52 protein-coding genes (2 of these 52 only partly in view) are annotated in these 56862 nt (G+C 74.6%); 30 read left to right on the top strand and 22 right to left on the bottom strand.

The features are described from left to right. Positions 1-864: the 5' portion of an MFS transporter gene (locus ABT345_RS20990; protein WP_345085726.1), read on the bottom strand. It extends 699 nt beyond the left edge of the window; the window shows 864 of its 1563 coding nt (coding positions 1-864); its start codon is at positions 862-864; the stop codon falls past the left edge of the window. A 110-nt stretch (positions 865-974) separates the two neighbouring features. Here ABT345_RS20990 and ABT345_RS20985 point away from each other — a divergent pair, with 110 nt between their 5' ends. From ABT345_RS20985 to ABT345_RS20970, 4 genes are all read left to right on the top strand, one after another. Then, positions 975-1445 (top strand): winged helix-turn-helix transcriptional regulator, encoded by a 471-nt coding sequence (locus ABT345_RS20985; RefSeq protein WP_345085724.1) that lies wholly within the window; start codon positions 975-977, stop codon positions 1443-1445. 196 nt (positions 1446-1641) lie between these two features. Further along, positions 1642-3027, top strand: a complete 1386-nt coding sequence (locus ABT345_RS20980) for an MFS transporter (protein ID WP_345085722.1) — start codon at positions 1642-1644, stop codon at positions 3025-3027. Positions 3028-3061: 34 nt separating this feature from the next. Further along, positions 3062-4174 carry an NAD/NADP-dependent octopine/nopaline dehydrogenase family protein gene (locus ABT345_RS20975; RefSeq protein WP_345085720.1) on the top strand — a complete coding sequence of 371 codons (1113 nt, stop codon included), beginning with the start codon at positions 3062-3064 and terminating at the stop codon, positions 4172-4174. Beyond that, positions 4171-5172 carry a 3-hydroxyacyl-CoA dehydrogenase NAD-binding domain-containing protein gene (locus ABT345_RS20970; protein ID WP_345085718.1) on the top strand — a complete coding sequence of 334 codons (1002 nt, stop codon included), beginning with the start codon at positions 4171-4173 and terminating at the stop codon, positions 5170-5172. The genes ABT345_RS20975 and ABT345_RS20970 overlap by 4 nt, the downstream gene beginning before the upstream one ends. Positions 5173-5229: 57 nt before the next feature. On the opposite strand, the gene ABT345_RS20965 is transcribed toward ABT345_RS20970, so the two are convergent. The 6 genes from ABT345_RS20965 to ABT345_RS20940 form a co-directional block, all read right to left on the bottom strand. Beyond that, positions 5230-5991 carry an SDR family NAD(P)-dependent oxidoreductase gene (locus ABT345_RS20965; protein WP_345085716.1) on the bottom strand — a complete coding sequence of 254 codons (762 nt, stop codon included), beginning with the start codon at positions 5989-5991 and terminating at the stop codon, positions 5230-5232. Then, the gene (locus tag ABT345_RS20960) at positions 5988-6350 is read right to left on the bottom strand and encodes a hypothetical protein (protein ID WP_345085714.1); all 363 of its coding nucleotides are present in this window, start codon (positions 6348-6350) and stop codon (positions 5988-5990) included. Before ABT345_RS20960 ends, ABT345_RS20965 begins: the two co-directional genes overlap by 4 nt. 52 nt (positions 6351-6402) lie before the next feature. After that, the gene (locus tag ABT345_RS20955; protein ID WP_345085712.1) at positions 6403-7569 is read right to left on the bottom strand and encodes an acyl-CoA dehydrogenase family protein; all 1167 of its coding nucleotides are present in this window, start codon (positions 7567-7569) and stop codon (positions 6403-6405) included. Positions 7570-7623: 54 nt separating this feature from the next. Beyond that, entirely contained in the window at positions 7624-8649 is a 1026-nt protein-coding gene (locus ABT345_RS20950) for an SDR family NAD(P)-dependent oxidoreductase (protein WP_345085710.1), read from the bottom strand. A 261-nt stretch (positions 8650-8910) separates the two neighbouring features. Continuing rightward, on the bottom strand, positions 8911-10128 hold the full coding sequence (gene rsgA, locus ABT345_RS20945) for a ribosome small subunit-dependent GTPase A (protein WP_345085708.1): 1218 nt from the start codon (positions 10126-10128) through the stop codon (positions 8911-8913). Positions 10129-10429: 301 nt separating this feature from the next. Next, complete coding sequence (locus ABT345_RS20940) at positions 10430-13387, bottom strand: AfsR/SARP family transcriptional regulator (RefSeq protein ID WP_345085706.1); 2958 nt, start codon at positions 13385-13387, stop codon at positions 10430-10432. 340 nt (positions 13388-13727) lie between these two features. Here ABT345_RS20940 and ABT345_RS20935 point away from each other — a divergent pair, with 340 nt between their 5' ends. After that, positions 13728-14723 (top strand): alpha/beta hydrolase, encoded by a 996-nt coding sequence (locus tag ABT345_RS20935; protein WP_345085704.1) that lies wholly within the window; start codon positions 13728-13730, stop codon positions 14721-14723. Positions 14724-14830: 107 nt separating this feature from the next. On the opposite strand, the gene ABT345_RS20930 is transcribed toward ABT345_RS20935, so the two are convergent. Further along, positions 14831-15613 carry an AraC family transcriptional regulator gene (locus ABT345_RS20930; RefSeq protein WP_345085702.1) on the bottom strand — a complete coding sequence of 261 codons (783 nt, stop codon included), beginning with the start codon at positions 15611-15613 and terminating at the stop codon, positions 14831-14833. Positions 15614-15728: 115 nt separating this feature from the next. Between ABT345_RS20930 and ABT345_RS20925 the strand changes: the two genes are divergently transcribed. Beyond that, on the top strand, positions 15729-16964 hold the full coding sequence (locus tag ABT345_RS20925) for an MFS transporter (RefSeq protein ID WP_345085700.1): 1236 nt from the start codon (positions 15729-15731) through the stop codon (positions 16962-16964). 56 nt (positions 16965-17020) lie between these two features. On the opposite strand, the gene ABT345_RS20920 is transcribed toward ABT345_RS20925, so the two are convergent. From ABT345_RS20920 to ABT345_RS20910, 3 genes are all read right to left on the bottom strand, one after another. Beyond that, positions 17021-18238, bottom strand: coding sequence for an acyltransferase family protein (locus tag ABT345_RS20920; RefSeq protein ID WP_345085698.1), 1218 nt, complete (start codon positions 18236-18238; stop codon positions 17021-17023). Next, positions 18235-20640 carry a glycosyltransferase gene (locus tag ABT345_RS20915; protein WP_345085696.1) on the bottom strand — a complete coding sequence of 802 codons (2406 nt, stop codon included), beginning with the start codon at positions 20638-20640 and terminating at the stop codon, positions 18235-18237. Before ABT345_RS20915 ends, ABT345_RS20920 begins: the two co-directional genes overlap by 4 nt. A gap of 782 nt (positions 20641-21422) precedes the next feature. Next, positions 21423-22001 carry a TetR/AcrR family transcriptional regulator gene (locus ABT345_RS20910; RefSeq protein ID WP_345085694.1) on the bottom strand — a complete coding sequence of 193 codons (579 nt, stop codon included), beginning with the start codon at positions 21999-22001 and terminating at the stop codon, positions 21423-21425. A gap of 100 nt (positions 22002-22101) precedes the next feature. Here ABT345_RS20910 and ABT345_RS20905 point away from each other — a divergent pair, with 100 nt between their 5' ends. From ABT345_RS20905 to ABT345_RS20890, 4 genes are all read left to right on the top strand, one after another. Then, a complete protein-coding gene (locus ABT345_RS20905) occupies positions 22102-22488 on the top strand; it encodes a nuclear transport factor 2 family protein (protein WP_345085692.1) in 387 nt (128 codons plus the stop codon). 196 nt (positions 22489-22684) lie between these two features. Further along, positions 22685-23599, top strand: a complete 915-nt coding sequence (locus ABT345_RS20900) for a DUF6777 domain-containing protein (protein WP_345085690.1) — start codon at positions 22685-22687, stop codon at positions 23597-23599. 133 nt (positions 23600-23732) lie between these two features. Beyond that, a complete protein-coding gene (locus ABT345_RS20895) occupies positions 23733-23921 on the top strand; it encodes a hypothetical protein (protein ID WP_345085688.1) in 189 nt (62 codons plus the stop codon). Between the two features lie 222 nt (positions 23922-24143). After that, positions 24144-24551: an SH3 domain-containing protein gene (locus tag ABT345_RS20890; protein ID WP_345085686.1), complete on the top strand. Its 408-nt coding sequence runs from the start codon at positions 24144-24146 to the stop codon at positions 24549-24551. Between the two features lie 424 nt (positions 24552-24975). Here ABT345_RS20890 and ABT345_RS20885 read toward each other — a convergent pair whose 3' ends face one another. Continuing rightward, complete coding sequence (locus tag ABT345_RS20885) at positions 24976-25743, bottom strand: IclR family transcriptional regulator (protein WP_345085684.1); 768 nt, start codon at positions 25741-25743, stop codon at positions 24976-24978. A 123-nt stretch (positions 25744-25866) separates the two neighbouring features. Here ABT345_RS20885 and hutH point away from each other — a divergent pair, with 123 nt between their 5' ends. Beyond that, a complete protein-coding gene (hutH, locus tag ABT345_RS20880; protein WP_345085682.1) occupies positions 25867-27405 on the top strand; it encodes a histidine ammonia-lyase in 1539 nt (512 codons plus the stop codon). A 60-nt stretch (positions 27406-27465) separates the two neighbouring features. Beyond that, entirely contained in the window at positions 27466-29133 is a 1668-nt protein-coding gene (gene hutU / locus ABT345_RS20875) for a urocanate hydratase (protein WP_345085680.1), read from the top strand. Positions 29134-29230: 97 nt separating this feature from the next. Here hutU and ABT345_RS20870 read toward each other — a convergent pair whose 3' ends face one another. After that, positions 29231-30400: an epoxide hydrolase family protein gene (locus ABT345_RS20870; RefSeq protein WP_345085678.1), complete on the bottom strand. Its 1170-nt coding sequence runs from the start codon at positions 30398-30400 to the stop codon at positions 29231-29233. Positions 30401-30481: 81 nt separating this feature from the next. On the opposite strand from ABT345_RS20870, the gene ABT345_RS20865 reads away from it, so the two are divergent. Next, positions 30482-31057, top strand: a complete 576-nt coding sequence (locus ABT345_RS20865; protein ID WP_345085676.1) for a CGNR zinc finger domain-containing protein — start codon at positions 30482-30484, stop codon at positions 31055-31057. Between the two features lie 177 nt (positions 31058-31234). On the opposite strand, the gene ABT345_RS20860 is transcribed toward ABT345_RS20865, so the two are convergent. Next, positions 31235-32710, bottom strand: a complete 1476-nt coding sequence (locus ABT345_RS20860; protein ID WP_345085674.1) for an amino acid permease — start codon at positions 32708-32710, stop codon at positions 31235-31237. Positions 32711-32852: 142 nt separating this feature from the next. Between ABT345_RS20860 and ABT345_RS20855 the strand changes: the two genes are divergently transcribed. After that, positions 32853-33665: an IclR family transcriptional regulator gene (locus ABT345_RS20855; RefSeq protein WP_345085672.1), complete on the top strand. Its 813-nt coding sequence runs from the start codon at positions 32853-32855 to the stop codon at positions 33663-33665. A gap of 43 nt (positions 33666-33708) precedes the next feature. Here ABT345_RS20855 and hutC read toward each other — a convergent pair whose 3' ends face one another. Further along, positions 33709-34464: a histidine utilization transcriptional repressor HutC gene (hutC, locus tag ABT345_RS20850; RefSeq protein WP_345085670.1), complete on the bottom strand. Its 756-nt coding sequence runs from the start codon at positions 34462-34464 to the stop codon at positions 33709-33711. A gap of 216 nt (positions 34465-34680) precedes the next feature. Here hutC and hutG point away from each other — a divergent pair, with 216 nt between their 5' ends. Then, positions 34681-35646: a formimidoylglutamase gene (gene hutG, locus ABT345_RS20845; RefSeq protein ID WP_345085668.1), complete on the top strand. Its 966-nt coding sequence runs from the start codon at positions 34681-34683 to the stop codon at positions 35644-35646. A gap of 49 nt (positions 35647-35695) precedes the next feature. Here hutG and ABT345_RS20840 read toward each other — a convergent pair whose 3' ends face one another. The 4 genes from ABT345_RS20840 to ABT345_RS20825 form a co-directional block, all read right to left on the bottom strand. Then, positions 35696-37819: a xanthine dehydrogenase family protein molybdopterin-binding subunit gene (locus ABT345_RS20840; protein WP_345085665.1), complete on the bottom strand. Its 2124-nt coding sequence runs from the start codon at positions 37817-37819 to the stop codon at positions 35696-35698. A 54-nt stretch (positions 37820-37873) separates the two neighbouring features. Continuing rightward, positions 37874-38863 (bottom strand): FAD binding domain-containing protein, encoded by a 990-nt coding sequence (locus ABT345_RS20835; RefSeq protein ID WP_345085662.1) that lies wholly within the window; start codon positions 38861-38863, stop codon positions 37874-37876. Continuing rightward, positions 38860-39501, bottom strand: coding sequence for a 2Fe-2S iron-sulfur cluster-binding protein (locus ABT345_RS20830; RefSeq protein WP_345085659.1), 642 nt, complete (start codon positions 39499-39501; stop codon positions 38860-38862). Before ABT345_RS20830 ends, ABT345_RS20835 begins: the two co-directional genes overlap by 4 nt. A 242-nt stretch (positions 39502-39743) precedes the next feature. Then, entirely contained in the window at positions 39744-40184 is a 441-nt protein-coding gene (locus tag ABT345_RS20825; protein WP_386461103.1) for a hypothetical protein, read from the bottom strand. Between the two features lie 211 nt (positions 40185-40395). On the opposite strand from ABT345_RS20825, the gene ABT345_RS20820 reads away from it, so the two are divergent. The 5 genes from ABT345_RS20820 to ABT345_RS20800 all read left to right on the top strand — a co-directional run bounded on the left by ABT345_RS20820 (position 40396) and on the right by ABT345_RS20800 (position 45286). After that, a complete protein-coding gene (locus tag ABT345_RS20820) occupies positions 40396-41580 on the top strand; it encodes a serine hydrolase domain-containing protein (RefSeq protein WP_345085656.1) in 1185 nt (394 codons plus the stop codon). Between the two features lie 496 nt (positions 41581-42076). Then, on the top strand, positions 42077-42844 hold the full coding sequence (locus ABT345_RS20815; protein WP_345085653.1) for a hypothetical protein: 768 nt from the start codon (positions 42077-42079) through the stop codon (positions 42842-42844). A gap of 108 nt (positions 42845-42952) precedes the next feature. Then, positions 42953-43543, top strand: coding sequence for a hypothetical protein (locus ABT345_RS20810; protein WP_345085650.1), 591 nt, complete (start codon positions 42953-42955; stop codon positions 43541-43543). 274 nt (positions 43544-43817) lie between these two features. Further along, positions 43818-44069: a hypothetical protein gene (locus tag ABT345_RS20805; protein ID WP_345085647.1), complete on the top strand. Its 252-nt coding sequence runs from the start codon at positions 43818-43820 to the stop codon at positions 44067-44069. A gap of 209 nt (positions 44070-44278) precedes the next feature. Further along, entirely contained in the window at positions 44279-45286 is a 1008-nt protein-coding gene (locus tag ABT345_RS20800) for a PP2C family protein-serine/threonine phosphatase (protein WP_345085880.1), read from the top strand. Positions 45287-45302: 16 nt separating this feature from the next. Here the strand turns inward: ABT345_RS20800 and ABT345_RS20795 are convergent, their stop codons facing one another. From ABT345_RS20795 to ABT345_RS20785, 3 genes are all read right to left on the bottom strand, one after another. Beyond that, a complete protein-coding gene (locus ABT345_RS20795) occupies positions 45303-46943 on the bottom strand; it encodes a purple acid phosphatase family protein (protein WP_345085644.1) in 1641 nt (546 codons plus the stop codon). Positions 46944-47136: 193 nt separating this feature from the next. Next, positions 47137-48297, bottom strand: coding sequence for a YihY/virulence factor BrkB family protein (locus tag ABT345_RS20790; protein ID WP_345085642.1), 1161 nt, complete (start codon positions 48295-48297; stop codon positions 47137-47139). A gap of 63 nt (positions 48298-48360) precedes the next feature. Next, positions 48361-48780 (bottom strand): hypothetical protein, encoded by a 420-nt coding sequence (locus ABT345_RS20785; protein ID WP_345085640.1) that lies wholly within the window; start codon positions 48778-48780, stop codon positions 48361-48363. 458 nt (positions 48781-49238) lie between these two features. Between ABT345_RS20785 and ABT345_RS20780 the strand changes: the two genes are divergently transcribed. The 10 genes from ABT345_RS20780 to ABT345_RS20735 form a co-directional block, all read left to right on the top strand. Then, positions 49239-50522: a helix-turn-helix domain-containing protein gene (locus ABT345_RS20780; RefSeq protein WP_345085638.1), complete on the top strand. Its 1284-nt coding sequence runs from the start codon at positions 49239-49241 to the stop codon at positions 50520-50522. A gap of 305 nt (positions 50523-50827) precedes the next feature. Continuing rightward, complete coding sequence (locus ABT345_RS20775; RefSeq protein WP_502965933.1) at positions 50828-51502, top strand: class F sortase; 675 nt, start codon at positions 50828-50830, stop codon at positions 51500-51502. A 12-nt stretch (positions 51503-51514) separates the two neighbouring features. Continuing rightward, complete coding sequence (locus tag ABT345_RS20770) at positions 51515-52129, top strand: GNAT family N-acetyltransferase (protein WP_345085632.1); 615 nt, start codon at positions 51515-51517, stop codon at positions 52127-52129. 171 nt (positions 52130-52300) lie between these two features. After that, a complete protein-coding gene (locus ABT345_RS20765; RefSeq protein ID WP_345085877.1) occupies positions 52301-52384 on the top strand; it encodes a putative leader peptide in 84 nt (27 codons plus the stop codon). 220 nt (positions 52385-52604) lie between these two features. Continuing rightward, positions 52605-54302 (top strand): nitrite/sulfite reductase, encoded by a 1698-nt coding sequence (locus ABT345_RS20760; protein ID WP_345085629.1) that lies wholly within the window; start codon positions 52605-52607, stop codon positions 54300-54302. Continuing rightward, entirely contained in the window at positions 54299-54505 is a 207-nt protein-coding gene (locus tag ABT345_RS20755) for a hypothetical protein (RefSeq protein ID WP_345085627.1), read from the top strand. The genes ABT345_RS20760 and ABT345_RS20755 overlap by 4 nt, the downstream gene beginning before the upstream one ends. Further along, the gene (locus ABT345_RS20750; RefSeq protein ID WP_345085624.1) at positions 54502-55194 is read left to right on the top strand and encodes a phosphoadenylyl-sulfate reductase; all 693 of its coding nucleotides are present in this window, start codon (positions 54502-54504) and stop codon (positions 55192-55194) included. Before ABT345_RS20755 ends, ABT345_RS20750 begins: the two co-directional genes overlap by 4 nt. Before the next feature lie 47 nt (positions 55195-55241). Further along, a complete protein-coding gene (gene cysC, locus ABT345_RS20745) occupies positions 55242-55775 on the top strand; it encodes an adenylyl-sulfate kinase (RefSeq protein WP_345085621.1) in 534 nt (177 codons plus the stop codon). A gap of 77 nt (positions 55776-55852) precedes the next feature. Continuing rightward, complete coding sequence (cysD, locus tag ABT345_RS20740; protein WP_345085618.1) at positions 55853-56800, top strand: sulfate adenylyltransferase subunit CysD; 948 nt, start codon at positions 55853-55855, stop codon at positions 56798-56800. 2 nt (positions 56801-56802) lie between these two features. Beyond that, on the top strand, positions 56803-56862 hold the 5' portion of the coding sequence (locus ABT345_RS20735) for a sulfate adenylyltransferase subunit 1 (protein ID WP_345085615.1). The gene runs 1284 nt beyond the window's last position; the window shows 60 of its 1344 coding nt (coding positions 1-60); it begins with the start codon at positions 56803-56805; its stop codon lies off the right edge, out of view.

Here is a 56862-nt window from a genome sequence, read left to right as displayed (position 1 = left end):
GAGCAGGGCGGCGTACGCGCCGTAGCACGCCATGATGCACAGCGCGGCGAGGGAGAACCGCCGGTCGGCGAAGTGCGAGAGATCCAGCAGCGGTTCGGCGATGCGCCGCTGCCGCACCACGAACCCGGCCAGCAGCGCGAGCCCGGCGGCCGCCGCGCCCCAGGTGAGGGGCCCGCCGCCGGTCGCCCCCGTCTGCTGGAAGGCATAGACCACGCCGACCAGTCCCACGGCGGACATCGCGGCGCCCGCCGCGTCCCAGCGGTGCGGCCGGGGGTCTCTCGACTCCGGTACCAGCATCCCGCCGGCCACCAGTGCGGCGGCCACGACCGGCACGTTGACCAGGAAGACCGAGCCCCACCAGAAGTGCTCGATCAGCAGCCCGCCCAGCAGCGGCCCCGTCGCGACGCCGACGCTGTTGGCGGCGGTCCACAGGCCCACGGCGAGGGTGCGCTCCCGGTCGTCGGGGAAGAGGGCGCGGATCAGGGCCGGCGTGCTCGCCATGATCATCGCGCCGCCGATGCCCAGCACCGACCGCGCCACGATCAGCTGGAGCGGCGTGGCGGCGAACGCGGCGCCCGCCGAGGCCAGTCCGAACACCGCGAAGCCCGCCATCAGCATGCGCTTTCGGCCCCAGCGGTCGCCGAGCGTGCCGCAGGTGATGAGCCCGGCGGCGACGGCCAGCGCCTCGCTGTCGACGATCCACAGCAGTTCGGCCCCGCTCGGCAGCAGCTGCCCGCTGAGGGTCGGCACCGCCACGTGCAGCACGGTCAGGTCCATCCCGACCATCAGCAGGCTGACGCACAGCACCGCCAGCGAAGCCCAACGGCGGGGCGTCCCGCGACCACAGTCCCTGGAAATGAGCACCGGACCACTGTCCGGGCCGCCCGCGACCTGCACAAGTACGGTCTTTTCTGTGCCGTGGTACCACTCAGGACCCGTGGTTCCCCTCCGTATACCTGCCTAGGGTGCTGATCATGAGACGGGTACGGGAGCGCGTGGACGAGATGGCCGAGTACTGCAACACCGAGGTCGTGCTCTCGGTCGTCGGCGGCAAGTGGAAACTGCTGATCCTGCGCTATCTGACCCAACGCACCCACCGTTTCGGCGAGTTGCGGCAGGCGATGCCCGGCATCACCCAGCGCATGCTCACCCGCCAGCTGCGCGAGCTGGAGGACGACGCGCTGATCAGCCGCACCGTCTATCCCGAGGTCCCCCCGAGGGTCGAGTACCGCCTCACCGAGGCCGGCCGCAGCCTCGAACCGCTCATCGAGCAGTTCGACCGGTGGGGACAGTGGTACCGCGGCCACCTCAAGGACCTCGCCGGCCGGGAATCCACCGACGACGGCCGTCCGTCCCGCCCCGAATCCTGCGGATCGCCTTCCGCGCCGGGCCCGGTCCGTCCGGGCCCGGCGCGGAAGGCGGCCCATTGCGACACAAACAAATGATTACCGGCCATTCGCTTCCACCGGCCGGGCATCCGCCGCGGACACGGAGTCCCTGACGTGGGTACGGGAAATCCCCGGTACGGCATCGGAATTCCGTCAGCGGACGGGCGCGTGGACCACGGATACGGTGTGGCCCTCGCTCTTTCCGGGCTCCACCGAATTCCGGGCACCACCGTCCCCCGATGAGGCGCCGTTCATGACCGAGCAACTGATCCCAGAGACCTCCGGGTCCACGCGGCAGCGGACCTACGTCGTGGCCATCTGTACGACCGCGTACGTACTGTCCTTCATAGACCGCCAGGCGCTGTCGTTGATGATCGAGCCCATAAAGCGCGACCTCAGCCTGACGGACACCCAGTTCAGCCTGTTGAGCGGGCTCGCCTTCTCCCTTCTGTACGCGGTGATGGGGCTGCCCATCGCCGCGCTGGCGGACCGCCGCTCCCGCCCCGTGATCATCTCCGTCGGCATCGCGCTGTGGAGCCTGGCCACCACGCTCTCCGGCCTCAGCAAGAGCTTTGCGCACATGTTCCTCGCCCGGGTGGGCGTCGGCATCGGGGAGGCCGCGCTGACGCCGGCCGCCTACTCGATGTTCAGCGACATGTTCCCCAAGAGCAGGCTGGGCCGCGCCCTCGGCGTCTACGCGCTCGGCTCGTTCATCGGGGGCAGCGCCGCCTTCTTCATCGGCGGCTACGTCATCGGCCTGGTCAAGGACGTCGACGCGCTGTCCCTGCCGCTGGTCGGTGACGTCCACGCCTGGCAGCTGACCTTCTTCATCCTCGGCCTGCCCGGTCTGCTGCTCGCGCTGCTGTTCTTCCTGACCGTCCGCGATCCGGCCCGGCACGGACTGGCCCGGGACGCCTCGGGAGCCATAAGGAAGGGGGCGATGCGCGAGGTGTTCGCCTTCCTCCGCAGCCACACGAGGACGTTCGCCTGCCATGTCGCGGGCTTCTCCCTCTACGGGATGGTGCTCCTCGGCCTCATGTCGTGGGCGCCGGCCTTCTACATGCGCACGTTCGGGATGAGCCCGACCCAGGTCGGGTACGCGCTGGGCGCCGTCGTGCTGGTGGCCAACGGCGCCGGTGTGCTCTTCGGCGGCTGGCTCGTCGACCGGCTCACCCACCGCGGCCACACCGACGGGGCGATGCGCGCCGGGGTGATCGGAGCCGTCGGCATGATGCTGCCGGTCATCCTCTTCCCGCACGTCAGGCCGGTGTGGCTGTCGCTGGCGCTGCTCGCGGTCACCATGTTCTTCGGCTCGTTCGCGATGCCCGCGTCGACCGCCGCCATGCAGGTGCTCAGCCCGAACCAGATGCGCGCCCAGGTGTCGGCGCTGTTCCTGCTGGTGTTGAGTCTGAGTGCGGTGGGCGTCGGCACCACGCTGGTCGCCCTGGTCACGGACGGACTCCTCGGCTCGGAGGCGCGCATCGGTACGTCCCTGTCGCTCGTGTACGGGATCGCCGGCGTCCTCGGCACCGGCCTGCTGTGGCTCGGCTGTGCGCCCTTCCGCGACAGCATGGCCCGCGAGGAGCGGTTGACCGGACGGGACGTGCAGGCCGCGGCGCCGGACGGCGCGGTCGGCTGAGACGGTCCGCCAACGGAAGGGAACGGCACCCCATATGGACCTCACCATCCTCGGCGGCGGGCACGGCGCCTTCGCCGCGGCGGCCGCGCTCGCGGAGAGCGGCCACACGGTGCGCTGGTGGCGGCGGGACACAGCGGCGCTCGCCGCCCTGGGCGCGCGGGGCGCCCTCGGGATCCGGGACCACCGGGGCCTGCGGCAGGTGCCGGTGGGCCGGGCGGCCCGGGCCGGGGCGATCCGGCCCGTGGCGGACCTCGCCGAGGCGGTGCGCGGCGCCCGGCTCGTGGTCGTCCCGCTGCCGGCGACCGCGCACGCGGACCTCGCGCCCCATCTGGCGCCGCTGCTCGGCGACGGGCAGGTGGTCCTGCTGCCGCCCGGCACCTTCGGCACGGTGCTGTTCGCGAGGGCGGTGGCCGATGCGGGGAGCGGCGCGGAGGTCGCCTTCGCCGAGACCGGCACGCTGCCCTACCTCGCCCGCACGCACGGTCCGCACGAGGTGGCGGTCAGCGCGTACGCCACCCGGCTGCCCACCGGCGTCCTCCCCGCCCGGTCGGCCGACGCCGCGTTCCGGGTGCTGCGCGCGGCGTACCCGGCCGTCGAACCGGTCGAGGACTGCCTCAGCGGCGCGCTCATGAACGCGGGGCCGGTGATCCATCCCCCGCTGATCCTCATGAACGCCGGCCCGCTGGAGCACGGCGGTTCCTGGGACATCCACCACGAAGGCACCCAGCCGTCCGTCCGGCGGGTGACCGACGCCCTGGACGCCGAACGGATCGCGGTCCGCGAGGCGTTGGCCTACCGCGCCCCGCACTTCCCGCTCGCCGACCACTACGCGACGACGGGTGAGGAGTGGATGTACGGGCGCGCGGCCCACGAAAGGCTCACCGGCAGCGGCGACTGGCGGGAGCCCATCGATCTGCTCCACCACCGCTACCTGCAGGAGGACACCCGGCTGGGCCTGTCGTTCCTGGTGTCCGTGGGCAGATGGGCCGGGTGCCGCACGCCGGTCGCGCAGGGCCTGCTGAGCATCGCCTCGGCCGTCACCGGCACCGATCTGTACGCCCGGGGGCGCACGCTGGAGTCACTGGATCTCGCCGGTCTGACCCGCCCCGCACTCAAGAAGCTGCTGTACGAAGGGTTCTCACTGTGACGGAATCGGAGCACCTCCGCGTGGTCATCGTCGGCGCGGGCCGGATGGGCCAGGGCATCGCCCTCGCCTTCCTGGCCGCGGGACGGGACGTGACCCTGGCGGACGTCAAGGAGACGGACGAGGACCGGACCGGCTATCAGCGGGCGGCCGAGCGCACGGTTCTGGACCGTCTGGCCGAGCGTCGCGCACCCGTTCCCGGGCGGGCGCCACGGCTCACCGTGTGCGGCCGGGCAACGGCCGCGGCCCACCTCGCCCGGGCGGACGTGGTGTTCGAGGCGGTTCCCGAGGTCCTGGAGATCAAACGGTCCGTGCTGTCCTGGGTGGACGCCGCCGCGGCGGATCGGGCGGTCATCGCGTCCACCACGTCGACGTTCCTCGTCACGGACCTCGCCGAGCTGGTCGGCGACGGGAGCCGGGTGGTGAACGCCCACTGGCTCAACCCCGCCGAACTCATGCCGCTGGTCGAGATCAGCCGCAGCGAGCGCACCGACCCCGGCCAGGTGAGCCGGCTGACCGGGCTGCTGACGGAGATCGGAAAGGTCCCGGTCGTCTGCGGTCCGACGGCCGGCTACATCGTCCCCCGGCTCCAGGTCCTCGTAATGAACGAGGCGGCGCGGATGGTCGAGGAAGGGGTCGCGAGCGCCGCCGACATCGACCGGGCCGTCCGCGCCGGATTCGGCCCGCGCTTCTCGGTGCTGGGCCCGCTCGAATTCATCGACTGGGGCGGCGGCGACACCCTGTACTACGCGTCGCGCTACCTCGCCGCCGAGCTGGGCGACCGCTTCCGCGCGCCCGCGGTGGTCGAGGAGAACATGGCGGACCGGCGCCGGGGGCTTCAGGACGGTGCCGGCTTCTACCGCTACGCGCCCGAGGACGTCCCCGCGTACCGGGCGGGCCGGGAGCGCGAGTTCGAGGAACTGCTGCGCCTCCGGGAGTCCGCGCTCCGCGCCGGTGCTCCCTTCCCGGAGCGGCCCGCCGCGCCTCCGGACCACGGCTGAGGCGGCACCCGGGTCGTCGGGTGCCGCCGCTCCGGGCGCGCCCGGGCCGCCGGCCGGTTACCTCATGTAGAGGCCGCCGTTGGCGTCCCAGCAGGCGCCCGTGACCGTGTCCGCGTGCGCCGAGGACAGCAGGACGGCCATGTCCGCGATGAACTCCGGACGCCCCAGCCGCCCGACCGGAATCATGGCCTCGGTCTGCGCCAGCTTCTCCGGGGCGACGATGCGCCGTACGACGGGCAGATCCTGCGGTCCGGGTGAGATGGCGTTGACCGTCACCCCCCGGTGCGCCAGATCGCGGGCGAAGACCTTGGTGAGCGTCGCGACGCCGCCCTTCGCCGCGGCGTAGTGCGCCCCGGTGGCCGTGCCGCCGTTCTGCCCCGCGAGGGAGGCGATGTTGACGATGCGTCCGTAGCCGCGCTCGGCGAAGTACTGCCCGAACACCTGGCAGCCGTAGAACGTGCCGTTGAGGTTGGTGTCGACCACCCCGGAGAAGCTCTCCGGGGTGATGTCCATCAGCGCCTCGACCTTGGAGTGGCCCGCGTTGTTCACCAGGACGTGGACGGCGCCCCACCGTTCGGTCAGCCGGTCGCGCACGGCTGCGAAGGCGTCCTTCTCGCGTACGTCGAGGGCCAGTCCGACGGCGCTCTCGCCGGTGGGGTCCAGCTCGCGCGCCGCGTCCGCGGCGGCTTCGGCGTCCAGGTCGGTCAGGGCCACCCGGAGGCCCCGCTCGTGCAGCCGCCCGGCGATGCAGCGGCCGAGTCCGCCCGCCGCGCCCGTGACCAGCGCCGTCTGCCGGACGTCGGCCGCCTCGGGGCTCATCGCGTCACGTCCGGCAGCGGACGGCCGATGCGGGCCTCGATCTTCATGTAGCGCCACAGCCCGTACTCACCGACCTGGACGGCGCGGAAGAGGTTGCAGGCGTCGGCGACCGTCCGCTGGTCCGCGACGTCCGCGAGGACGTAGCAGGTCCACGGCCAGGAGTCGGACGGGCCGACCATGTGCTGGTCGTCGTCCATCGTGCCGAGCACCTCGACCCCCGGCAGGGCGTGCAGCTGCTCGAGCATGGTCACGGTGCCGTCCCAGACGGTCTTGTGCTGCCCGGTCGGCAGGTCGAAGAAGTTCTGGTTGACGCCGATGCAGAAGAGGACGCGCAGGGGCGCGTCGGAGGTGGGGGACATGGCGGTCGTGCCTTTCCGGACGGTGGTGGGCGAAGGGCCGGGTGATGCCTGCTCAGAGATACCCGGGGAAGGGCGGGGCGTCCATCAGCACGGCCCCTGCTCCGTCGTACACGGTCTCCTGGAGGAACGCGTGCTGAGGAATCACGGAGACGTCCCGCAGACAGCGTTGCATGGGGCTGTCGTCGGCGATGGCCCGGATTCCCGCGAGGTGGTAGGCGTCCCGGACCACCTCGAACGAGGCCTTGGCGGCGTGCGCCGAGGCGAGGCGCAGCAGACTGGCCTGATGCGAGGTGGCCGGATCGCCGCGCTCGACGGTCTGCCACACCTCCTCCGTGATGTCGTGGAAGAAGGCGCGGACCGACCGCAGTTGGGCTTCGGCCCGTGCGACGGAGATGCGGTACGAGGCGCGGTCCGCGGCGACCGGGCCGCCCGTGTGGCTCGCCCGTCCGCCCTCCGAGATCACCTGGTCGAGGGCGGCGCGGGCCACTCCGAGGGCCACCGCCGCCAGCACCTGCGCGGCGTAGGGCACGGTCGGGTAGCGGTAGAGCGGATCGTCGAGGGTGGGCGGGGCGCCGCGGACGAACGTCCATCGCTCGGGGACCACGGCGCCGTCGACGACGAGGTCGTGGCTGCCGGTGCCGCGTAAGCCGATGACCTGCCAGTTCTCGGCGATCTCGACCTGCTCGGGCCGCAGCAGCGCGGTGCGCGGACGGCCCGCCCGGTCCTGCCCGGCCGTGATCCCCACGCCCAGCACATCCGCGCCCAGGCAGCCGCTGGCGAACTTCCAGCGTCCGGCCAGGCGGTAGCCGCCGGCGACGTGCTCGGCCGGCTGGACGGGGTACAGGCCGGCGGCGAAGACGACATCGGGGCCGTTCGCGTACAGCTCGGCCTGGGTGTCCGGCGGCAGCGCGGCGAGATACATCAGGGACGACCCGAAGCTCGCCACCCATCCGGCGGAGGCGTCGACGGCGGATATCCGCTCGACGATCTTGAGGAACCGGCCGGGCGGAAGCGGTTCGCCGCCGAACTGCCGCGGGGTGGCGGCGCGGTAGATCCCGGCCTCCTTGAAGACGGCGATCACGTCGCGGGGCACCTGCCGCCGCTCCTCGCATTCCGCGCGCCGCCGCGCCACCACGTCCAGGACGCGGGCCAGCGCCGCGTCGCTCGCCTTCTCCGCCGGAGCAGCAGCTGACGGAAGCTCATCTCTCGTGTGCGTCATGACATGACCTCTGCCCATGACCGGACCGCTTCCGCACCTCGCCTCCGCCACGTGTCAGGTCATGCGCTCCGGCGACGGTGCCGTTCCCCTGCCGAGGTCGGGCCGCGGTGCGGTGGCGGCGCCGGGCGGAAGGGCGCCCGGGTCGACGCCGGTCAGGTCACGGCTGGCGTCCCACAGGCGCGCCGCCACGGAGGCGTCGGCGAGGTGGCTCCACACCCGTTCGCGCCGGGGCCTGCCGCGCAGGCCGAAGACGCGCGGCCCCCAGAGCTGTCCGCCGCGCACGGTGGGGTCCAGCACGGCGCGGACCGCGGGCCACGCACCGGCCTCCTTGCCCTGGACGAGGAGGGCGGCCGGTGCACCGCGGAGCCGCGCGCCGGCGGTCCGCGCATGGACGGGCGGCCGCGGCGGGGTCAGGGAGTCCAGCGCGCCGCCGGGATGGACCACTACGCTCGCCACCGTGCTGCCGGCGGCGCGCAGCCGGCGGTCGAGTTCGAGGCCGAAGTACATCTGCGCCAGCTTGGAGCGTCCGTAGGTGCGCTTGGGCCGGTAGTCGGTCCGGGACTGAAGGTCGTCCAGATCCAGCCGCTCGGACTTGGCCGCGAAGCTGCCCGTGGTGACGATGCGGGCCGCCGGTGCGGCCGACAGCAGCGGCATCAGCCGGTGGGTCAGCGCGAAGTGCCCGAGGTGGTTCGTGCCGAACATGGCCTCGTGACCGTCCCCGGTCTCCCGGCGCGGCGGGTCGTCAAGCGCGATGCCGGCGTTGTGGACCACCGCGTCGAGGCGTGCCACCCCCAGTGCCGCCAGCTCCTCCACCGCCGCCGCGAGCGACGAGAGGCCGGCGAGGTCCAGCCGTACGGACCGCACCCGCGCGCCGGGGACACGCGAGCGGATCGAGGCCGCGGCGACGCCGGCCTTCGCAGGATTCCGGCTGCCCAGGACGACGGTGGCGCCGGTCGCGGACAGCTGCTCCGCGACGAAGTACCCGATGCCGGCGTTGCCGCCGGTGACCAGGAAGTCGCTGCCGTCGGCACGCGGCAGCCGATGGACATCCCAGGGCGGGGTGAAGGACGTGGACGACACGGCGGAGCGGCTCCCTTGCTGGTGGCGGAAGGTGTGGCTGCCCCGGGGACAGCTCGGCACCCACGGTTGCGGCGGCCCCCGACACCTCGCTGACGGATCGCCGACAGCCTCACCGGACGGCCGACATCCTGCCGACGCGGCGCCGGGCCGCCAAGGCGAGCGCCGGCCGAGGCAGGCACCGGGCCGGGGCAGCGCCAGGCCAGGGCAGGTCGATGCACAACCGCCCTGCCCGGCCCCGCCCCGCCCCTCCCGGCGCTGCCACTACCCCCGTCGGCCGGTCCCCCGCTTCCACGCCGACCTCTCGCGCCCCTCGGCCTGCTTCAGCCGCCACTCGCGGCGCATCTCCGCCCGGAGGCGGATGTCGGTCTTCGCCACGATGCGGCGGTTCTCGCGCTGCAGCTTGCGGTAGCTGTCCAGGCGGCGGGCGGGCAGCAGGCCGTCCTCGACCGCGTCGCGCACCGCGCAGTCCGGCTCCGTGCCGTGCGCGCAGTCGGGGAAGCGGCACCGCGCGGCCAGCTCCTCGACGTCCGCGAACGTCCGGCTGAGCCCGCTGCCGGCGTCGTACAGGCCGACGCCCCGCAGCCCCGGGGTGTCGATCAGGACGCCACCGGCGGGCAGCGGCAGCAGATCACGGGTCGTGGTGGTGTGCCGGCCCTTGCCGTCGCGGTCGCGGATGGTCTGCACCCGCTGCACGGGCCGGCCGGCGAGGACGTTGGCGAGGGTCGACTTGCCGGCGCCGGACCGGCCCAGCAGCACCGCGGTCCCGCCGGCGAGCGCGGCGGACAGCTCCGCCACGCCCTCCCCCGCCTCGGCGCTGACGGCCAGCACCGGCACGCCGGGCGCCGCGCCCTCGACATCCGCGACGAGCTGCGCCAGACACGCGCCGTCCGCCACGAGATCCGCCTTGGTCAGCGCCAGCAGCGGCTGCGCGCCGCTCTCCCAGGCGAGGGAGACGAACCGCTCCACGCGGTCCAGGTCGAGCGGTTCGGCGAGCGACACCGCGATCACCGCGTGATCGACGTTGGCCGCGAGGATCTGCCCGTCCGACCGCTTCGACGACGCCGACCGCACGAACGCGGTACGGCGCGGCAGCAACGCCCGGACGAGACCGTCGAGTTGCGGCCCGACCCGGCCGTTCTCCAGGTCGATGACGGCCCAGTCGCCGGTGCACGGCACCCGCAGCGGATCGCCGGTGGCCACCGGCGCGGTGTCCACGAGCACGGTCCGCACACCGGCGCCGTCCGGCACCACGGCGTCCACCCGGCCCCGGTCGACGCGGACGATGCGGCCGGGGGTGAAGCCCTGTGCGGCGTAGCGCGCGAAGCTGTCCGCGAACCCGTCGTCCCAGCCGTACGCGGCGAGCGTCGGCGAGGTGTCCGGGGCGGGCGGCCCGGCAGGGGAAGCGGAGGAGGAGGCGTCCGCGGAAGCCTCGGACGGAGTGGAGGAAGGGGAGAAGGAAGAGGAAGAGAGGGAAGACAAAGCAGGCCCTTCGCGAGGGCCACGGCTGCGCGCTCCTGCGGCCCGGGGTGCGGGCGCGGGGTGACGGCGCCTGTCGGCGGTCGTGGGTCAGCCGGTGGCCACGGAGGTGGACGGTATGAGCTTCTGGAGCGGGGCGATGCCCCTCGCAACGGCAGCCATCAGTCGCACCTCCCTCTTCACGCGCGACGAGGCCCCGTCGGCCTCGTCCGCAACGCCCCGACCGTAACCCTCCGGCGCTCGCCCGCACCACCGGTTTTTCCCGCGGCCGTTCAGGGCGGGCGGGCCGCCGTGAACGGCCCCCTCACGGCAACTCCCCCCGTCCCTCCGCCCCGCTCTCCCGTAGGGCCTCCAGGGCCTGGGTGCGCTGGTCGGGGTGGGCGTCGGCGCCGGGGAGGGTGAGGACGGTGCGGAACTGTTCGCGGGCCTCGGGGAGGCGGCCGGCGGCGGCGTAGGTGCGGCCCAGGCGGTTGCGGATGTCCATCTCCAGGCGGTCGCGGTGGGGTTCGGAGAGCGGGGAGAGGGTGCGGTGGCGGGCGAGGGCCTGGTGGTGGAGGGCGGTGGCGGCGGGGAGGTTCCCGGCGCCGTGTTCGGCGGAGCCCATGCGGGTGAGGATGATCGCGTGCAGCAGGACGTCGCCGGAGCGCTGGGCCAGGTCGGCGGCGTGCCGGTAGAGCGCGCGGGCCTCGCCGAAGTGGCCGAGGTCGAGGTGGACGTCGGCGGTGGCGGCGAGGGTCTTGCCGATCATGCGGGGGCGGCCGTTGGCCTCGGCGTGGGTGAGGGCGGCGGTGTAGCAGGCGAGTGCCTGCTCGTGGCGGCCGCGGGTGTGGTGGAGGGCGCCGAGGACGCACAGGCCCATGGCGTTGAGCCAGTTGTCGCCCAGGCGGCGGGCGACGCCCAGGGCGGCGGTGAGGTGGACGAGGGCGTGGTCGGGGCGGCCCGCCTGGAGTTCCACGGTGCCCAACCCGCCGAGGGCCCGGGCCTGTTCGTGCAGGTCCGCGCGGGCGCCGTCGAGTTGCAGCACCTCGGTGAACCAGGCCCGGCCCTGGTCGTGGTGGCCCTGGTAGACGTCGGTGATGCCCAGGCAGTTGCGCAGCGCCCCGGGCATCCGCGGGTCGCCGCACTCGTCGGCCCGGTCGAGCGCGGTGCGCAGTGCGGCGCGGCACTCGTGGTAGCGGCCCCGGCGGGCGAAGTAGTCGCTGAGCGCCTCGGCGATCCAGCACGCCTGGCCGTCCTCGCCGAGCGCCACGGCGTGGGCGACGACGTCGGCGAGTTCGCCGCCGGCCGCGTCCAGCCAGTCGTCGGCGTCCTGCCAGCCGGTGAACGGGGCGTCGGCGGGCGGCGGTCCGGTGGGGAAGCCGTCGGGGCCCCAGTCGCTGGTGACGCGGCCCGCGTCGAGGTAGAGCCGCAGCCCGGCGGTGCGGGCCGCGGCGGACTCGCCGGGGGCCTGGGAGGCGAGGCGCCGGGCGTGCGCCCGCACCAGGTCGTGCAGGCGGTAGCGGCCCGGTCCCGGCTGGTGGAGCAGGCCGGCGTCGACCAGGCTCTCCAGCAGGCGTTCGGCCTCCTGGGGCGGCCGGTGCAGCATCGCCGCCGAGGTCAGGACGTCGAACTCGACGGTCGGGGCGAGGCCGAGCGCCCGGAAGCCGCGCCGCTGCTCGGGGGCGAGATGGTCGTACGACGTCCGGAAGGCGGCCTCCACGCTGCGGTCCCCGGCGCGTAGTTCGCCCAGGCGGCGTTCGTCGCCCGTCATCCGCTCCACCAGGGACGCGAGGGTCCAGGCGGGGCGGGTCTGGAGGCGGGCGCCGGCGATGCGCAGGGCCAGCGGCAGGCCGTCGCAGAGGCGGACCAACTGGCGGGTGGCGGCCGGTTCGCGGTCGGCGCGGGCGGCGCCGACGAGGTCGCGGAGGAGGGCCAGGCCGTCGCCGCCGTCCAGGGGTTCGAGGGTGACGCGGCGGTCGGCGTCGAGCCCGGGCAGGCGCCGGCGGCCCGCCACGAGCACCGTGCTGCCGGGTCCGGCGGGCAGCAGCGGCCGTATCTGCTCGGCGCTGCGTACGTCGTCGAGGACGAGGAGCAGCCGCAGGGCGCTGGTCGCGGCGCGCCAGGCGGCGGTCAGGTCGTCGAGGTCCTCGGGGACCTCGCTGCCGGACGCGCCGACCGAGCGCAGCAGCCGGCGCAGCACCCGCTGCGGGGCGAGGGGCCGCTCGCCGGCGCTGTGGGTGCGCAGGTCGGCGAAGAGGCAGCCGTCGGGGTGGCGGTGGCGGAGGGTTTTGGCGGTGTGCAGGACGAAGGCGCTCTTGCCGACGCCCGCGACGCCGTCGACGGCGAGGACGGTGACGCCGTCGGAGTCCGTCTCCTCGGTGAGCAGGGCGTGTTCGGCGTTCCGGCCGATGAGGCGGGTGGGGCCGGCGGGCAGGTCGTCGACGACGCGGCGGGGGCGGGGCGCCGGGCCGGGCGGGGCGCCGGGGCCGCGCAGCCGTCCGTCGTCGCGGCGGAGCACCGCCTGATGGACGCGGCGCAGCTCCTCGCCCGGGTCGACGCCGAGTTCGTCGCGGAGCCGGGTGCGCATCTCCTGGTGGACGGCGAGCGCCGCGGCCTGGCGTCCGGCGCCGTACAGGGCGCGCATCCGCAGCGCGGCCAGCGCCTCGTCGTACGGGTCGGCGGCGCAGAGCGCGGCGAGGCCGTCGAGGGTTTCGGCGGGCCGGTCGAGGTCCACCAGGCAGGCCAGCCGGTCGCGTTGGAGTGCGGGGCGGTGCCGGGCGAGGCGTTGGCGTTCGGCGTGGGCGAAGGGGCCCGGGAGGCCGGTCAGCGGTTCGTCGCCGAGGAGGGCCAGCGCCCGGGCGAAGCGGTCGGCGGCGGTGGCCGGATCGCCGGTGGTCCAGGCGCGGTGGGCGGCGGCGGTGTGGCCGGCCAGCTCCGCGGTGTCGAGGCGGACGGCGTCGGTGCACAGGCGGTAGCCGCCGCGGTCGCTGCGGATCACCGAGTGCGCCGGGGTGGTGCCCGGCGGGTCGAGGGCCTTGCGCAGCGGGTAGACGTAACTGGGCAGGACCCGGCGGCCCGAGGGCGGTGGCCGCTCGCCCCACACGTCGTCGAGCAGTTGCGCATGGCTGACGCGGGTGTCGGGGCGCAGTGCCAGGGCGGCCAGGACGGCCCGCCGCCGGACCGGCCCCAGATCCAGCGGCGCGCCGTCGCGCCAGGCCCGTACCGGCCCCAGCACGGCGATGCGCCAGCGCGCTCCCCCGTCCGGTCCGAAGTCTCCGTCCACGTCCGTCCCCCTGTCGCCGTCAACGGAATTTCATCGGCATTTCAGCACCCGCCGCAAGGGTGGGCGCGTCACCACCGGCGCCACGGGGGACGCGGGGGACACGGGGGACCAACGGGGCCTGGGGGACGGCGATGGCGGGCAGCGGGCGTGACGCAGGGGCGGGCGCCCGCTGCGGTGCGCCGGATGCGGCCACGGCGGGCTCCCGGGGGCCGGCGCACGGGGAGTCGCCCCGGGTTTCCCCGCTTCCGCCCGCGTACCGCCCGGGCGGCGGGTCCCGGTGGCGTACCCGAGCTTTCCGCGGCACGCGCCTGCGTCGTGCCGCCTTTTCGACCTGGAGGTCATGTTGAGCGAGCACCGCACGAGCCGACGGAACGTGCTGAAGGCCGTCGGCGGGGTATCCGCCGCGCTGGCGCTCGGCGGGGCGGGGGTCCTGTCGGCCGCGTCGCCCGCCGCCGCGGCGCCGGGCGACGGTTCCGGGCTGCGTATCGTCGAGCGTGACGAGCACGACGCCCGGATGTGGTTCTACCGCTTCGCGACCGACGCCATCGCCTGGCAGCCCGCCGTCAACGTCCTGCTGCCGGACGACTACCACTCCGGCGAGCGCACCTACCCGGTCCTCTACCTCTTCCACGGCGGCGGCACCGACCAGGACTTCATGACCTGGGACCGGCTCGACATCCGCCGGCTGACCGCCGGGAAGCCGCTGATCGTCGTGATGCCGGACGGCGGCCACGCCGGCTGGTACTCCAACCCGGTCAACTCCAACACCGGGCCCCGCAACTGGGAGACGTTCCACATCGCCCAGCTGATGCCGTGGGTCGAGGCGAACTTCCGGACGTACGCGGAGTACGACGGCCGGGCCGTCGGCGGGTTCTCCATGGGCGGCTTCGGTGCGCTGAAGTACGCGGTGAAGTACCCGGACCGCTTCGCCTCGGTCAGTGCGCACTCGGGCCCGCCGAGCCTCCGCCGCGACCTGGGCGCCGTCGCCAACTGGGCGAACATCTCGTCCGCCGCGCTGGACCTGGCGGGCGGCACGATCTACGGCGCGCCGCTGTGGGACGAGGCGAAGGTCAGCGCCGACAACCCGATGGAGCACCTGGAGAGCTTCCGCAACAAGCGGATCTTCCTGGTCGCCGGGACGAGCCCCAACCCCGTCGACCCGTTCGACGTGATGAACGAGGTCGAGGTCCTGCGCGGTCAGCAGGAGTTCCGGGCCGCCCTGGACGGCGCCGGCATCCGGTACGAGGCGCACGAGGAGCCCGGCGGGCACTTCGTCCGTCCCGAGCGGGCGCAGAACGACATCGACGGGATCGTCGCCCGGCTGAAGAAGGCGTGAGGCAGCGGGGGCGGCCGGTCCGGCGGGCCGGCCGTCCCCGTCACGCGGCGCCGTCGGCGTACTTGGGCGCGGCGCGCCTGACGGCCGCGGACTCGGCGACCGGCGCGCTACGACGGCGCGGCGGTGAAGTAGCCGCTGGGGGTGGTGCCGAGGGTGCGGCGGAACATGGCGGTGAAGGCGCTGGGGGTGGCGTAGCCGAGGGCGCCGGCGACGGCGGTGACGGGGGTGCCGGCGGCCAGCAGGGTGACGGCGTGCAGCAGCCGGGCCTGCTGGACCCAGCGGGCGGGGCTCATGCCCGTCGCGGCGGTGAAGCGGCGGTGCAGTCCGCGGGGGCTGAGGTGAGCGCGGGCGGCGAGGTCGGCGGTGGACCAGCGGGCGCCCGGGTCGCGGCGGACGGCGGCGCAGACCTCGTCCAGCTGGGCGTCGCCGGGCGCGGGCAGCTGGAGTGCGGGCAGCGGTTCCGGGGCGAGCTGGAGGAGGAGCAGCCGCATCAGGGCGCCGTCGCGGCCGTCGGGGTCGTAGGCGACGGGGATGCGGGTGGCCTCGTCGATGAGTTCGCGCAGCAGCGGGGTGACGGGGACCACGGCGGGGTCGGCGGGGAGGTGCCCGGCGGCGGTCGGGTCGATGTAGAGGGTGCGCATCGCGACCGCTCCGGCGCAGGTCATCGCGTGGGTGAGGCCGGCCGGGAGCCAGGCGGCGCGGGTGGCGGGGACCACCCAGGTGCCGTGCCCGGTGGTGACGGTGATCGCGCCGGTGGTGCCGTAGAGGAGTTGGTGGCGGCGGTGGCGGTGCGGCGGGATGTGGTGGCCGTCGGGGAGGTCGCGGGCCATCGCGGCCAGCGGCCGGGGGACGTGCTGGTAGTCGTCCCGATCCTCGCTCTTGCCGTACACGGTGCCGCTCCTCTCCGCCCGGCGGGCGGTGGCCCGCCGCTCGCGGCCGCTTCTCGACAGGGGACGGCCGGGGCTCGAAAGTATGCCGCGCGGCGGCGCCCTAGCGTCGGTTGCCGTGCCTCACTCCACTTCTTCTTCCCAGGTCAGCGGCGGTACGGCGGGCGGTCTTACGGTGCCTGGCGGGCGGTCGCCGGTGCCGTTGCTGGCGGTCGCCGCCGCCGTGACGGCCGCCAACGTCTATCTCAACCAGCCGCTGCTGGACGCCGTCGCGCGGTCGCTGGGCGCAGGTGCGGGCACGCTCGGGGCGTTGCCGACGGTGACGCAGGCGGGGTATGCGGCGGGCATTTTGCTGCTGGTGCCGGCGGGTGACAGCCATGACCGGCGGCGGCTGATCCTCGCGCTCGGGTGGGGGTCGGCGGCGGCGCTCGCGGTGTGCGCGGCGGCGCCTTCGGTGGGGGTTTTGCTGGTGGCGGGGTGCGCGCTGGGGGTGCTGTCGCCGGTGCCGCAGCTGCTCACCCCGCTCGCGGTGGCGCTGGCGGACGCGTCGGACGGTCCGGCGGCGGGGCGCGGCCGGATCGTCGGGACGGTGCAGGGCGGGCTGCTCGTCGGGGTGCTGGCCTCGCGGGCGTATGCGGGGGCGCTGGCGGAGCTGGCGGGCTGGCGGACCGTGTACGGCGTCTCGTGTCTGCTGACGCTGGGGCTGATGGTCGTGTTGCGGCGGGCGCTGCCGCAGCTCCCGGCGGCGCCCGCCACGGGCTCCGGCTACCGCGCCACCCTCGCCTCGCTCCCCCGGCTGTGGTGGCGGCCGGTGGTGCGGGTGGTGACGGTGTCGGGGGCGCTGGTGGGCGTGGCGTTCGGTGCGTTCTGGACGGCGCTGACGTTCCTGCTGGCGCAGGGGCACGGGCTCGACCCGGCGCGGATCGGGCTGTTCGGGCTGGTGGCGGCGGCCAGCGCGGCGGCGTCGCCGTGGGCGGGGCGGCTGGCGGAGCGGTGGGGGCGGCGCGGGGCGACGGCGGCGCTGACCGGCCTGGTGGTCGCCGGATGGCTGGTGCTGCTGCCGGGCACCGGCTCGCTGTGGTGGGTGATCGCGGGCGTGATCGTGCTGGACGTGGGGGTGTGGGGCGGGCAGGCGGCCACCCAGACGGTGCTGTTCCGGCTCGACGCGGCGGCGCACAATCGCCTCAACACCCTCTATTTCACGCTGCGTTTCCTGGGGATCGCGGCCGGGTCGCTGTGCGGTGCGCTGGCCTGGACGGCGGGCGGCTGGCCCGCGGTGGTGGCCACCGGGTGCGCCGCGGCGCTGGCCGGACTGCTGGTCGGGCTGCTGCCGGCCGGTGACGCGGACCGGTGAGGCCGGCAGGGGCGCCGCCGGATCCCGTACGGGGCGGGCTCCGGCGGCGCCCGGCGTCACGCCGTCGCGCGCGGCGCCTGCGGATAGAAGTCGCGCGGGCGGCCCCGGCCGTTCCTGAGGCGGCCGAGGAGGCCCGCCGGGTACTCCAGGAGCCAGTAGCTGAGCCAGGCGAAGGGCAGCGCCGCCGCCAGCACGATCAGCACGGCGAGCGGGAAGCCCGCCTGCTCGGCCGGGAGCAGTCCGGCGCGGTGCAGTTGGAGCATGACCGGCTCGTGCCAGAGGAAGAGGCTGTAGCTGACCAGCCCGAGCACGGTGAGCGGACGGGACGTCAGGAAGCGGTTCCAGACGGTGCGCCGGCGCACCCGCAAGGTGGCGAAGAGCAGCACCGCCCAGAGCGCGGAGGCCAGCGGATGGTAGTAGGTGAAGGCCGCGTTCTCCGGAGCGGAGAGCAGCGACAGGCCGTACAGCGCGGCGAGCACCGCGGCCGTCAGCGGCAGGGCGACGGCGCGCCGCGGGCGGCCCCGGTCGCCCAGCGCCGTGGTCAGCACCGCGAGCCCCATCCCGGCGGCGAACCCGCCGAACCGCGCCGCCGGGCCGAAGTACACCACCCAGTCGGTGTGCGGGATGCCGAGCCCGTGGTGGGCGACGGCGATCCAGATCCACGGGAGGGCGTAGAGCGCCGCGCAGCCCGCCGCGCACACCGCGATCCGGGCGCCGCGCCGCCGCAGCGGGCGGCAGGCGCGCACCGCGAGCGGCCCGAGGACGACCAGCACGAGGTAGAAGCAGACCTCCAGCGACAGCGACCAGGCGGGGCCCAGCGTGTAGAAGATCCGCTGCTGGTCGAAGAGGTGGGTGAAGGTGAGGTGTTCGGCCAGGTCACGCCAGTCGCCGGGCAGGCCGGGGTTGCGGGTGGCCCAGACGGTGCAGACGGCGAGGACGTACAGCGGCAGGATGCGCACGGCGCGGCGGAAGAGGAAGACCCGGGCCGTGCGCACGGCGCCGCCGTCGATGGCGGCGCGCGCGTACGAGAGGGTCAGCAGGTACGCGGACATCACGAAGAACAGGTCGATGACCTCGAACGACAGGGCCGCGCCGACCAGCGGCTGGTCGATCGGCGGATGGCTGCCGGCCGCGTCGTAGCGGTGGTACTGCTGCCAGACGTGGAAGAGGACGGTGCTCAGCGCCGCGAGGCCGCGCAGCCCGTCGAGGTCGAAGGTGCGGGCGCGTCCGGCGGGCGGTGCGGCGGTGGCCGGGGATGCGGCGGCGGTGGTCATCGGCGGGCCACCGCCCGTGCGGCGGCGCGCGGGGTGACCCGCCACTGGCGGTCGCCCAGCGCCTCCTTGAGATGCGACTGCCGGGCCACGATGTTCTTGAAGTGGCTGTAGAGGACGGTCGAGACGGCGAAGTAGGACCAGAACCACGGGGTGCGGCGGCGGATCTCCGGCACCGCGAGCCGCCGGGCGAAGAGCGCCTGGACGGGCCCCGCGGACAGCGTCAGCAAGGTGGCGAGGACGCCGATCGGCACCGCCCAGTCCAGGTGCGTGGGGCCGCCCGCGCGCCAGCAGGCGTACAGCAGCACCGGCAGGATCTGGAGGGTGAGCCAGGGCTGCACCTCGCGCCAGCCGAGCAGCACGAACAGGCCGCACTTCTGCCGGACGGTGAGGACCGGCGAACGCAGCGCCCGCCACAGGTGTTTGAGGGTGACCTGGAGCCAGCCCTGCGCCCAGCGGGTGCGCTGGTTCCACAGGGCGGTGGCGGTGGTGGGCGCCAGTTCGCGGGAGATCAGGGTGCGGTCGACGGCGAAGCGGGCGCCCTCGCCCAGGGCGCGCAGGGTCGCGTCGATGTCCTCGGTGAGCATCGAGCCGTGCATCCGGGTGCGGGCCAGCAGATCGGTGCGCCAGAAGCCGTTGGAGCCGCCGAAGAGCCCGAAACCGTAGAGGCGGGTGCGTCCCGGGTGGCTGACCGCGTAGATCGCCTCGAACTCCACCGCGACGAGCCGGGCGATGCGGGAGCTGTCGCCGTTGCGGATCACGCAGTGGCCCTGTACGACGTCGTAGCCGTTGGAGAGCCAGTGCCAGGCGTCGCGGAAGGCGGTGGGCGCCGGGTGGTGGTCGGCGTCGAAGATGCCGACGAACTCGCCGCGCACCCGCGTCACCGCGGCGTTGACGTTCTGCGCCTTGGAGGTGGACCCGGCGACGGGCAGCAGCACCAGCCGCGGATCACGCCGGGCGATCTCCCGCAGGGTGTCCTCGACCGGCAGCGGATGCGGGGTGTTGTACGCGAGGACGATCTCCAGCTCGCCCGGGTACTCCAGCCGCAGGAACGACTCGACGGTCTCGACCAGCGTCGCCGCCTCGTTGGGCAGATACGCGGCGATGACGGCGCTGGCCGGCGGATAGGGCGCGCCGGGTTTCTCCGGCCGCACGTCGGCGTCCAGCGAGAAGAGGCACTCGACGACGATGAGCAGCGCGGACAGCACCAGACCGGCGACGACCACCCAGTACATCGCGGAGCCCAGCTCCCAGCCGAGCGCATGGGTCTGCCGGTAGAGGACGTACGGCACGCCGACGCCGAGGAGGAGGGAGAGCGCCGGGGAGAGGGCGGACAGCGGCGGGCGGAGCAGGGAGCCGAGGGTGCGGCGGGGGCGGCGGTGCTCGGCGCCGCGCATCCAGGCGGCGTGCCGCACGGGCCGCAGATCGCGGTGGCGCAGCGCCTCGGTGGCGGCGTCGGCGGCGCGCCGCGGCCCGCGGTCGGCGTCGGGGCAGGCGGCCAGCGGCAGCCAGCCGATGGCCGGGGTGAGGCGGACGTGTTCGTCGGCGACGACGAAGCGGGTCCCGGCGACGGTGGTGGCGAAGCGCTCCAGGGCGCGGCGGGCGGTGTCCTCGTCGACGCCGGGCAGCAGCATCAGCAGCTGTCCGTCCTCGTCCCAGCCGAAGCGGTCGCAGGCGGCGCCGAGCCGTTCGGCGACCCCGGCGAGGCGTTCGGCGACCTCGCGGCGCACGCGCGGGCCGAGCCGGGTCTCCAGGGCGGCCATCTCGGCGACGGCGACGACGGCGAGCGCCCCGCCGCTGCGTCCGGCCGCGGGGCGCCGCAGCTCGCGGTCGAGTTCGGCGCGGAAGTGGCGGTGCGAGTAGAGGCCGGTCCGCGGGTCGAGGAGGAGGTTCTCGACGGGTACGGGCACGCGGCGCAGCTTCGCCTCGATACGGGCGGCGAGTTCGGCCGGTGCCAGGGCTTCGGGGACGCAGTCGTCGGCGCCGTGGCGCAGGACGGCGGCGACGTCCGCGGCGCCGACCACGATCAGCGGCAGCGCGCGGCCCGCCGGTGCGGTGCGGATCTCCCGGACGACGTCGAGCGCGGGGCGCGGCTCCGGTGCGGGCCCGTCGCCGGGCGCCGCGTCGCCCTCGCCCGGGTCGAGGGCGACGACGGCGTCCGGCGGCGCCTGGCCGACGTGGTGGGCGAGGCCACCGGGCGGGGCGTGGCGGACGGTGTGGCCGGTGGCGGTCAGGGTGTGGGTGAGCCGGTCGCGGCGCGGCCCGGGGGCGCCGACGAGGAGGACGTGGCCGGTGGTGTGGTGGGTGGGCGCGTCCGGCGGCGCGACGGCCGGGGGCGCGTCGGGGGGCGGCGTGGGGGCGCCGGCCACGGGCGGGGAGGTGGGTGCGGGGTGCGAGGTGAGCACCGGTGGGGATCCTTTCTTGCCACGGTCGGGGCCGGGCCGGCGCGGGGCCGGGGCCGTGTCCGCGGCGTGGCGTCCGGGTCGCGGAGCCACGCCGACGACACGCCCGCGGTCCGGCGGGCGGCCCGGTCCGGGTCAACTGCCGTGCTGCTGAGGCGCGTTCACATGTGGCGCGGCGGGCGCGGACGGGGCCGCGAGGCGCCGGGCCGGTGCGGGGCGCATCTCACCCGCGGGGTCTCGCCCGGTGGCGCGGCGCGGTACGGCAGGTGGCCGGGTGTCGCACCGCACCCGGCCGGTTCGTTGAAGACATGACAATTTCGGCGTCGTGATGACGCCTCCGGGGCACGGTGCGGCGGGGCGTGGGGCGCCCGCGCACCGCGGCTCGCCGCGCGCGGGCGCGGCTCGGCGGAGTTCGCATGTACAGGTCCCATCCTGATCGGATCGTGGGGGGGAGGACCGGATGTGGCAACACACCGAGCGCCCCTGCGGGCCCCTCGGCACCGCCAGCCTCACGGACCACTGTGACGCCCCACCGTCATCCACGTAACGCTCTTGTGACGTCGGGGTGTTGAGCCGATCGGCGTGCGGCGCATACCGCGCGGCTGCGGCATGGAGCTTGACAACCGGCCGCGCAGGGACGGTAGTTCACCCTCGTGTACGAGCGCCGCGCCGGGGAGCGGGCGCCCGGCGGGGGCACGAGGCGCCGCGAGCGGGTCTCCCGACGGGGCGCGGCATCGGAACTGGCGCCACGGGAGTTGACCGTCCGGCGGGCCGAAGGCCCCGGCTCACCCGTCCCCGCCGGGCCCGTCCAGCAGCTCCGCGACGAGAGCGCGGACGTATCCGTCGTCCGTGCCGGGGAGCGAGAAGACGACCCGGAAGTAGAGCGGTGCGACGATCCGGTCCAGGACCCGCTCCAGGGACGGGGGCGTCTCGCCCCGCTCCCGTGCCGCGTCGAGGGCGGGGCGGAAGCGTGCGCTGACGCGGTCCAGGCATTCCCGCAGCCCGGCGTGGCGTTCGTCGATGCCGGGGGCGACCTCGGCGCGGAAGAAGGCGATGCCGCCGGGCCGGGACAGCTCCGTCAGCGTCCAGGCCGCGCGGCACTCCAGGTCGGTGCGGAGATCGCCGGCGAGCGGGGGCGCGCCGGCGTCGTCGCGGTGGCCGGCGACATCGGCCAGGAGGGCGGCGACGGAGCCCCAACGGCGGTAGAGCGTGCTGGAGTTGACCCCGGCGCGGCGGGCCACGGCGGGGAGGGTGACCCGGTCGGCGCCGCGCTCGGCCACCAGCGCGACCGCGGCGTCGTGCACGGCGGCGCGGACGCGGCCGCTGCGGCCGCCGGGCCGTTTCGTCGAGGCGTCAGCGTTCACCCCGCCATCTTAAAGCAGAGACTTGTGCGTTAGCTGCCGACCTGCCTACAGTCGCACTAACGCAGAGATCTCTGCGTTAAAGCCGCCGAAAGGGATCGCCATGTCCACCGACGAAGCCGCCCTCACCCTCGGGCACCGCTTCCACCAGGCCCTCACCGCCCGCGACTGGGACGGCATCCGGGCCCTGCTGCACCCCGACGCCACCTGGACCCTGCCCGGCGACAACACCGTCTCAGGCACCGCCGACGGCGCCGACGCCATGGTGGACCGCGCCCGGCTGATCGCCTCGTACGGCGTGGACTTCGCGCTGCGGCACGTCCTGGTCAGCCGGGAGAACGTGGCGCTCTCCCTGCACAACACCGCGCGCCGCGCGGACGCCGTGCTGGACGAGCACCTGGCCACGGTCTGCACGCTCCGCGACGGGCGGATCGCCCGGATCGAGACCTACCTCTCCGACGTGCCCGGGATGAACGCCTTCTTCGTCTGACGCCGGGCCGCACGGTACGTCCGCGCGCCGCGGCCCGCCGCCCGGCTTGCGGGCCGCGGCGGCGCCGGGCAGACAATGGTCCGGCAGGGACGAAGAAGGTCGAAGAAGGCAGAACGGGACGAAGGGGCCTGCGCCCCCGCACACCGACCTGCCCCGTGCCGCCCGCCCACCGGACGCCGGACGATCGGAGAGGGCCGTGACCACGACACCACCCCCGCCGGACAACGGGCCCCCCGACCCGGACGGCGCCGCCCAGAGGCCGGGGGAGCCGGCCGGCCGCACACCGGCCGGGCATCCGCCCGAGGGGCATCCGGCCGCGGTCGGACGCCCCGTCCGGCCGACCGGACGCGCCCCCTGGTGGCACCGGACCGCCCGGCTCGCGCTGCCCGCCGGGATCCTGGCGGCCGGTCTGCTGCTGAGCGGCTTCCTCACCCACCCGTACCAGGGCGCGCCCGCCGCCGCCGAGGCCCGCACCGGGCTGCTGCCGCTGCCGCTGCACGACCCGGGGCCCGACCCGTTCACCGGCTCGGTGGCCCACCGGACCGGCCCGCCGGCGCCGCACGCCGCCCCGCGCCGCCCCCAGTCCGTCCGCGATCTGCCCGGATCGCTGCACGGCCTCTACGGCGGCAGGCGCTCCACCGCCTCCTGCGACCGCGAGCAGCTGATCCGGTACCTGTCGGCCGACCGGGCGCGGACCGCCGCGTTCGCCGACACCGAGGGCATCGAGGACTCCTCCGTCCCGCAGGCGGTGCGCGCCCTCACCCCCGTCGAGCTGCGCTACGACACCCGGATCACCGCCCACGGCTTCCGCGACGGCGAGGCCACCGACTACCAGGCGGTGATGCAGGCCGGGACCGCGGTGCTCGTCGACGGGCACGGGGTGCCGCGGGTGCGCTGTGCGGGCGGCAATCCGCTGACGCCGCCGGTCGAGCTGAAGAAGGCGCCGCCCGCCGAGGGCCCGGCGTGGCCGGGGTACGACCCGGAGCGCACCATCGCGGTGCGGCAGACCTCGGCCGAGGTGACGGACTTCGTCCTGGTCGATCCGACCACCGGGCGCCAGTTCGTACGGCCGGCCGGGACCACCGGGGACGCCGACCGCACCGCGCCGTGAGCGCCGCCCGCCACGCTCCGGCCGGACGCCGTGCGGAGCGGGGGCGGCGGCAGCATGATGGAGGGACCCGAAGTGAGCGTCGGCCGGGCCGGACGGTGAGCAGGTGTCCGGCGGGCCGGAAGAGGAGGAATCCGTGAGCGCTGACGACGAGGGAACGACCACCGAGCGGCCGAAGGACCTCTTCACCGGAAGCGAGCGGCCGTTCGACGCGGAGGATCTGGTGCGGGCGTCGGGGCGGGAGCCGACCCCCGAGAACCTGGACTGGGCACGGCGTCTGATCGAGGAGAAAGGGGCCGCCGCCATCGAGCGCTATCTGCCGTGAGCGGCGGCGACACGGACGTGCTCCGCGCCTCCCGGGCCACTGCGCCCCCGGGGGACGCGGAGCACCGCCGTGTGGGGGCCGCAGGGCTGCGCCGGACACCCGAACACCGCTCACACGATCAGCTCTTCTCCCGTGATTCGGCACCGACACGGAGGCATTCCGGGCGTAATGTCCCCCTCGCGGCAATGGGCGTCATTGCGCGTCGAGAACAGGAGACCTCCCATGTCCATGAGCGGCACCCTCGCACGCGGCAAGAAGTTCGTCACCACAGCGGGCGCGCTGGCCGCGGCCGCCGCCCTCTCCACCACGGTGCTCGGCGCGGCTCCGGCCCAGGCGGCCGCCGCGCAGCCGTACGGCAAGGTCCTCTCGGCCACCGGCATGAAGGAGCGCCAGTACCCGAGCACGGACGCTCCCACCGCCGGCTTCCAGCGCCACGGCGCGCAGGTCGGGCTGCGCTGCAAGGTCCGCGCGCAGAACGTCGGCGGCAACGACGTCTGGTACCAGCTGCGCGACCGTGCGACCTGGGTCTCCGCCAAGTACGTCGCCAACACCGCCCCCGTGCCGTTCTGCAAGGACGTACAGCGCCTCCACACCCCGGACGGCACCGCGCACCACGGCGCCCGGGGCTGACCGCCCCCGCACGGTCACCCCGGCGCGTGTCCACGGGCGCCGCGCCCCGCCCCGCTCCCAGGCGCGGCGCCCGCGCGGACACGCCCCGGGTGCGTCCGCCCACTGGCGCCCCCATCGGCCCGGCACCCCGTGGTGCCGGGCCCCGCGCCTCCGGGGCGGCATCCGGGACCGTGCTCCCGGATGCCGCCCCGGACACCGGGCCGCCCTCCCCCGACGGCGGCCCCGGCACGGACGCCGGGCCCTCCCCCCGCCGGGCCCGCCTCCGTGCCCCCGGTGCGTCCGCCCCCCACGGCCGCCCGGGATCTGGCCGGGCCCTCTCCCCCGTGGCGCATCGGCGAAGGCCCGTACGAAGAGAGTGTGCGTGGCGGGTTGCCGTTCGCTGAACGATGCGTCAACGGCCTTGTGGGACGGGGGTGTTAGCGGGTCAATCGACCGGGGTGCCGCCGACGCGCAGGGTCAGGTCGCGGGCGGTGCGGGCGACCTCCTCGGCCAGCTTCGCGCGCTGGGCGGCGTCCACCTCGGCCGCCGGGAAGGTGGCCGCCACCCCGGCGATCGGATGCGCCCCGTGGTCGAGGACCGGCGCCGCCACCGACGAGAACCCGGCGGTGACCTCGCCCTCCTCCGTGGCGTGGCCGCGCCGGCGCACCTCGACGAGCAGCTGGTGCAGGGCGGACAGCGACCGCGGGCCGGTGCCGGTGCGCTCGACGAACACCGACGGGTCCGGGAACAGCGCCCGCACCTGCGCCCGCGCCAGCCGGGCCAGCATCGCCCGGCCGCTGGCGGTCAGATGCGCCGGCAGCCGCACCCCCACCTCGGTCACCAGCGGCGGTCTGCCCAGGGCCCGTTCCTCGATGACGTAGATGACCTCGCGGCCGTGCAGCACCGCGAGGTGGGCGCTGTGGCCGGTGCGGTCCACCAGACCGGCGAGCGGCACCCGGGCCAACCGGGCCAGGGGTGCCTGACGGCTGTAGCCGGAGCCGAGTTCGAAGGCGCTGACGCCGAGGCCGTAGCGGCGCTCGTCCGCCAGATGCACCACAAAACCGTCGTGGACGAGCGTGTCGAGGAGGTGGTACGTCGTGGAGCGGGGCAGCCCCACGTCGCGGCTGATGGCGGCGGCCTGGACCGGGCCGGCCTGCCGGGCGAGATAGCGCAGTACGGCCAGGACCTGGGCCGCCGCGGGCACGATGGACATGCGGTGACGCTACCGCCGTCTTGGTGCCGAGACTCCCCGGCGGCCGGTCAATGTCTTGGATCCCAGACACAAGAGCCGCGGCGGACGTGGCGGAACCCTTGTCACCCGGTGCTTCATGGAGGCATGAACCACGTTCTCGTTGACGTCGGCCCGCTCAGCGCCGACGATGTCGTTTCCGTCGCCCGCCACGGTGCCCCCGTGGAGATCTCGGCCGCTGCCCAGCAGGAGATCGGCCAGAGCCGCAAGGTCATCGAGGCGCTGGCCGACGACGTCACGCCGCACTACGGCGTCTCCACCGGCTTCGGCGCCCTCGCCACCCGTCACATCCCCACCGAGCTGCGCGCCCAGCTCCAGCGCAGCCTGGTCCGCTCGCACGCCGCGGGCTCCGGCCCCGAGGTGGAGCGCGAGGTGATCCGCGCGCTGATGCTGCTGCGCCTGTCCACGCTGGCCACCGGCCGCACCGGCGTCCGGCTGGAGACGGCGCAGGCGTACGCGTCGCTGCTGAACGCGGGCATCACGCCCGTCGTGCGGGAGTACGGTTCGCTCGGCTGCTCCGGCGACCTGGCGCCGCTCGCGCACTGCGCGCTGGCCGTCATGGGCGAGGGCGAGGTCCGCGACGCCGCGGGCGAGCTGCGGCCGGCCGGTGAGGCGCTGGCCGCCGCCGGGATCACCCCCGTGGTGCTCCAGGAGAAGGAGGGCCTGGCCCTCATCAACGGCACCGACGGCATGCTGGGCCAGCTCGTCCTCGCCCTGCACGACCTGCGGACGCTGCTGGCCACCGCCGACATCGGCGCGGCGATGAGCGTCGAGGGGCAGCTCGGCACCGACGCCGTCTTCGCCGCCGACCTCCAGGCGCTGCGCCCGCACCCGGGCCAGGCCGACAGCGCCGCCAACCTCCGCGCGGTGCTGGCCGGCTCCGCGATCGTGGCGAGCCACCGCGGTCCGGAGTGCACCCGGGTGCAGGACGCGTACTCGCTGCGCTGTTCGCCGCAGGTGCACGGCGCCGCGCGCGACACCGCCGCGCACGCCGCACAGGTCGCCTCGCGGGAGCTGGCGAGCGCCGTCGACAACCCCGTCGTGACGCTCGACGGGCGGGTGGCGAGCAACGGCAACTTCCACGGCGCGCCGGTCGCCGCCGTCCTCGACTTCCTCGCCATCTCGGTCGCCGACGTCGCCTCGGTCGCCGAGCGGCGCACCGACCGCTTCCTGGACGTGGCGCGCAACCACGGGCTGAACGCCTTCCTCGCCGACGACCCCGGTGTGGACTCCGGCCACATGATCGCGCAGTACACCCAGGCGGCGATCGTCTCGGAGCTGAAGCGGCTCGCCGCGCCCGCGTCGGTCGACTCGATCCCCTCCAGCGCCATGCAGGAGGACCACGTCTCGATGGGCTGGTCCGCCGCGCGCAAGCTGCGCAAGGGCATCGACGGGCTCACCCGGGTGATCGCCGTGGAGCTGCTGACCGCCGCCCGCGCCCTGGACCTGCGCGCCCCGCTGACGCCGTCGCCGGCCACCGCCGCGGTCGTCGCCGGGCTGCGCCGCGACGTCGAGGGCCCGGGCACCGACCGCTACCTGGCGCCCGAGATCGAGGCCGCGGTCCGCTACGTCGCCTCCGGCGAGGCGCTGCGCGCCGCGGAGTCCGTCACCGGCCCGCTGCACTGACCGGCCCCCGATCCCTCCACTGAACGCAGACCGATCTCTCCTCACGGAAAAGGACTCACCATGCACGGTGCACGACCGGTACGGGCCACCCGTGGCACGCAGCTGAGCACGCTGGGCTGGCAGCAGGAAGGCGCCCTGCGGATGCTCCAGAACAATCTGGACCCCGAGGTGGCCGAGCACCCGGACAACCTGGTCGTCTACGGGGGCACCGGTAAGGCCGCCCGCGACTGGCGCTCGTTCGACGCGATGGTCCGCACGCTGAAGACCCTCAAGCAGGACGAGACGATGCTCGTCCAGTCGGGCCGCCCGGTGGGCGTCATGCAGACCCACGAGTGGGCGCCGCGGGTGCTGCTCGCCAACTCCAACCTGGTCGGCGACTGGGCGAACTGGGAGGAGTTCCGCCGCCTGGAGCAGCTGGGCCTGACCATGTACGGCCAGATGACCGCCGGGTCCTGGATCTACATCGGCACCCAGGGCATCCTCCAGGGCACCTACGAGACGTTCGCCGCGGTCGCCGCCAAGAAGTTCAACGGCACGCTGGCCGGGACGATCACCCTCACCGCCGGTCTCGGCGGCATGGGCGGCGCCCAGCCGCTGGCCGTCACGATGAACGACGGCGTCGCGATCTGCATCGACTGCGACCCGCGTGCCATCGAGCGCCGCATCGAGCACCGCTACCTCGACGTGAAGGCCGACAACCTGGCGCACGCGCTCCAGCTGGCCACCGAGGCCCGCGATGCGCGCAGGCCGCTCTCCATCGGTCTGCTGGGCAACGCGGCGGAGCTGCTGCCGCAGATGCTCGCCGAGGGCGCGCCGATCGACATCGTGACGGACCAGACCTCCGCCCACGACCCGCTGTCCTACCTCCCCGTCGGCATCGCCTTCGAGGACATGAAGGACGCCGCCGCGAAGGACCCGGCGGGCTTCACCACCCGCTCCCGTGAGTCGATGGCCAAGCACGTCGAGGCCATGGTCGGCTTCATGGACGCGGGCGCGGAGGTCTTCGACTACGGCAACTCGATCCGCGGCGAGGCACAGCTGGCCGGCTACGACCGGGCGTTCGCCTTCCCCGGCTTCGTCCCGGCGTACATCCGTCCGCTGTTCTGCGAGGGCAAGGGCCCGTTCCGCTGGGCGGCGCTGTCGGGTGAGGCGTCCGACATCCACAAGACGGACAAGGCGATCCTCGACCTCTTCCCGGAGAACGAGTCGCTGCACCGCTGGATCAAGATGGCCGGCGAGCGGGTCCACTTCCAGGGCCTCCCCGCCCGTATCTGCTGGCTCGGCTACGGCGAGCGGGACAAGGCCGGTGAGCGCTTCAACGACATGGTCGCCTCCGGTGAGCTGCAGGCGCCGCTGGCCATCGGCCGTGACCACCTGGACTGCGGTTCGGTCGCCTCGCCGTACCGCGAGACCGAGGCGATGAAGGACGGTTCGGACGCGATCGCCGACTGGCCGCTGCTCAACGCCATGGTGAACGTCGCCTCCGGCGCGTCCTGGGTCTCCCTGCACCACGGCGGCGGCGTCGGCATGGGCCGCTCGCTCCACGCGGGTCAGGTCTGCGTCGCGGACGGTACGCCGCTGGCGGGCGAGAAGGTCCGCCGGGTGCTGACCAACGACCCGGGCATGGGCGTGATCCGGCACGTGGACGCCGGGTACGACATCGCCGAGACCGTCGCCACCGAGCGCGGCGTCCGCGTCCCGATGCGGGAGGACGACGCCTCCGCGTGATCTCCGCGGCCGTCCGTGACGCCCGCACGGCGCAGGTTCGCTGCGCCGTGCGGGCGTTCGGCGTGGGGGCGGGTTCATCTCCGGCGCCGGGCCGGGTTCACCTCACGGCCAGCACCGCCGCGAGGCCTTCCCGCAGGTCCTCGACGAAGTATCCGGGGACCTCCAGCGACGGGAAGTGTCCCCCGCTCTCGGGCTCCCGCCACCGGACGATGCGCCGGTAGCGCTCCCGTGCCCAGGGGCGCGGGCACTTCTCGACGTCGCGGGGGTACATGGTGATCGCCGCCGGGACGTCGACCCGGAGTGCGGGGTCGAGCGCGTTGTGGCTCTCGTAGTAGATGCGGGCCGCCGATGCGCCGGTCCTCGTCAGCCAGTACAGGGTGACGTCGTCGAGGACGCGGTCGCGGGAGATCGTCTCGAACGGGCTGTCCTCGGTGTCCGACCACTCGGCGAACTTGTCGAGGAGCCAGGCGAGCAGCCCGACCGGTGAGTCGACGAGCGCGTAGCCGAGGGTCTGCGGCCGGGTCGCCTGCTGCTTCGCGTATGCCGCGCGGTGGCGCCAGAAGTCCCGGGTCTCCTCGGCCCAGGTGCGCTCGGTGGCCGTCAGCCCGTCCGTCGTCAGTCCGGGCGGCCCCTCGGCGAACGTGGTGTGGATGCCGAGCACCTGCGCCGGGAACCTGCCGCCGAGGACCGTGGTGATGTTGCCTCCCCAGTCTCCGCCGTGGGCCAGGAACCTGTCGTAGCCGAGCCGTCCCATCAGTTCCACCCAGGCGGCCGCGATCTTCTCGGTGCCCCATCCGGTGGTGGCCGGCTTGTCGCTGTAGCCGAAGCCGGGCAGCGACGGGGCCACGACGTGGAACGCCGGTGCGTCCGCATCGTCCGGATCCGCCAGTGCGTCCACCACGTCGACGAACTCGGCGACGCTGCCCGGCCAGCCGTGGGTCATGAGCAGCGCGGTGGCATCCGCGCGCGGGGACCGGCGGTGCAGGAAGTGGATACCCAGGCCGTCGACGGTGGTGCGGAACTGGCCGATCCGGTGGAGCCGCTCCTCGAACGACCGCCAGTCGTACCCGGTGCGCCAGTAGTCCACGAGGTCGGTGAGATCGGCGAGCGGAACGCCCTGTCCCCAGCGGCGGGGACCGGGCGCGGCGCCGTGGACCGTCTCGGCCTCCGGCAGCCGGGCGGCGGCCAGCCGGGCGCGCAGATCGTCGAGGTCGGCGTCGGACGCGCGGGCTTCGTAGGCGTGCACATCGCTGCGGGGACGGGGCATGAGACCTCCTGGCATCGCGGAACCGGCTAAGGCGGTTCTAGCAATCCCCCGAGCCGTGCGGCAACCCCCTAAGGTGGTTCCATGCCCGCTCGCTTCCCCGACTTCCGCCTCGGCAAGGTGCTGGCGACCAGCTTCACGGCCACGCTGACGGAGCGCCGCGGCGACGCCGTCGAGCGCATCCCCACGCCGCAGCGGCTCATCGACTGGCTGGCGGTGAGCGGCCTCACCGTGGAGTCCTGCACCGCCGCCCAGCTCGGCCGCGCCCGGGAGGTGCGGGAGGCGATTCACGCCGCCGCGACCGCCGCCGCGCTCCAGGAGGCTCTTCCTCCGTCCGCGCTCCACGTGATCAACGACGCCAGCGTCCAGGGACGGGCCGCGGCGGTCCTGACGCCCGAGGGCGAGCGGCGGTGGCGGCTCGGCTCGGCGTCCCGGGTCGAGGACGCCCTCGGTGTGATCGCCGCCGACGCGATCGGCGTCATCGCGGGCGAACGGGACGGAAGGCTGGCCCTGTGCGCCTCGCCGACCTGCCGGGCCGCCTTCTTCGACACCAGCCGGAGCCGCACCCGCAGATGGTGCGACATGAACACCTGCGGTAACCGCGAGAAGAAGGCGCGCTTCCTCGCCAACCGGCGCAGGAACCCCGGGCCGGCGCAGTGATCGCCGCCCGGCCGCGGCCGCGTGCGGCCTCCGCCGCGCGGGGCGCGCCCCGACGGCACCGCTGAGCGCCCTCGGCCGCCGGCGCGCGACGCCCTCGACCGGTACGCCGAAGGGCCCCGCTCCACGCCTGGCACGTGGAGCGGGGCCCTTTGGCGCCCTGGGGTTCGCCGGGTGCGGCTACTCGGCGGCGGCGGGCGCGGCGGAGGGGCTCGGCCGCGCCTCCGGGCCGTCCCCGGACCCGGACCCGGCGGCTGCGGGCCCGGCGGCGGTTGCCGCGGCCACCGCGCGGGCGGCCTCGCGCGGGCGGAGCCAGACGCGGTGGACGACGGCCAGCAGGGCGAGCCAGACGGCGCCGACGATCAGGGCGACGCGGGTGCTCGCGGAGAAGGCCAGCAGCACCGTCACCCCGGCCATGAAGACGACCGCGATGATCTGCCCGTACGGCCAGAACGGCGCCGGGTAGTCGAGCGCCGCCTGCTCCTCGGGGCTCATCGAGCGGCGCGCCTTCATCTGCGTCAGCAGGATCATCAGCCAGACCCAGACGGTCGCGAAGGTCGCGATCGAGGAAATGATGAGGAAGATCCGGTCGGGAATCAGGTAATTGAGCAGCACGCCCAGCAGCAGCGCGCCGATCATGATGGTGACGGTCATGACGGGCACGCCGCTGCGGGAGAGTTTCCGCATCACCTTCGGCGCCTGGCCGCGCTCGGCCATTCCGTACATGATGCGGCCGGCCGCGAAGATGTCGCTGTTGATGGCGGACAGCGCGGCGACCACCACGACGACGTTCAGCACGGTCGCGGCGGATTTGATGCCGAGACCGACGAAGATCTGCACGAACGGGCTGCCGTCGGAGCCGACGTTCTCCCATGAATTCAGCGACATGATGACCGCGAGGGTCAGGACGTAGAAGAGGACGATACGCACGGGAATGGAGTTGACCGCGCCCGGAATGGTCTTCTTCGGGTCCTCCGCCTCACCCGCGGTGACGCCGATGATCTCGGTGCCGCCGAAGGCGAACATCACCACGGCGAAGGAGAGGATGAAGCCGTGCGTGCCCTGGGCGAAGAATCCGCCGTGGGACCAGAGGTTGGAAATTCCGGTATGGGTACCTCCGCCCCCCTTGAGGCCGATGACCAGCACCACGGCACCGGCGATGATCATCGCGATGATGGCGACGACCTTCACCAGCGACAGCCAGAACTCCATCTCCCCGAAGACCTTGACATGGAAGAGATTGAGCACGCCGATGACGAGAATCGCCGCCAGCAACCAGATCCAGCGCGGTACGTCGGGAAACCAGAAACCCATGTAGACGCCGAGCGCGGTGATGTCGGCGATACAGACGATGACCATTTCGAAGGCGTACGTCCAGCCGGTGGTGAATCCGGCGAGCGACCCGAGATGCCGGGTCGCGTACTCGCCGAAGGAGCCCGCGCAAGGATTGTGCACGGCCATTTCGCCGAGCGAGCGCAGCACCAGGAAAACCGCGGCGCCGCCGATGAGATAAGCGAGCAGAACGGCCGGGCCGCCCGCCTGGATCGCCTCGGACGACCCGTAGAAAAGGCCGGTGCCGATGGCGGAACCGAGCGCGATGAAACGAATGTGGCGCGACCGCAGGCCCCTGCGCAGTGTCGCTGTTTCGGTGGTCAAAGGATGCCCCTCCTCGGGGAATGGCACGTCCGTCCCTGACATACGGCGCGCGGCCCACAACCCTCGTCCGCCGGCGCCCCTCGCAAGACCGCAAGAGCGCCTGTATATTCCTGTATAGACAGGCACGTCAAGAGGTGATCCGGTGCAGGAACAGCAGCGCGGGTCGAGCGCATCGCCCGCCGTCGGTCGGGCGTTGGACATCCTCGGCCACCTCGCCACGCGTCCCGGGCCGGTGCGTGCCGCCACGCTCGCCCGCGAGCTGGGAATTCCGTCATCCTCCGCCTACCACATCCTGGCGATCCTGATCGATCGCGGTTTCGTCGTCCATCTCCCCGAGGAGCGGGCGTACGGCCTGGGTGCCGCCGCCCTGGAGCTCGGTGCGGCACACCGCCGCCACGAACCCCTCGAACGTCTCGCCCGCCCCGTCGCGGGCGCCCTCGCCCGGCGGCTCGGACACCCCGTGCACCTGGGCGTGCTGCACGGCGCCGAGACGGTCTACCTGCTCAAGGAGCAGCCGCCCGCCCGGCGCCACGACACCGGCCGGGCGCTCGTCACCGGCGTCGGCGTCCGCCTGCCGGCCCATCTGACCGCCACCGGCCGGGCACTGCTCGCGCACTGCGCCGAGGCCCAGCTGCGTGCCGCCTTCCCGCGCCCGGGCGCGCTCGTCACCCGGACCGGCAGGGGCCCGCGGTCGCTGACCGAGCTGCGCGCGGAGCTGGACCGGGAGCGGGCCCGTGGCTGGTCGGAGGAGACCGAGCTGGTCGCTCCCGGTCTGCGGTCGATCGGCGTGGCCGCCTTCGACCACCTCGGGCACCCGGTCGCCGCGCTCTCGGCGACCTGGTGCCGCCACCATCAGCCGCACGACGCGGAGCGGATCCGCGACGCCCTGCTGAGCGGGGCCGCCCGGCTGACCGCGGCCGTCTCCGGCCGCGCGCCGCAGCGGCAGGCGTCCTGACCGTACCCTCACCCCTCCACTGGGGCGGAAGGGGGCCGTCCGGTCAGCGGGAGTCGAAGGTGCCCATCAGGCGGTAGCGCGAGCCGGGATGGAGCAGCCGCGCGACGCTGACCAGCGCCTCGCCCGACCACGTACGGCGCTGGATCAGCAGGCACGGCTCGGACGCCGCCACCCGCAGGATCCGGCACTCGTCCGCCGACGGCAGCACCGCCTCCACCACGTGCTCGCCCTTGCCCAGCGGCGCCACCTCGGACAGGAAGGTGAACGGGGTGCGCCGGGTGAAGTCCTGATCCAGATAGCCGGGGGCGAAGTCCGGGTGGACGTAGCGGTCCTCCAGCTGGATGGGCACATCGTCCTCGAAGTGCACCACCTGGGAGTGGAACACCGCGGTGCCCTCGCCGATTCCGAAGCGGGCGCCGGTCTCCTGGCCCGCCGCCTCCTCGCGGACGAAACGCACCTCGGTGCGGTGGCGATGGCCGCGCGCGCTCACCTCGTCGGCGATGTTGTGCACCTCGACCAGCGCCGAGCTGCCCTTGTGCAGGGCGACGAAGCTGCCCACGCCCATGACCCGGCGGATCAGCCCCTGGGCCGCCAGCTCGCGCAGCGCGCGGTTGACCGTCATCCGGGACAGGCCCAGCGCCTCGACGAAGCGGCTCTCCGACGGCAGGGCGTCGCCCTCGCGCCACCGGCCGCTCATGATCTGCTCGGTCACCAGGTCCTTGACCCGCTGGTACGCGGGCCTCGCCCCGGACGCGGTCGCCGCGTACCGCCGTGCGAGCTCCGTCGCCTCAGCCGCCACGCCGTTTCCCGCCCTCGTCGTCGTCACTCGTCCGCTCTGCCCGCATCCGTCCACCGGCGCGAGGCCTTGCCGCGCCACAGAGATTCTATGGCGTGCGCGAACACCGTCTCGGATCCGAGGAGAACCGGCGCCCGCCCTGGCCCGCCCGGCGCGGCGGCGCTGTCATGGGCGCACCGGGCGGGCCAGTCCCGGCGAGCGAGGCGGAGAGGGCGGACGATGACCGTGGACGTGGCGGCGCAGGCGTGGACCGGGCGGAGCGACGGGGACGGCGACGACGTGCTGCGCTGGCACCACGTGACCGCGCCGCTCACCGGCCCGGACGCGCCCCGGGACGCCGCGTTCGTCGGCTTCCGCAGCGATGAGGGCGTCCGCCGCAACCAGGGGCGGCCGGGTGCGGCCGGCGGCCCCGCGGCGCTGCGGTCGGCCCTCGCCTCGGTGGCGCTGCCCGCGCCGCTGCGCGCCGTGGACGCCGGGGACGTCGTGGTCGGCGACGGCGCGCTGGAGGACGGGCAGCGGCGGCTGGGCGAGACGGTCACCGCACTGCTCGACGCGGGCGGCCCGGTGGCGGTCCTCGGCGGCGGCCACGAGGTGGCGTACGGGACCTACCTCGGGGTGGCCGGGAGCCGTGCGATGCGCGGCGGGGCGCGGCTCGGGGTGCTCAACCTCGACGCCCACTTCGATCTGCGCGACGCGCCGCGGCCCAGCTCCGGCACGCCGTTCCTCCAGATGGCGCGGGACGAGGAACGCCAGGGGCGGCGCCTGGACTACCGGGTGCTGGGCATCAGCCGCCTGAGCAACACCGAGCGGCTGTTCCGCACCGCGGACCGGCTGGGCGTGGGCTACCTGGAGGACACCGACTGCGGGCTGCTCTCCCTGGCACGCGTGGAGGCGTTCACCGGGGCGTTCCTGGACGCCTGCGATCTCGTCCACCTCAGCATCGATCTCGACGTCCTGCCCGCGGCGGCGGCGCCCGGTGTCAGCGCGCCCGCCGCGTACGGCGTGCCGATGGAGGTCGTGGAGCGGGTCGTGACGACGGTGGCGGCGAGCGGGAAGCTGGCGGTGGTCGACGTCGCGGAGCTGAACCCGGACCTCGACATCGACGCCCGTACCGCCCGCGCCGGCGCCCGGCTGATCCACCGCGCGCTCACCGGGACGCCGCAGACGCGGGGCCGGCGGGGCTGACGGCGCCCCCGCCCCCAACCGAAGGACGGCCGCCCGCGCCGCGCCCTCGTCAGGGCAGCTGCGGCAGGACGGCGTCCGGGGTCAGCGGCAGGGTGCGCAGGCGGACGCCGAGGGCGTGGTGGACGGCGTTGCCGACCGCCGCGGCGGCGCCGACGATGCCGATCTCGCCGATGCCCTTGCTGCCCATCGGGTTGAGGTGCGGATCGTCCTCGTCGAGCCAGTGCGCCTCGATCGTGTGCACGTCGGCGCAGGCCGGCAGGTGGTACGAGGCCAGGTCGCGTTCGGTGAAGCCGCCGGTCAGGGGGTCCATGGTGCTGTGTTCGGTGAGCGCCATGCCGATGCCCATCGTCATCCCGCCGATGAACTGCGAGCGCGCGGTGCGCGGGTTGAGGATCCGGCCGGCCGCGAACATGCCGAGCATCCGGCGCACCCGCACCTCGCCGGTGACGGTGTCGACCTGCACCTCGGCGAAGTGCGCCCCGAACGCGTGCCGGGCGTAGGGCGATCCGGCGGCGATCTCCTCCTTGGTGTCCGCCACGACCGTCATCCCCTCCGGGGGCAGCGGCTGCTGACGGTTGCTCAGGTCCTCGCGCAGGGTGTGGCACGCCTTGTGGACGGCCCAGCCCCAGGAGGCGGTGCCGGAGGAGCCGCCGGCCAGCATCGCGTCGGGCAGATCGCTGCGGCCGATCTCGACGCGGACCCGCTCCTCCGGGGCGCCGAGCACCTCGGAGGCGATCTGCCCGAGGACGGTGCGGGCGCCGGTGCCGAGGTCGGTGGCGTTGATCCGGATGCGGAAACCGCCGTCGGGCGCGGCGTGCGCCTCGGCGGACGAGGGGAAGACCAGCACCGGATAGGTGGCCGCGGCGACGCCGGTGCCGAGCAGCAGATCGCCCTCGCGCCGCACGCCGGGGCGCGGATCGCGGGGGCGCCAGCCGAAGCGTTCCGCGCCCTCCCGCAGCGCCTGCGCCAGGCCCCGGCTGCTGAACGGGCGCCCGGTGTCCGGTTCGGTCGCCGGTTCGTTGCGCAGCCGCAGTTCGACGGGGTCGAGGTCGAGGAGGACGGCGAGTTCGTCCATCGCCGACTCCAGGGCGTACATACCGGGCGCCTCGCCCGGGGCGCGCATCCACGACGGGCTCGGCACGTCCAGCGCCACCACGCGGTGCACGGTGCGGCTGTGCGGCGAGGTGTACATCATCCGGGCGGGGACGGCCGCCTGCTCGACGAATTCCTTGACCGTCGAGGTCTGGGTGACCACCTCGTGCGCGAGGGCGGTGAGCACCCCGTCGGCCCCGGCGCCCAGCCGCACCCGCTGGACGGTGGGCGCCCGGTGCCCGACCACGGCGGGCATCTCCCGGCGCGGCAGGGCGAGGGTGACGGGACGGCCGGTGACCTTGGCGGCCATCGCGGCGAGGACCGCCGGCGGGCGGAGGGTGCCCTTGGAGCCGAAGCCGCCGCCGATGTGCTCGGCGACGACGGTGACGTCCCGGCGGTCGAGACCGAACAGCGCGGCGAGGTCGTCGCGCGCCTTGGTCGAGCCCTGGGTGGAGTCGTGGACGGTGAGATGGCCGCCGTTCCACCAGGCGGTGGCGGCGTGCGGCTCCAGGGGGTGGTTGTGCAGCGCGGTCAGGGTGTACGTGGCGTCGACGGTGACCAGCGCACCGGCGTACGCCGCGTCGAAGTCGCCGCGCTCGCGCGCCCCCGGGTAGCCGCCGTTGACCTCCTTGGGCAGGTAGAGACCGGGATGGTCCGGGGTGAGGGTGACGTCGTGCTCCTCGGCCTCGTAGGTGAGGCGGACGGCCGCGGCGGCGGCGCGGGCCGTCTCCGGGGAGTCGGCGACGGCGAGCGCGACGTACCAGCCGCGGTGCGGGACGCGGGGGCTCTGGAGGACCGCGACGGCCGGGTCCTCGGGCGGCTCCAGGCGCGGCGCGTTCTCGTGGGTGAGGACCGTGTGCACGCCGGGCAGCGCGAGGGCGTCGGCGGTGTCGACGGCGGTGATCCGGCCGCGGGCGACGGTGGCGGGCACCGGCCAGGCGTGGACGCGGTGCGGCGGGGCGTGCTCGGCGGCGTAGCGGGCGGCGCCGGTGACCTTGGCGCGGCCTTCGCGGCGGGCGGTGGCCGCCCCGAGCGGACGGCCGGGCGCCTCCGGGCGAGCGGGTTGCGGATCGTGGCTCATGGGGCGCGTCCTCACAGGGGGTGCGGGGCGGAGCGCGGCGGGGCGCCCTCGGGGTCAGCGGTGGCGGGCGGCGAGGCGGCCCAGGACGGAGACGGTCAGCCGGCGGGCCAGCTCCACCTTGAAGCCGTTGTCGCGCAGCGGGCGGGCGGCGGAGAGTTCGGCGTCGGCGGCGCGGCCGAAGGCGTCGGCGGTCGCCGGGGCGCCGCGCAGCGCCTCCTCCGCGGCCCTGGCGCGCCAGGGCCGGTGCGCCAGACCGCCGTAGGCGAGCGCCGCACGGTGCACCACGCCGTCGCGGACCTCCAGCAGCGCGGCGACGGAGACCAGCGCGAAGGCGAACGAGGCGCGGTCGCGAACCTTGCGGTAGTGCCCGTGGGCCAGCGGCTGCGGCGGGGGCAGCCGCACCGCGGTGATCAGCTCGGCGGGCTCCAGGACCGTGTCCCGCTCCGGACGGTCGCCCGGCAGCCGGTGGAGCGCGGTGGCCGGGACGGTGCGGGCTCCGTCCGGACCGGTCACCTCGACGGCGGCGTCCAGCGCGGCGAGGGCGACGGCCAGGTCGGAGGGGTGGGTGGCGACGCAGCGCGCGGAGTGCCCGAGGACGGCGAGATCGCGGTGGACGCCTTCGACCGCCGGGCAGCCGCTGCCCGGCTCCCGTTTGTTGCACGGCGTGGAGACGTCCTGGAAGTAGGGGCAGCGGGTGCGCTGGAGGAGGTTGCCGCCGGTGGTCGCGGCGTTGCGCAGCTGCCCCGAGGCACCGGCCAGCAGCGCCTGGGAGAGCACCGGGTAGCGCTCCCGGACGGCCGGGGCGGCGGCGAGGTCGCTGCCCCGGACCGTCGCGCCGATGCGCAGCCCGCCGTCGGGCAGCTCCTCGATCCGGTCCAGCGGCAGCCGCCCGACGTCGATGAGCAGATCGGGGCCGCTCACCCCCAGCTTCATCAGGTCGACGAGGTTGGTGCCGCCGCCGAGGAACGCGGCGCCGGGGTGCGCGGCCCGGGCGCGTACCGCCTCGTCGACGGTGGTGGGGCGCAGATAGGCGAAGGGTTTCACGACGCCTCCCGGGCGCCGTGGACGGAGACGGACCCCAGGCCGTGGACGGTGTGCGGCACGGGAGGGGCGGCCGGTTGCGCGCAGGCGTCGCCGATCGCCTCGACGATGCGCGGATAGGCGCCGCACCGGCAGAGGTTGCCGCTCATCCGCTCCCGGATCTCCTCGGCGGTCAGCTCCACCGGGGCTCCCGGGGCCGCGGTGTCCGGCGTGACCTGCGAGGGGTGCCCGTCGGCCGCCTCCTGGAGCACCCCGGCCGCCGAACAGAGCTGGCCTGGTGTGCAGTAGCCGCACTGGAAGGCGTCCCGCTCGACGAAGGCGGCCTGGAGCGGATGGAGGCCCTCGGCGGAGGCGAGCCCCTCGACGGTGGTGAGGGTGCTGCCGTCCAGCGCGACGGCGAACAGCAGACAGCTGTTGGCCCGCCAGCCGTCGACGAGGACGGTGCAGGCGCCGCACTGCCCGTGGTCGCAGCCCTTCTTCGTGCCGGTCAGCCCGAGGTGGACGCGGAGCGCGTCCAAGGCGGTGGTGCGGTGGTCGAGGGTCAGCCGGTGCGGTACGCCGTTGACGTGCAGGGTGACCGTGGAGCGGGTGGCTCCGGGCGGCGGTCCCGCGGCGTCGGGAGGGGGTGCGGTGGACTCCACGCGCTCGCCTTTCGGGCTGGGCCTGGCGCCGCGGTGCGCGGGCGCACGCGGCGGGAGGGAGGTGCGGCTGCGGGACGGTCCGGCGGGGCGGGCCGCCCGCACCGGGCCGGACGCCCGTGCCCGGGCCGGGTCCGCCGGTGGCGGGTCCCCTCTGCCTATCAGGCACGGTGGCCGCCCGCGCGCCGGCGCGGCCGTGCGGCGCGCGGCCTCGCCCGGCCGGTCCGGTGCCGTCCAGGTGACGGTCAGCGGTTCTCCAGCTGAAGCTCGACCTCCTCCTCCTGGTCCCCGGCGACGGTGCCGGTGACCCGGACGGCGAAGGCGGGGCGGAGGCTGTCCCGCAGCCGGGCGACCGCCCAGTAGCCGCCCTGGAGGCTGATGGAGACGGGCGCGGTCAGCCGCCGGGGCTCGGGCTCCTTCCGGAGCTCGGTCACGTCGAAGGTCGAGGTCCACACGGTGGGGTGGGGGCCGGCGACGGCGCGCGGCACGTCGTCCGGCGCCCGGTCGCACGCGAAGGAGGTGCGCAGCGCGCTGAAGACGGCGTGCGCGTCCTCCGTCGCGCAGTCGGTGACCTCGACGACGACCTCGGCGTCCGGGTGGTACGCCGCCTCCGGCCGCGGGGGACGCCCGCTGCCCTGCACCGGGCCCGGCTGCCCCGGCTGATTCGCCTGCTGCGCGCTGTTCACGGTGGGCCTTCCTCTCGACGGGACGACATCTCCAGGCTCGCCCGCGCGCCGGGCACATGCGACCGGAGCCGCCCGGGCCGCGCGCCGGACGGGTTCATTCCGCGGCGCCCCGGGGACACCTGGTACGGACGGGCGGCCCGCCACGTCACCGCACGGCGCGCGCCCGCCGCTCCCCCGCCCGTGTCAGGGCCTCGTCGCACCGGGAGGAACCATGCTCCGGCCACCGCTCGGCGGCAGCTGCGCGCCGGGATTTGAGGGCGTCCGCACCGCCTTCGAGCGGAACTTCACCGCCCACGGCGACCTCGGCGCGGCCGTCACCGTGCTGCGGGACGGCGTCCCGGTCGTCGACCTGTGGGGCGGGTACGCCGATGCCGCCCGCACCCGCCGCTGGGAGCGGGACACCCTGGTCAACGTCTACTCCACCTCGAAGGGGATGACCGCGCTCTGCGCCCACCTGCTGGTGGACCGCGGCGCGCTGGACCTCGATGCGCCGGTGGCGCGCTACTGGCCGGAGTTCGCCCGGGGCGGCAAGGGCGACCTGCCGGTGCGCTGGCTGCTGAGCCACCGCGCCGGGCTGATCGCGCCGCGCACCCCGCTGCCGCTGCCCGCCGCCTACGACCACGCCCGGGTGTGCGCGGCGCTCGCCGCGACGGAGCCGTGGTGGGAGCCGGGCACCGCCCAGGGCTATCACGCGGTGACGTTCGGCTATCTGGTCGCCGAGGTGATCCGCCGGATCACCGGCCGCACGGCCGGGGCGTTCCTGCGTACGGAGATCGCCGGGCCGCTCGGCGCCCGGGTCTTCCTCGGCACCCCGCCGGCCGAGCACCCGTCCTGCGCCGACACGGTCGGCCAACTCGACGCACGGCTCCTCGCCGAGCGCCACCCCGGCGTGCCGCGCCCGCCGCTGGCCTCGCTCGCCGACCATCCGCTGGCCGCCGCGGCGCTGAGCCTGCTGTCCGTCCCCACCGGCGACGTCAACAGCCCCGGCTACCGCACCGCGGAGATCCCGGCGGGCAACGTCCACGCCTCCGCCCACGGCCTGGCCACGGTCTACGCGGCGCTGGGCGGCGGCGAGCTGGTCACCCCGGACACGCTGGCCGCGATGCGCCGCCCCCAGGGCCGCCCGGGCGAACCCGACCTCGCCATGGGCCCCCTCGCACCACCCGGCACCGACATCCGCTGGGGCCTCGGTTACCTCCTCAACACCCAGGGCCGCGCGGGCCCCAACCCCCGCGCCTTCGGCCACGGCGGCGCCGGCGGCTCGTACGCCTTCACCGACCCGGAGAACCAACTGGCGTACGCGTATGTGATGAACCGCTACGGGGGCGGCACCACCGGGGACGATCCGCGCCATGCCGGGTTGGTCGCGGCGGTGTACGAGGCGGTGGGGGTGTGACCCCGCCCGAAGGAGGGAACGGCGCGGCGGCGCCGCCCGGGTCCGGTCAGCCCCGGAAGTGCCGACCAGGGCCGTTGTGGCCGGTGATCAGCCCTTCGGTGAGCAGGGTGCCCACCGAAGGTCAGCACCCCGCCGATACCGGGTTCGGCGCCCACCGTGTTCCGGCCGCCGGACGGCGCACCGCCGCTCGGACGGGGAGCAGTCAGATGATCTGCCGGGCCCGGAGTTTTTGCCTTCTCGGGCAACGGCGTCGCCCCCGCCCCTGAGCTGGCGGAAGCCGCGTTCGTCACAGCCCCGTGGCTCACAGGTCTCCCAGCCGTGACGGAAAGCCGGGAACCGATTCCCGGCACGACCGGTCATCAATAGGGCGCAGGAGTGCACAAGTGCGCATGTCCGCATACGCACCCGTGCACACCATGAGTCGCGCACGACCGGAACATCACCGACGTCAACCCGTGCCGCTCTTGCGGTACTCGGTATACGAAAGGTCTGCCGGATGAAGATCCGCCGCGCCCTGACGGCCGCCGCAGCGGCCGCCGCGTTAGCGCCCGCCACCGTACTGACCGCCCCCGCCGCGTTCGCGGCGCCGCAGGCGTCCGACACCGCCGCCCGCACGCCCGCCGCCGGGAACGCCGGCGACTCCGACGGCGCGGACCGCTCCTGCGCCTTCGAGTCCGACCAGCTGAAGGTCACCGTCAAGGGGCTGCCGCGCGAGCTGGCCGCGGGCGGGGACTGGACGCCTTTCTCCATGACGCTCGCCAACACCACCGACAAGCCCCTGGACCAGGTCCTGCCCTTCTTGACCGTGTCCTCCGCCGAGGACGTCGACCGGCCGTACTGGGAGCTGGAGACCGAGTACCACGATGCCGAAACGGGGAAGTGGAAGACCTTCCACGACGCGTCGCCCGACGACCTGTTCGGCTACTTCGCCCTCGCCCCGCACCGCACCCGCACGCTCGAACTGCGCACCCACGCGGTCAAGACCGCCAAGCCCGGCGCCGGATACGCGCTCGCCGCCGGCGACTTCCGCAACGGCGACGGCTCCTGCGGTTCGGCCAAGGAGGCCTGGTCCGACTTCACCATCCTGCCCGTGGGCGCGAAGCCGGCGCGGTCCGCGACCGGCGAGCCGGGCCACCGGGCCCCGTCCGCGCTCCCGCTCACGCTCGCCGGCAGCGCCGCGGTGGCGGTCGGCGCCGGCGCGGCCATCGGCATCCGCCGCCGCAGGAGCGCGGCCGGCCCGGACGCCACGGACACCGCCGCGTAGCCCGGCCGTCTCCCCACCGCCCGACACCCCAAGGATCCGCCACCTCGGGGCCCGGCGGCACCGGCCGCGACGGGCTCCACGGATCCGAAGACCAGGAAAGAGATCTCCATGAAACTGCGCCGCGCCCTGTCCGCCTCGGCCGCGACGATCGCCCTGCTCCCCGCGGTGACGGCCGCCGCACCCGCCGTTGCGGCAACCCCCACGGCCGACCTGCCGAAGTGCTCCGACGTCGGGAAGCAGAGCGACAACTTCCTTGAGGGCCGCGTGTTCGGCATCCCCAAGTCGATCACGCTCGGCACCGACTGGACGACCTACACCGCCACGCTCACCAACTCCTCCAAGAAGGAGCTGACGTCGTTCACCCTCACCGCCGAGCTGGGCAGCCACGTCTACAACCCCGGCGAGAAGGACCTGAGCCCGTACGGCGATCTGCAGTACCGGGACACCGCGCAGCACGCCTGGAAGACGCTGCGCCGGGCGGACGGGGACGCCGGCGGCACCGTCCCCGCCCCGAAGACGCTGAAGCCCCGTGAGTCCGTCCATCTGCAGCTGCGGTTCCGGGTGAGCAAGGACCTGCCCATGGACCACAACTACGACGCCTACACCGGCCTCACCGGCAGCTTCGCCGACCGCTACAACGGCACCGACTGCACGGACAGCTCCAGCGCCACCGGCGCCTTCTACCCCCGCGAGAGCTGACGCCGCTCCTGGCGGGAGGGCTGCCGCCGCCACGAACGCGGCGGCAGCCCCCGGGCCGGCCCGTCCCGCGCTCTCCGGCTCCCCGTTCATGACGCTGCGGCTACACGTTCATGCACTCCGTGACCCCGCCCGGGGCCTGCGCCCTCACCCGTCGACATTTCCCCCGATCCCGCCCACCGCGCCATAATGGACGGATAAGGCGCAAGCTGCCTGGTATGCCACCGATGAGGTCCCGCCGCCCGGACCGCGGGGCCACGGAAGGATGTGGGTGGACATGGACCGCGAGGCCGAGACCGTTCACGAGGCGTACTCCTTCGTCTGTCTGCACTGCGGGCACGGATGGGAAGAGCGCTACGAGATCCGGCACACCACCGACCTCGCCGGCCGGCGCCGCGCCGTGTACTACTCCGGAGGGGCCCGCGTCCCCTCGCCGCTGTCCCGGAGCGAGTGCCCCGCCTGCAATCTCGGCCCCCTGCGCATCCTGCGTCCCGGCCGGGTGGAGTCGGCACGGACGTTCCTGCCCTGACCGGTTCGGGCGGGACACCGCCGCTGCAATTCGGTAACGGGGCGCATTCGAGGTAATTCGCCCACCGACCAGTGCTTATGCTCTGCTCCGGCGGGCCGGGCCCGGCGCCGCCCGTCCCATCCCTCGAAGCGCCGGAGCACCCGTTGGCCGTGGACCACCCGAAGCAACCCCTGAGCGCCCGCGTGCTGGCCCAGCTCCCCTACGGCGTGATGGCCGTGGTCACCGCGGTCGACGTGACCGCCGGGCCCGGGGTCGGGTTCCTTCCCCTCGTCTCGCTGGGGCCGGCGTTCGCCGGTCTGGTCGGCGGCTGGCGGCGGACCGCCGTGGTCGGCTCGGCCGCGTTCCTGCTCTGCCTGGGGCTGGGCATCTACGACGGGCTGTTCGAGGGGCGCCGCGGGCTGCCCGCGCTGCTGTCGGTGGCCGGGGTGACGGTCGCCGGTGTGGTGGCCGCGGTGATGCGCCAGCGGCGCGAGGCGGAGCTGGCCAGCGTCCGCTCCATCGCGGAGGTCGCCCAGCGGGTCCTGCTGCGGCCGGTACCGCGCGGCGCCGGGCCGCTGCGGATCGCGGTGTCGTACACCTCGGCGGTGGCCGAGGCGCGGATCGGCGGCGATCTGTACGAGGTGGTGACCTCGCCCGGCGGCGTACGGATCATCGTCGGCGATGTGCAGGGCAAGGGGCTGGAGGCGGTGGAGAGCGCCGCGGTGGTGCTGGGCGCGTTCCGGGAGGCGGCGCACGACGAGACGGATCTGACCGCGGTCGGCGCGCGGGTGGAGCGGGCGCTCGGCCGTCATCTGGGCGGCGAGCGCTTCGTGACGGCGGTGCTCGCGGAGATCGGCGACGGGCCGGCCGCGACGCTGCTGAACTTCGGGCACCCGGCGCCGCTGGTGGTGCGCGCCGGGGGCGGGGTGGACTTCGCCGCCCCGCCCGAACGCGCCCTGCCGCTCGGCCTCGCGGCGTACGGCGACGACGACGGCCCGAAGCCGCACACGGTGCCGTTCGCCCCCGGGGACCAGCTGCTCTTCTACACCGACGGGGTCACCGAGGCGCGGGACGGCGGGGGCCGGTTCTACCCGCTCGACACCCGCGCGATGCTGCTGGGGGACGACGACCCGGAGGAGGCGCTGCGCGCGGTCCGCGAGGACGTGGTCGCGCACGCCGAGGGGCCGCTCCACGACGATGCGGCGATGCTGCTGGTCCGCTACCGGAAGGCGCCCTGAGGCGAGGGGCGGCCCGTCACCGGCGGGCGTCGCCCCGTGGACGTTCCAGGGTGACGCCGTCCACCGGGGTCAGCTCGCCGTAGGGGCCGTCGAAGGTGTAGTACGTGACCCGCATCCGGGTCCGGCCCTCGCGCGCGTCACCGGGATCGACGTCGAACGCGGCGAAGCCGTGGGTGTGCTCACGGTCCTGGAACGCGCGCCAGGGCGCGTCCTCCGTGAACCACACGGGCTTGCGGTGGCGGCCCTCCTGCTCCTTCGTCAGCTCCACCACCACCCGGCCCTTCGCCTCCTGGAACAGGTCGTCCTGCGTGGTGGCGAAGTTCCCGCCGCCGCCGATCGTCAGGTGCACCGTGCCCCGGCCCGTGTCGGCCACATCGGTGCGGGTCTGCGTCGGCACGGGCGTACGGGCGTCGTTGGGCAGGGTGCCGCGTACCGGCAGGGAGCGCTCGTAGTAGTGCTCGTGGCCGCCGAGCACCAGGTCGACACCGTAGGCGTCGAAGAGCGGGCCCCAGGCGCTGCGCACCCCGAGATCGCTGCCGGAACCGCTCCGGCTGCTGGAGATCATCGGATGGTGCATGCAGACCACGATCCAGTCGATCTCCCGGCTGTGCCGCGCCGCCTTCAGCTCGCGCTCCAGCCAACGGCGCTGGGCGCCCCCGGAGTAGCCGCGCACATAGGTGTCGCCGGTGTCCTGGATCGCCACGTCGTCGTTGGCGAGCGAGAGGAAGCGGACCGCGCCGACGGTGAACGCGTACCAGAGCCCGCGGGTCTCCGGATCCGATGACGCGCTCGATGCGGGCAGCGCGTAGTACGCCTGGTATCCGGCGGTGCCGAGGGGACCGTTGCCCGCTTCGTTCTCGGCGTTGCCCACGCAGGGCATCCACGGGCGCAACCGGGTCGAACGGCTGTTGCTGATGAACCAGTCGGCCCACGTCGCGACGCGGTTCTCGTGGAACACACCGGCGGCCGACGCGTAGCAGAGATCGCCGTTGAGCAGGTGGAACAGCGGGCCCACCCGCTCGATCGCGGCCACGATGTCGGCGGAGGCGGCGGTGCCCGCCTGGCTGCTCGTGTACAGCGGGAAGCGGCCCGACGGCGACGGGGTGTCGCTGCCCGCGGGCCAGTGGACGTCGCGGCGCAGGTTGGGGGCGCCCTGGTCGCCGAAGCTGGTGAAGGTGAAGGCGGTGCGCCCGCGCGGGGCGGTGGTGAAGGATCCGGTGTCGGGGACGGCCCCGGCGTGCCCGGCCGAGTAGAGGTAGGTCGTGTCCGGGCGCAGGCCGGTGAGCCGGGCGTGGTGGACGTACACCTCCTCCTTCGACAGCGCATCGCGGTAGGTCACGGTCTCCGCGCCCACGACCGAACCCACGCCGCCGTCCGGCGAGCCGAACCGGACCTGCGGGCCTCGTACGGACTGCGGGCTGATCCAGGAGACGGTCATCTCGGTGGCCGGGTCCGTACCGAACTGGAGATGCACGCCGCTCACCGCCGGTGTGCCGAACCGGTGCGGCTGCCGTTGGAGCAGGGGCGCGGGGGTGCGCTCCCGCGGGCCGGGCCGGCCGGTGGGCTCCGCCGTCGCCGGGGCCGGTAGCGCGGCACCCGCCACGGCGCCGGCGGTCACCGCCGAACCCCGGAGCACGGATCTGCGCGCGAGCGTCATGCGTTCCTCCTGCCCGAAGGCCTCCTGCGAGGCGGAACGTCAGCGTAGGCAACTTCCCACCGCCCGGCCCGCGGAACCGCCGACTCCGGCCGGGGTGACGGGAATTGCCCTGACGGGAGCCGGCGCGGCGCCGGCCGCCACGTGGCGGGCGGTCGTGTCGTGACGGGTGGCTCCGCCGCGGCTCCTCGGCAGGTCAGCGGTGGTGCGGGCGCCGGCGGAAGCGGCGCGGCAGACGGCCGCGGATCTCCTCGGGCGGCAGGAAGCGGGCCCACCGCTCCGGATACTCGGCGGGCGGCAGCGGCTCGTCCGGATCGTCCGCCCCGTCGTCCTCTTCGTCCTCGTCGTCACAGCCGTCGGCCCCGTCGCCGGCCTCGTGCGCCGAGGCGGCCGCGGCCGCCTCGGCCGCCCGGCGTTCCTTCTCCGCGCGGGCCGCGGCCGTGGCCACCGAGGGCCAGACGCGGTCGGTCGCGGCGTTCATCGCGGCGCCGACGAGGACCGCGAACGCCGAGACACCGATCCACAGCAGCACCGCGACCGGCGCCGCCAGCGAGCCGTAGATCGTCGGGCCCTCGACCGTCGCGGTCAGATAGATCCGCAGCAGGAAGCTGCCCAGCACCCACATGGCGAGGGCCACCACCGCGCCCGGGATGTCCTCCCGCCAGGGCGAGCGGACCGGCACGGACACGTGGTAGAGCGTGGTGAGGAAGGCGACCGACAGCAGCAGGACGACCGGCCAGTACAGCGCCCGGATGACGTTCGCGCTCGCCGGGAGCCAGTGCACCAGGGTGTCCGGGCCCACCACCATCAGCGGCAGCGCGACGGCGCCGACGACCAGCGCGGCGAGGTAGAGGAAGAAGGCCAGCAGCCGGGTCCGGACGACGCCGCGGCGGCCGTCCAGCCCGTACATGATCGTGATGGTGTCGACGAAGACGTTCACGGCGCGCGAGCCGGACCACAGGGCGAGGGCGAAGCCGAGGGAGATGACGTCCGGGCGGCGGCCGGTGAAGACGTCTTCGAGGAGCGGCCGGGCGATCTCGTTGACGCCCTGTTCGGAGAGGACGGCGGAGGAGGCGTGGAGGATCTCCTCCCGGATGCCGTCGATGGTGGCCCGGCCGATCCACGGCTCCAGGTAGCCGAGCAGACCGATGAGGCCCAGGAGCAGCGGAGGCAGCGACAGCAGGCAGAAGAAGGCCGCCTCGGCGGCGAGTCCGGTGACCCGGTACGTCATGCAGCTGTGGACGACGTCCTTGAGGAGCAGCCAGCCGAGCCGCCGCTTGGAGACATTGCGGTACAGGACCCTGGCCCTGGTCAGACGACCCTCGGGCCGCTCGGTCGGTTCGTTCTCCGGCTGCACCCGCCCACCGTATCCGGGCGGTGGACGCGCGGCGGTGGAGCCCTCGCGGGTCCCGGTGCGGTCTCAGGGCCGGGTGCCGGGCCCCGGTCCGCGGCGTTCGCGCAGTGCCGCCTCGATGACCACGTACAGCTCCTCGTCCGGGACGTCGGGGCGGAAGCCGATGAGGACGCCGCGGGCCTCGTAGTAGCGGATCGCGCGGTGGGCGGCGCCGACGCCGCCGGCCACCGTCCGCAGATACAGCATCAGATCGGCGCAGGCCAGGGCCGGTGGCGGGCCGCCGGCCGCGGCGAAGCGGGCGAGCAGACCGGGCGCGGCGTCGACGACGTAGCCGGCGGGCGGCGGGGACGGCGCGGCGGGGATGTCGGCGGCGGCGCGGCGCGGGACGCCGTAGTGGGCGGCCAGCCGGTCGGCGCGTGCCGCGCGCAGCGGCCCGTCGGCGCCGAGCACCACGACGCACGGAGCGGCGTTGCCGGCGACGTGCATGGCGCTCTCCCTCCCGCACCGGCCTGGTGTGGCCCGCCGCGCCGGGTTCCGGCGCGGCCCCTTCCGTTTCCGTTCGCGGTCCTTCCGCCGCCGCGGCGGCACTGGGGCAACGGTGCCCGCCGCGGCGGTGTTCCCGTACGGCAGCGCCCGTCCGTTCACGGTGGCGTGACGTTTCAGCAGCTGCCTTGCACCCGTCGGGCCGGGCCGTGGCGTCCGCCCGCTCCGGTGTCCGTCGTCACGGACGGGCACGGCGGCGCGGGCCGGCCAGAACCGCGGGGGACGGTGCCCGGCCGGCCGCCGGGAACACGTTCCCCGGGAACATCGGAGGTCACAACGGTTGCGCTCCGTTGCACCGGGTCGGTGCAATGGGCTCTCCCGTTACGGCCTGCTCCCCCAGGCCGTCAGTCGTCCGACGGCACCACGGCCCGGACGGGAGGCCCGGCACCACGGAGAGTTGCGTGAGCGAGAGAACGACCGGCGGCGACGCGGGCGCCCACGACAGCCGCGCCACCGCGCGCCGCCTCGCCGCACTCCGGGAGGCGACGCTCTCCGGCGACGGCGCCGAGGCGCCGCGGGCCGTCATCGACGCGTCCTGGCGCCGGGTCCGCGGCTGCGGCGTCGACCCGGACCACGACCGGCGCGAGCGGCCGCTGAACGTCGCCGAGTTGGAGCACCGCAAGGCCACCTCGCCGCTGTCCGCGGTGCTGCCGGTGCTGCACGAGGCGCTGCTGCCCGCCGCGAACGCCGCGCAGCAGATCATGGTCGTCACCGATGCCGACGGGCTGGTCCTGTGGCTGGAGGGGAGCGCGCCGGTCCGGCGGATGGCCGACCGGCACGGCTTCGACAAGGGCTGCGACTGGACGGAGCCGGTCGTCGGCACCAACGCCATCGGCACCGCGCTGGTGGCCCGGCGGCCCGTCCTGGTGCACAGCGCGGAGCACTTCGTCCGCTCGCACCACCAGTGGACGTGCGCCGCCGCGCCGCTGCACGATCCGCGCGACGGGCGGCTGCTGGGCACCGTCGACGTCAGCGGGCCGGCGCACGGTTTCCATCCGGCGACGCTGGCGCTGGTGTCGGCGGTGGCGAAGCTGGCCGAGGGGGAGCTGCGGGAGCGTCACCACACGGCGGTGGAGCGGCTGCGGTCGACCGCGGCGCCGGTGCTGGCGCGGATCGGCGGGCGGGCGCTGGCCGTCGACCCGGACGGCTGGGTCGCGGGTGCGGTGGGGCTGGCGCCGCCGGACCGGGTGGCGCTGCCGAAGTCGCCGGAGCCGGGGCCGCTGTGGCTGCCGCGGCACGGTCCGTGCGTGCTGGAGCCGCTGCCGGGCGGCTGGTTGATCCGGATCGGCGGGGAGCGGACGCCGCAGCCGCGCCGGGCGCTGCTCGACCTCACCGAGCCCGGCCGCGCCGCGCTCACGGTCAGCGGTCCGGCGGGCAGCTGGACGCACGGGCTGAGCCCCCGCCACGCCGAGCTGCTGTTCCTGCTCGCCACCCATCCCGAGGAGCGGACCGCCGCGGAGCTGGCGCGGGACCTCTTCGGCGACGGCGGCCGCGCGGTCACCGTCCGCGCGGAACTCTCCCGCCTGCGCCGCCATCTCGCCGGGCTCCTGGCCCACCGCCCGTACCGCTTCGCCGACGGGATCGTGCCGGAGCTGCGGCTGCCGAGCGATCCGGGACAGCTGCTGCCGCACTCGGTGGCGCCGGGGGTGCGGGCGGCCAGGGGTGAGGGGGGTCCGTCGGCGTAGGCGGGCACCGGGGTGTCCGGGGGGCGCCTGTGCCGGAGCGAGTGCCGGCGGGGGCGGCGGGGCCGGAGCCGGGCGGACCCGGCGGGGGCGGACCCGGCGGTTCCGGCAGCCGGGCCGGTGCGGCGCGCCGGCGCCCGGCCGGGGCGCCCCGTCGCGGGCGGGCGCACCATCGCGAGAAGGCGCCCCGCGCGCCCGCGCCGCCCTCCCTCCCCCGTTCGCCCCTCCCCGATCGCCCGCCCCGCCCCGCGTGCCTACGGTGCCGGGAGCGGAGCGCGGCGGTGGGCGGAGGGAGTGCGATGAGCCTGATGGCGGGGTGGCCGGAGCGGCGCCCGGAGCCGGAGGCCCGGCGGCGCCGGCCCTGGGGTGCGCTCGCGCTGCTCGCGCTGACGGGGATCTTCCTCATCCGCACCGGGCTGCCGGAGGGGCCGGGCGGCCCGCCGCGGCCGGGCCCCACCCGCGCCGCGCCCGCCGACCACGCCCCGGCCGCACCGCCGTTGCCGCGCTCCGTCCCCGACCGGGTGGTGATCCCGGCGCTGAAGGTGTCCGCCCCGGTGATCGCCCGCGGGCTGGACGCACACGGTGCGATCGAGGCGCCGCCGTCCGCCGACACCCGCGTCACCGGCTGGTACCGCGACGCCCCGACCCCCGGCGAACGCGGCACCGCCGTCCTCGTCGGCCACGTCGACAGCTACACCGGCCCCGCGGTCTTCTACGGTCTCGGTGGGCTGAAGCGGGGCGCCACCGTCGAGGTGCGCCGCCGGGACGGGCGCCGTGCGGTCTTCGCGGTCTACGCCGTGCGGACCTTCGCCAAGGACCGCTTCCCCGCCGAGCAGGTCTACGGTTCGACGGGCCGCCCGGAGCTGCGGCTGCTGACCTGCGGCGGCACATACCACGCGGGCTCCGGGTACGCCGGCAACGTCGTCGTCTTCGCCCGGCTCACCGCTCCCCGGGGCGGGCACCGGGCGGCCGGGGCGCCGTGATTGGCTGCCGCCATGAGCAGCCTCACCGTCACCACCTGGTACCTCGAACAGACCGCGCCGGGCGATCTGACACAAGCCGCCGAGCCGCCCGCCGCGCAGGACGTCCGGATCGTGCGGGCGCAGCGCCCGCTGCCGGAGTTCAGCCGGTTCCTCTACTCCGCCGTCGGCGGCGACATCCTGTGGACCGACCGGCTGACGTGGCCGTACGCGCGGTGGGCGGAGTATCTGTCGCGGCCCGGCGTGGAGACGTGGGTGGCGTACGCGCACGGCACCCCGGCGGGCTTCATCGAGCTGGACGGCACCATTGACGGCGTCACCGAGATCGCCTACTTCGGTCTGGTCCCGGCCTTCCGCGGCCAGGGCATCGGCGGCCATCTGCTGTCGGTGGGCACCGCGCGGGCGTGGGATCTGGGCGAGCGGTACGAGGGGCGGCCGGCGACGCGGCGGGTGTGGGTGCACACCTGCAGCAAGGACGGGCGCCATGCGCTGCGCAACTACGAGCGGCGGGGCTTCCGGCTGTACGACACCACGGTCGAGCAGGAGGCCGTGACCGAGACGCCGGGGCCGTGGCCGGGCGCCGGGGACACCGCCCTGCCCGCCTGGGAGGGCGCGCCCCGTCCGGTGTGACGGGCCGCCGCGCACCGGGGCGCGCCCGCTTCCCGCGTGCCCCGGTACGGCGCCTGCATAGGGCACGATGACCGCGTGACCAAGACCACAACATCTCGCCATCCGGGACAACGCTGTCCAAATTTCGGACAATGGTGGACTGCCGCGAGAACGGCGTGCCACGCTGCCGTCATGTCTCGAACAGGAATTGCGTTGGTGAGCCGACTCCACGTCGACCTCGGCCGCCTGTCCAGCGCGATCTGTCCGGCGCGCTGACGCTGCATCGGCCAGGGGCCACCGCCCCGGCAGCACCGCCGGCACCACCGCGTTTTCCCCGCACCCGCCGTCCCCGTCGTCGCGGACGCCCCGAGACCTCTTCCCCTCCCTCTTTCACGACGCGCCGCCGCGCGCCGCCCCGCCGCGTGTCCACGCAGGTCACCGCGGGTTTTCCCGCGCCCTCCCGCCTCCCTTGAGCCGCCCCGAAGGACGTACACCCATGGCCGCCACCCCGGAACGCCCCGCAGCTGCCACGACCCGCCGCAAGGCCGGACGCCACCGCGGCGAGGGTCAGTGGGCCGCCGGTCACTTCACCCCGCTCAACGGCAACGAACAGTTCAAGAAGGATGACGACGGTCTCAATGTGCGGACACGCATTGAGACGATCTACTCCCGGCGCGGTTTCGACTCCATCGACCCCAACGACCTGCGCGGGCGGATGCGCTGGTGGGGCCTCTACACCCAGCGCCGCCCCGGCATCGACGGCGGCAAGACCGCGGTGCTGGAGCCGGAGGAGCTGGACGACGAGTTCTTCATGCTGCGGGTGCGCATCGACGGCGGGCGGCTGACCACCGATCAGCTGCGGGTCATCGGCGAGATCTCCCAGGAGTTCGCCCGCGGCACCGCCGACATCACCGACCGGCAGAACGTCCAGTTCCACTGGATCCGCATCGAGGACGTCCCGGAGATCTGGCGCCGCCTGGAGGGCGTGGGCCTGTCCACCACCGAGGCGTGCGGCGACACCCCGCGCGCCATCCTCGGCTCGCCGGTCGCCGGGATCGCCGAGGACGAGATCATCGACGGCACCCCGGTCATCGAGGAGATCCACCGCCGGATCGTCGGCAACCCCGCCTTCTCCAACCTCCCCCGGAAGTTCAAGACCGCGGTCTCCGGCTCCCCGCTGCTGGACGTCGCCCACGAGATCAACGACATCTCGCTGGTCGGCGTCGTCCACCCGGAGCTGGGCCCCGGCTTCGACGTCTGGGTCGGCGGCGGTCTGTCCACCAACCCCAAGCTCGGCGTACGGCTCGGCGCCTGGGTCTCCGCCGAGGAGGCGGCCGAGGTCCACGAGGGCGTCATCTCGATCTTCCGCGATCACGGCTACCGCCGGCTGCGCACCCGCGCCCGCCTGAAGTTCCTCGTCGCCGACTGGGGCCCGGAGAAGTTCCGCCAGGTCCTGGAGGACGAGTACCTGGGCCGCAAGCTGCACGACGGCCCGGCCCCCGCCGAGCCCGCGCAGCGCTGGCGCGACCACGTCGGCGTGCACCGTCAGAAGGACGGCAGGTTCTACGTCGGCTTCGCCCCGCGCGTCGGCCGGGTGGACGGCGCCACCCTCACCAAGATCGCCGAGGTGGCCGCGGCCCACGGCTCGGGCCGGGTGCGCACCACCACCGAGCAGAAGATGCTCGTCCTCGACATCACCGAGGACCGCGTCGACTCGCTCGTCGCCGCTCTGGAGGCGCTGGACCTGCGGGTGACCCCGTCGCCGTTCCGCCGCGGCACGATGGCCTGCACCGGCATCGAGTTCTGCAAGCTCGCCATCGTCGAGACCAAGGGCCGCGGCGCGTCCCTCATCGACGAACTGGAGCGCCGCCTGCCGGACTTCGACGAGCCGGTCACCATCAACCTCAACGGCTGCCCCAACGCCTGCGCCCGCATCCAGGTGGCGGACATCGGTCTCAAGGGCCAGCTGATGCTGGACGGCAACGGCGAGCAGGTCGAGGGCTACCAGGTGCACCTGGGCGGCGCGCTGGGCCTTTCGGCGGGCTTCGGCCGCAAGGTGCGCGGGCTGAAGGTCACCGCCGCCGAACTCCCCGACTACATCGAGCGGGTGCTGACCGCCTTCACCGAACAGCGCACCGAGGGCGAGCGGTTCGCCCAGTGGGTGGGGCGCGCGGAAGAGGGTGCGCTGAAGTGAGCGAACGCGCCGCGCCGTTCCACTGCCCGTACTGCGGTGACGAGGACCTGCGCCCCTCCGAGACGCCCTCGGAGCGGGGCACCGGTGCCGCCTGGGAGTGCCGTGCCTGCAACCGCGCCTTCCGGCTGAAGTTCCTCGGCCTGCTCGCGCAGGGCCTCGCCGCCCCGTCCCCGTCCGACAGCTTTGCCGGAGGTGCCCCGTGACCACCGCATCCGCACTCCCGCAGCTCGCCGAGCGCGCGGGCCGCGATCTGGAGGACGCCGATCCGCTCGACATCCTCCGGTGGGCGACCGAGACCTTCGGGCCGCGCTTCTGCGTCACCTCCTCCATGGAGGACACGGTCGTCGCCCACCTCGCCGCGCGCGTCGCCCCCGGCGTGGACGTCGTCTTCCTCGACACCGGCTACCACTTCCCCGAAACCCTCGGCACCCGGGACGCGGTCGCCGCGGTCATGGACGTCACCGTCCGCACGCTGACGCCCCGGCAGACGGTGGCCGAGCAGGACGCGGAGTACGGGCCGAAGCTGCACGACCGCGACCCGGACCGGTGCTGCGCGCTGCGGAAGGTCAAGCCGCTTCAGGAGGGGCTCGCCGGATACGACGCCTGGGCCACCGGGCTGCGCCGCGACGAGTCGCCGACCCGCGCGAACACCCCGGTCGTCGGCTGGGACGCCCGCCGGGGCAAGGTGAAGATCTCGCCGATCGCCCGCTGGACGCAGGCGGACGTCGACGCGTACGTCACCGAGCACGGCGTGCTCACCAACCCGCTGCTCCAGGACGGCTACGCCTCCGTCGGCTGCGCCCCGTGCACCCGCCGGGTCCTCGCCGGCGAGGACGCGCGGGCCGGGCGCTGGGCCGGCAGCAACAAGACCGAGTGCGGACTGCACGGATGACACACCGACCACCTGCGCGCGACGCAGCGGACGTTGAGGAGATACCCATGACCGGCGCCACCGTGTGGCTGACGGGCCTGCCGAGCGCCGGCAAGACGACCCTCGCCCGCGCCCTCGCCGACCGGCTGCGTGCCGAGGGCCGCCGCGTCGAGGTGCTGGACGGCGACGAGATCCGCACCTTCCTCTCCGCCGGGCTCGGCTTCAGCCGCGCCGACCGCGACACCAACGTCCAGCGCATCGGCTTCGTCGCCGAACTCCTCGCCCGCAACGGCGTCACCACGCTGGTGCCCGTCATCGCCCCGTACGCCGCCTCCCGCGCGGCGGTCCGCGAACGCCACCGCACCGCGGGCACCCCGTATCTGGAGGTGCACGTCGCCACGCCCGTCGAGGTCTGCTCCGAGCGCGACGTCAAGGGGCTCTACGCCAAGCAGGCGGCCGGCGAGATCTCCGGTCTGACCGGCGTCGACGACCCGTACGAGCAGCCCGAGGCGCCCGATCTGCGGATCGAGACGCACCAGCGGACCGTGCCGGAGTCCGCCGCCGCGCTCCACTCCCTGCTCACCGAACGGGGCCTTGTGTGAGCGCCCCCGAGCCCGCCGTGGCGCCGCCGCCCCGGGCCGCGGCGCGCGCCGAAGGACAGCCCGACGAAAGGGGCAGCATGACCACGACGACCACCACCGCTGCCGCCGGCGGCACCGGCGGCACCGGGCCGTACGCGCTGTCGCACCTGGACGCCCTGGAGTCCGAGGCGGTCCACATCTTCCGCGAGGTGGCGGGGGAGTTCGAACGGCCGGTGATCCTCTTCTCCGGCGGCAAGGACTCCATCGTCATGCTGCACCTGGCACTCAAGGCGTTCGCGCCCGCGCCGGTGCCGTTCGCGCTGCTGCACGTCGACACCGGGCACAACTTCCCCGAGGTCCTCGACTACCGCGACCGGGTCGTCGCCGAACACCGGCTGCGGCTGCACGTCGCCGCCGTACAGGACTACATCGACCGCGGTGAGCTGCGCGAACGCCCCGACGGGCTGCGCAATCCGCTGCAGACCGTGCCGCTGCTCGACGGCATCGTGCGAGGCCGCTTCGACGCGGTCTTCGGCGGCGGGCGCCGCGACGAGGAGAAGGCCCGCGCCAAGGAACGCGTCTTCTCGCTGCGCGACGAGTTCGGCGGCTGGGACCCGCGCCGCCAGCGCCCCGAGCTGTGGCAGCTCTACAACGGCCGCCACTCCCCCGGCGAACACGTCCGCGTCTTCCCGCTGTCCAACTGGACCGAGCTGGACGTCTGGCAGTACATAGGCCGCGAGAAGATCGAACTGCCCGCCATCTACTACGCGCACGAGCGCGAGGTCTTCGCCCGCAACGGCATGTGGCTCTCGCCCGGCGAGTGGGGCGGTCTCAAGGACGGCGAGCGCCTGGAGACCCGGACGGTGCGCTACCGCACCGTCGGCGACATGTCCTGCACCGGCGCCGTCGACTCCGACGCCGCCACCATCGAGGCGGTCATCACGGAGATCGCCGCCTCCCGCCTCACCGAGCGGGGCGCGACGCGGGCCGACGACAAGATGTCCGAGGCCGCCATGGAGGACCGCAAGCGCGAGGGGTACTTCTAGCCATGAGCACTGTTGTTGAGCACGGAGTCGTTGAGCACGAAGCGGCCTCGCTGCTGCGTTTC

This window comes from Streptomyces sp. NPDC000404, from assembly GCF_040300365.1.
GTDB classification, from domain to species: domain Bacteria; phylum Actinomycetota; class Actinomycetes; order Streptomycetales; family Streptomycetaceae; genus Streptomyces; species Streptomyces ramulosus.
The sequence above is the reverse complement of the archived record's forward strand: the minus strand, read 5'-3'. Positions and strand labels throughout refer to the sequence as shown.

Bases quoted from the DNA above. Each gene is read 5' to 3' on its own strand.
- ABT345_RS20985 (WP_345085724.1), top strand. From the start codon at position 975: ATGAGACGGGTACGGGAGCGCGTGGACGAGATGGCCGAGTACTGCAAC.
- ABT345_RS20980 (WP_345085722.1), top strand. From the start codon at position 1,642: ATGACCGAGCAACTGATCCCAGAGACCTCCGGGTCCACGCGGCAGCGG.
- ABT345_RS20975 (WP_345085720.1), top strand. From the start codon at position 3,062: ATGGACCTCACCATCCTCGGCGGCGGGCACGGCGCCTTCGCCGCGGCG.
- ABT345_RS20965 (WP_345085716.1), bottom strand. From the start codon at position 5,991: ATGAGCCCCGAGGCGGCCGACGTCCGGCAGACGGCGCTGGTCACGGGC.
- ABT345_RS20960 (WP_345085714.1), bottom strand. From the start codon at position 6,350: ATGTCCCCCACCTCCGACGCGCCCCTGCGCGTCCTCTTCTGCATCGGC.
- ABT345_RS20955 (WP_345085712.1), bottom strand. From the start codon at position 7,569: ATGACGCACACGAGAGATGAGCTTCCGTCAGCTGCTGCTCCGGCGGAG.
- ABT345_RS20935 (WP_345085704.1), top strand. From the start codon at position 13,728: ATGTTGAGCGAGCACCGCACGAGCCGACGGAACGTGCTGAAGGCCGTC.
- ABT345_RS20920 (WP_345085698.1), bottom strand. From the start codon at position 18,238: ATGACCACCGCCGCCGCATCCCCGGCCACCGCCGCACCGCCCGCCGGA.
- ABT345_RS20905 (WP_345085692.1), top strand. From the start codon at position 22,102: ATGTCCACCGACGAAGCCGCCCTCACCCTCGGGCACCGCTTCCACCAG.
- ABT345_RS20890 (WP_345085686.1), top strand. From the start codon at position 24,144: ATGTCCATGAGCGGCACCCTCGCACGCGGCAAGAAGTTCGTCACCACA.
- ABT345_RS20885 (WP_345085684.1), bottom strand. From the start codon at position 25,743: ATGTCCATCGTGCCCGCGGCGGCCCAGGTCCTGGCCGTACTGCGCTAT.
- hutH (WP_345085682.1), top strand. From the start codon at position 25,867: ATGAACCACGTTCTCGTTGACGTCGGCCCGCTCAGCGCCGACGATGTC.
- hutU (WP_345085680.1), top strand. From the start codon at position 27,466: ATGCACGGTGCACGACCGGTACGGGCCACCCGTGGCACGCAGCTGAGC.
- ABT345_RS20870 (WP_345085678.1), bottom strand. From the start codon at position 30,400: ATGCCCCGTCCCCGCAGCGATGTGCACGCCTACGAAGCCCGCGCGTCC.
- ABT345_RS20865 (WP_345085676.1), top strand. From the start codon at position 30,482: ATGCCCGCTCGCTTCCCCGACTTCCGCCTCGGCAAGGTGCTGGCGACC.
- hutG (WP_345085668.1), top strand. From the start codon at position 34,681: ATGACCGTGGACGTGGCGGCGCAGGCGTGGACCGGGCGGAGCGACGGG.
- ABT345_RS20840 (WP_345085665.1), bottom strand. From the start codon at position 37,819: ATGAGCCACGATCCGCAACCCGCTCGCCCGGAGGCGCCCGGCCGTCCG.
- ABT345_RS20820 (WP_345085656.1), top strand. From the start codon at position 40,396: ATGCTCCGGCCACCGCTCGGCGGCAGCTGCGCGCCGGGATTTGAGGGC.
- ABT345_RS20815 (WP_345085653.1), top strand. From the start codon at position 42,077: ATGAAGATCCGCCGCGCCCTGACGGCCGCCGCAGCGGCCGCCGCGTTA.
- ABT345_RS20810 (WP_345085650.1), top strand. From the start codon at position 42,953: ATGAAACTGCGCCGCGCCCTGTCCGCCTCGGCCGCGACGATCGCCCTG.
- ABT345_RS20805 (WP_345085647.1), top strand. From the start codon at position 43,818: ATGGACCGCGAGGCCGAGACCGTTCACGAGGCGTACTCCTTCGTCTGT.
- ABT345_RS20800 (WP_345085880.1), top strand. From the start codon at position 44,279: ATGGCCGTGGTCACCGCGGTCGACGTGACCGCCGGGCCCGGGGTCGGG.
- ABT345_RS20795 (WP_345085644.1), bottom strand. From the start codon at position 46,943: ATGACGCTCGCGCGCAGATCCGTGCTCCGGGGTTCGGCGGTGACCGCC.
- ABT345_RS20785 (WP_345085640.1), bottom strand. From the start codon at position 48,780: ATGCACGTCGCCGGCAACGCCGCTCCGTGCGTCGTGGTGCTCGGCGCC.
- ABT345_RS20775 (WP_502965933.1), top strand. From the start codon at position 50,828: ATGGCGGGGTGGCCGGAGCGGCGCCCGGAGCCGGAGGCCCGGCGGCGC.
- ABT345_RS20770 (WP_345085632.1), top strand. From the start codon at position 51,515: ATGAGCAGCCTCACCGTCACCACCTGGTACCTCGAACAGACCGCGCCG.
- ABT345_RS20765 (WP_345085877.1), top strand. From the start codon at position 52,301: ATGTCTCGAACAGGAATTGCGTTGGTGAGCCGACTCCACGTCGACCTC.
- ABT345_RS20760 (WP_345085629.1), top strand. From the start codon at position 52,605: ATGGCCGCCACCCCGGAACGCCCCGCAGCTGCCACGACCCGCCGCAAG.
- cysC (WP_345085621.1), top strand. From the start codon at position 55,242: ATGACCGGCGCCACCGTGTGGCTGACGGGCCTGCCGAGCGCCGGCAAG.
- cysD (WP_345085618.1), top strand. From the start codon at position 55,853: ATGACCACGACGACCACCACCGCTGCCGCCGGCGGCACCGGCGGCACC.